Annotated in this window: 44 protein-coding genes (1 of these 44 running past the window's edge); 21 read left to right on the top strand and 23 right to left on the bottom strand. The window is 46.2% G+C overall.

All coding sequences use genetic code 11. The features are described 5' to 3' along the window. Positions 1-1,680, top strand: partial view of a sensor histidine kinase gene (locus tag AAC052_RS26225; protein ID WP_339816111.1) — the 3' portion only. It extends 276 nt beyond the left edge of the window; the window shows 1,680 of its 1,956 coding nt (coding positions 277-1,956); its start codon lies off the left edge, out of view; the stop codon is at positions 1,678-1,680. 566 nt (positions 1,681-2,246) lie between these two features. On the opposite strand, the gene AAC052_RS26220 is transcribed toward AAC052_RS26225, so the two are convergent. Both AAC052_RS26220 and AAC052_RS26215 read right to left on the bottom strand, forming a co-directional pair. Beyond that, a complete protein-coding gene (locus AAC052_RS26220) occupies positions 2,247-3,548 on the bottom strand; it encodes an alpha-hydroxy-acid oxidizing protein (protein ID WP_339816110.1) in 1,302 nt (433 codons plus the stop codon). 94 nt (positions 3,549-3,642) lie between these two features. Further along, positions 3,643-4,509, bottom strand: coding sequence for a histidinol-phosphatase (locus tag AAC052_RS26215; RefSeq protein WP_339816109.1), 867 nt, complete (start codon positions 4,507-4,509; stop codon positions 3,643-3,645). A 330-nt stretch (positions 4,510-4,839) separates the two neighbouring features. Here AAC052_RS26215 and AAC052_RS26210 point away from each other — a divergent pair, with 330 nt between their 5' ends. After that, complete coding sequence (locus AAC052_RS26210) at positions 4,840-5,322, top strand: DUF4920 domain-containing protein (RefSeq protein WP_339816107.1); 483 nt, start codon at positions 4,840-4,842, stop codon at positions 5,320-5,322. Positions 5,323-5,366: 44 nt separating this feature from the next. Here AAC052_RS26210 and proC read toward each other — a convergent pair whose 3' ends face one another. Together proC and AAC052_RS26200 are read right to left on the bottom strand one after the other, a co-directional pair. Then, positions 5,367-6,149: a pyrroline-5-carboxylate reductase gene (proC, locus tag AAC052_RS26205; protein ID WP_339816106.1), complete on the bottom strand. Its 783-nt coding sequence runs from the start codon at positions 6,147-6,149 to the stop codon at positions 5,367-5,369. Between the two features lie 261 nt (positions 6,150-6,410). After that, entirely contained in the window at positions 6,411-7,634 is a 1,224-nt protein-coding gene (locus tag AAC052_RS26200) for an acyl-CoA dehydrogenase family protein (RefSeq protein WP_339816105.1), read from the bottom strand. A gap of 67 nt (positions 7,635-7,701) precedes the next feature. On the opposite strand from AAC052_RS26200, the gene AAC052_RS26195 reads away from it, so the two are divergent. The 5 genes from AAC052_RS26195 to AAC052_RS26175 all read left to right on the top strand — a co-directional run bounded on the left by AAC052_RS26195 (position 7,702) and on the right by AAC052_RS26175 (position 14,077). Further along, positions 7,702-8,664 (top strand): tryptophan 2,3-dioxygenase family protein, encoded by a 963-nt coding sequence (locus AAC052_RS26195; RefSeq protein WP_339816104.1) that lies wholly within the window; start codon positions 7,702-7,704, stop codon positions 8,662-8,664. 4 nt (positions 8,665-8,668) lie between these two features. Then, positions 8,669-10,531, top strand: coding sequence for a membrane-binding protein (locus AAC052_RS26190; RefSeq protein WP_317491300.1), 1,863 nt, complete (start codon positions 8,669-8,671; stop codon positions 10,529-10,531). Then, entirely contained in the window at positions 10,532-10,900 is a 369-nt protein-coding gene (locus tag AAC052_RS26185) for a CoA-binding protein (protein WP_339816103.1), read from the top strand. Positions 10,901-11,051: 151 nt separating this feature from the next. After that, the gene (locus AAC052_RS26180; protein ID WP_339816101.1) at positions 11,052-12,935 is read left to right on the top strand and encodes a T9SS type A sorting domain-containing protein; all 1,884 of its coding nucleotides are present in this window, start codon (positions 11,052-11,054) and stop codon (positions 12,933-12,935) included. A gap of 308 nt (positions 12,936-13,243) precedes the next feature. Then, entirely contained in the window at positions 13,244-14,077 is an 834-nt protein-coding gene (locus AAC052_RS26175; protein ID WP_339816100.1) for a hypothetical protein, read from the top strand. 62 nt (positions 14,078-14,139) lie between these two features. On the opposite strand, the gene AAC052_RS26170 is transcribed toward AAC052_RS26175, so the two are convergent. Further along, positions 14,140-15,546 carry a leucine-rich repeat domain-containing protein gene (locus tag AAC052_RS26170; protein ID WP_339816099.1) on the bottom strand — a complete coding sequence of 469 codons (1,407 nt, stop codon included), beginning with the start codon at positions 15,544-15,546 and terminating at the stop codon, positions 14,140-14,142. Between the two features lie 94 nt (positions 15,547-15,640). Between AAC052_RS26170 and gyrB the strand changes: the two genes are divergently transcribed. Beyond that, on the top strand, positions 15,641-17,602 hold the full coding sequence (gyrB, locus tag AAC052_RS26165) for a DNA topoisomerase (ATP-hydrolyzing) subunit B (RefSeq protein ID WP_317491305.1): 1,962 nt from the start codon (positions 15,641-15,643) through the stop codon (positions 17,600-17,602). 73 nt (positions 17,603-17,675) lie between these two features. Next, positions 17,676-19,799 carry a polyphosphate kinase 1 gene (ppk1, locus tag AAC052_RS26160; RefSeq protein ID WP_339816096.1) on the top strand — a complete coding sequence of 708 codons (2,124 nt, stop codon included), beginning with the start codon at positions 17,676-17,678 and terminating at the stop codon, positions 19,797-19,799. Between the two features lies 1 nt (position 19,800). On the opposite strand, the gene AAC052_RS26155 is transcribed toward ppk1, so the two are convergent. The 3 genes from AAC052_RS26155 to AAC052_RS26145 form a co-directional block, all read right to left on the bottom strand. Continuing rightward, entirely contained in the window at positions 19,801-20,214 is a 414-nt protein-coding gene (locus AAC052_RS26155; RefSeq protein ID WP_339816095.1) for a PPC domain-containing DNA-binding protein, read from the bottom strand. Next, positions 20,211-20,696, bottom strand: a complete 486-nt coding sequence (locus AAC052_RS26150; protein ID WP_317491308.1) for a hypothetical protein — start codon at positions 20,694-20,696, stop codon at positions 20,211-20,213. Before AAC052_RS26150 ends, AAC052_RS26155 begins: the two co-directional genes overlap by 4 nt. A gap of 100 nt (positions 20,697-20,796) precedes the next feature. Next, a complete protein-coding gene (locus AAC052_RS26145) occupies positions 20,797-22,023 on the bottom strand; it encodes an MFS transporter (protein WP_317491309.1) in 1,227 nt (408 codons plus the stop codon). 121 nt (positions 22,024-22,144) lie between these two features. Here AAC052_RS26145 and AAC052_RS26140 point away from each other — a divergent pair, with 121 nt between their 5' ends. Together AAC052_RS26140 and AAC052_RS26135 are read left to right on the top strand one after the other, a co-directional pair. After that, positions 22,145-22,480: a hypothetical protein gene (locus tag AAC052_RS26140; protein ID WP_317491310.1), complete on the top strand. Its 336-nt coding sequence runs from the start codon at positions 22,145-22,147 to the stop codon at positions 22,478-22,480. 13 nt (positions 22,481-22,493) lie between these two features. Further along, positions 22,494-23,282 (top strand): LexA family transcriptional regulator, encoded by a 789-nt coding sequence (locus AAC052_RS26135; RefSeq protein ID WP_317491311.1) that lies wholly within the window; start codon positions 22,494-22,496, stop codon positions 23,280-23,282. Here AAC052_RS26135 and AAC052_RS26130 read toward each other — a convergent pair. Together AAC052_RS26130 and AAC052_RS26125 are read right to left on the bottom strand one after the other, a co-directional pair. After that, positions 23,263-24,021, bottom strand: coding sequence for a hypothetical protein (locus AAC052_RS26130; RefSeq protein WP_339816094.1), 759 nt, complete (start codon positions 24,019-24,021; stop codon positions 23,263-23,265). The two genes, AAC052_RS26135 and AAC052_RS26130, sit on opposite strands and share 20 nt — an antisense overlap. Positions 24,022-24,030: 9 nt before the next feature. Continuing rightward, positions 24,031-25,107: an AMP-binding protein gene (locus AAC052_RS26125; protein ID WP_339816093.1), complete on the bottom strand. Its 1,077-nt coding sequence runs from the start codon at positions 25,105-25,107 to the stop codon at positions 24,031-24,033. A 112-nt stretch (positions 25,108-25,219) separates the two neighbouring features. On the opposite strand from AAC052_RS26125, the gene AAC052_RS26120 reads away from it, so the two are divergent. The 3 genes from AAC052_RS26120 to AAC052_RS26110 all read left to right on the top strand — a co-directional run bounded on the left by AAC052_RS26120 (position 25,220) and on the right by AAC052_RS26110 (position 28,403). Next, a complete protein-coding gene (locus AAC052_RS26120) occupies positions 25,220-25,771 on the top strand; it encodes an RNA polymerase sigma-70 factor (protein ID WP_317491314.1) in 552 nt (183 codons plus the stop codon). A gap of 188 nt (positions 25,772-25,959) precedes the next feature. After that, complete coding sequence (locus AAC052_RS26115; RefSeq protein ID WP_339816116.1) at positions 25,960-27,303, top strand: carboxypeptidase-like regulatory domain-containing protein; 1,344 nt, start codon at positions 25,960-25,962, stop codon at positions 27,301-27,303. 95 nt (positions 27,304-27,398) lie between these two features. After that, complete coding sequence (locus AAC052_RS26110) at positions 27,399-28,403, top strand: FecR domain-containing protein (protein WP_339816092.1); 1,005 nt, start codon at positions 27,399-27,401, stop codon at positions 28,401-28,403. A gap of 49 nt (positions 28,404-28,452) precedes the next feature. Here AAC052_RS26110 and menB read toward each other — a convergent pair whose 3' ends face one another. Genes menB through AAC052_RS26095 form a run of 3 tightly spaced genes read right to left on the bottom strand, consistent with a single transcriptional unit; the run spans position 28,453 to position 32,179 of the window. After that, complete coding sequence (gene menB, locus AAC052_RS26105; protein ID WP_317491317.1) at positions 28,453-29,277, bottom strand: 1,4-dihydroxy-2-naphthoyl-CoA synthase; 825 nt, start codon at positions 29,275-29,277, stop codon at positions 28,453-28,455. A gap of 1 nt (position 29,278) precedes the next feature. Further along, on the bottom strand, positions 29,279-30,964 hold the full coding sequence (gene menD / locus AAC052_RS26100; protein ID WP_339816091.1) for a 2-succinyl-5-enolpyruvyl-6-hydroxy-3-cyclohexene-1-carboxylic-acid synthase: 1,686 nt from the start codon (positions 30,962-30,964) through the stop codon (positions 29,279-29,281). Positions 30,965-30,973: 9 nt separating this feature from the next. Further along, positions 30,974-32,179: a chorismate-binding protein gene (locus AAC052_RS26095; protein WP_339816089.1), complete on the bottom strand. Its 1,206-nt coding sequence runs from the start codon at positions 32,177-32,179 to the stop codon at positions 30,974-30,976. 139 nt (positions 32,180-32,318) lie between these two features. On the opposite strand from AAC052_RS26095, the gene AAC052_RS26090 reads away from it, so the two are divergent. Then, complete coding sequence (locus AAC052_RS26090) at positions 32,319-32,942, top strand: histidine phosphatase family protein (RefSeq protein WP_339816087.1); 624 nt, start codon at positions 32,319-32,321, stop codon at positions 32,940-32,942. Here the strand turns inward: AAC052_RS26090 and AAC052_RS26085 are convergent. From AAC052_RS26085 to AAC052_RS26075, 3 genes are read right to left on the bottom strand one after another with little or no spacing between them, the layout of a single operon-like run. Continuing rightward, complete coding sequence (locus AAC052_RS26085; protein ID WP_339816086.1) at positions 32,934-34,490, bottom strand: hypothetical protein; 1,557 nt, start codon at positions 34,488-34,490, stop codon at positions 32,934-32,936. The genes AAC052_RS26090 and AAC052_RS26085 overlap by 9 nt on opposite strands. After that, positions 34,432-35,205: a C4-type zinc ribbon domain-containing protein gene (locus tag AAC052_RS26080; protein WP_152000890.1), complete on the bottom strand. Its 774-nt coding sequence runs from the start codon at positions 35,203-35,205 to the stop codon at positions 34,432-34,434. Before AAC052_RS26080 ends, AAC052_RS26085 begins: the two co-directional genes overlap by 59 nt. A 6-nt stretch (positions 35,206-35,211) precedes the next feature. After that, the gene (locus AAC052_RS26075; RefSeq protein WP_339816085.1) at positions 35,212-36,321 is read right to left on the bottom strand and encodes a Nif3-like dinuclear metal center hexameric protein; all 1,110 of its coding nucleotides are present in this window, start codon (positions 36,319-36,321) and stop codon (positions 35,212-35,214) included. Positions 36,322-36,375: 54 nt separating this feature from the next. Between AAC052_RS26075 and lpxK the strand changes: the two genes are divergently transcribed. From lpxK to AAC052_RS26060, 3 genes are read left to right on the top strand one after another with little or no spacing between them, the layout of a single operon-like run. Continuing rightward, complete coding sequence (lpxK, locus tag AAC052_RS26070; protein WP_339816084.1) at positions 36,376-37,437, top strand: tetraacyldisaccharide 4'-kinase; 1,062 nt, start codon at positions 36,376-36,378, stop codon at positions 37,435-37,437. After that, positions 37,434-39,287: a putative porin gene (locus tag AAC052_RS26065; protein WP_339816083.1), complete on the top strand. Its 1,854-nt coding sequence runs from the start codon at positions 37,434-37,436 to the stop codon at positions 39,285-39,287. The genes lpxK and AAC052_RS26065 overlap by 4 nt, the downstream gene beginning before the upstream one ends. 12 nt (positions 39,288-39,299) lie before the next feature. Further along, on the top strand, positions 39,300-39,902 hold the full coding sequence (locus AAC052_RS26060) for a tRNA-(ms[2]io[6]A)-hydroxylase (RefSeq protein ID WP_317491325.1): 603 nt from the start codon (positions 39,300-39,302) through the stop codon (positions 39,900-39,902). Between the two features lie 76 nt (positions 39,903-39,978). On the opposite strand, the gene AAC052_RS26055 is transcribed toward AAC052_RS26060, so the two are convergent. The 6 genes from AAC052_RS26055 to AAC052_RS26030 all read right to left on the bottom strand — a co-directional run bounded on the left by AAC052_RS26055 (position 39,979) and on the right by AAC052_RS26030 (position 47,387). Further along, entirely contained in the window at positions 39,979-42,120 is a 2,142-nt protein-coding gene (locus tag AAC052_RS26055) for a molybdopterin cofactor-binding domain-containing protein (RefSeq protein WP_339816081.1), read from the bottom strand. A 23-nt stretch (positions 42,121-42,143) separates the two neighbouring features. Next, on the bottom strand, positions 42,144-42,602 hold the full coding sequence (locus AAC052_RS26050; RefSeq protein WP_339816080.1) for a (2Fe-2S)-binding protein: 459 nt from the start codon (positions 42,600-42,602) through the stop codon (positions 42,144-42,146). Between the two features lie 164 nt (positions 42,603-42,766). Continuing rightward, positions 42,767-44,095 (bottom strand): MFS transporter, encoded by a 1,329-nt coding sequence (locus AAC052_RS26045; protein WP_339816079.1) that lies wholly within the window; start codon positions 44,093-44,095, stop codon positions 42,767-42,769. A gap of 129 nt (positions 44,096-44,224) precedes the next feature. Further along, entirely contained in the window at positions 44,225-44,983 is a 759-nt protein-coding gene (locus AAC052_RS26040; RefSeq protein WP_339816078.1) for a sulfite exporter TauE/SafE family protein, read from the bottom strand. Between the two features lie 108 nt (positions 44,984-45,091). Then, positions 45,092-46,354, bottom strand: coding sequence for an asparagine synthetase B (locus tag AAC052_RS26035; RefSeq protein WP_339816077.1), 1,263 nt, complete (start codon positions 46,352-46,354; stop codon positions 45,092-45,094). 208 nt (positions 46,355-46,562) lie between these two features. Further along, positions 46,563-47,387 carry a tetratricopeptide repeat protein gene (locus tag AAC052_RS26030; RefSeq protein WP_317491331.1) on the bottom strand — a complete coding sequence of 275 codons (825 nt, stop codon included), beginning with the start codon at positions 47,385-47,387 and terminating at the stop codon, positions 46,563-46,565. Between the two features lie 247 nt (positions 47,388-47,634). Between AAC052_RS26030 and AAC052_RS26025 the strand changes: the two genes are divergently transcribed. After that, positions 47,635-48,873, top strand: coding sequence for an ABC transporter permease (locus tag AAC052_RS26025; protein ID WP_317491332.1), 1,239 nt, complete (start codon positions 47,635-47,637; stop codon positions 48,871-48,873). 78 nt (positions 48,874-48,951) lie between these two features. Then, positions 48,952-49,743, top strand: coding sequence for a hypothetical protein (locus AAC052_RS26020; RefSeq protein WP_339816076.1), 792 nt, complete (start codon positions 48,952-48,954; stop codon positions 49,741-49,743). Positions 49,744-49,760: 17 nt separating this feature from the next. Here the strand turns inward: AAC052_RS26020 and AAC052_RS26015 are convergent, their stop codons facing one another. Next, positions 49,761-51,152: a sodium-dependent transporter gene (locus AAC052_RS26015; protein ID WP_317491334.1), complete on the bottom strand. Its 1,392-nt coding sequence runs from the start codon at positions 51,150-51,152 to the stop codon at positions 49,761-49,763. Positions 51,153-52,152: 1,000 nt separating this feature from the next. On the opposite strand from AAC052_RS26015, the gene AAC052_RS26010 reads away from it, so the two are divergent. Further along, positions 52,153-57,671, top strand: a 5,519-nt coding sequence (locus AAC052_RS26010; RefSeq protein ID WP_339816075.1) for a hypothetical protein, incomplete at its 3' end; no start/stop codon positions are given.

Here is a 57,671-nt window from a genome sequence, read left to right as displayed (position 1 = left end):
AAGTCCATTGAATTGTACAGAGAACTTGGTGACTCTTTAAGAGTAGCCTATAACTACAACACATTGGCGAATACCAATAAATACTTGGGAAACAGAAGAAAGGCTCTTGAGCTTTTGTTTAGATCGCTGGAATTGAGAAAAGCGTTTGGCTCACCTGAGCAATACACAATCGGATTGCACTCTCTGGGTAATTATTTAATGGAAATAGGTGAGTACGAAAGAGCAGAATATTATTTTTTAGAAGCTAAAAAGCTATTGTTAGAGTTGAATGACATATCAAGGCTTTCGGATTTATATACAAGTCTTGGGGTCCTATACGGAGTTCGTAAAGATTATGATAGATCATCTGAATTTTATGAAGCCGCTCTCGAAATGTTCAGAGAACTAGGAGAGGCTGGAGAATTCCCAGTTGTTTGGTATTCCTTGGGCTATAATTTTTTTAAGCAAGGTGATTTTCAGAAGGCAAAAGCATACTTTCTTAGAGTACACAGGAGCGACTTGAGGGCCAGAGACAAGTATAAATATTGCTATAATTTACTTTTGCTAGCCAGGGTGGTAAACCAGCTAGGAGATCACCAAGGGGCGTTAAGCTATTTAAAAATGGGGGATGAGTTGGCCAACGAGATTGATGCACTTGCGTATCGTAAGGAAGCCCAAAACTTATATTCCATTATTTATTCGGAAACGGGAGAATTTGAAAAAGCTTACAATAGTTTGGAGTTGTATCATGATCTGTCAGATTCTCTATATGGCTTTGAGAAAGAAAATACCATCAAAGAACTCACCATCAAATACGAAACCGAGCTCAAGGAGAAAGAAATAGAGAAGCTCACCTCGGAAAAGAAGGCGCAGGAGCAGGAAGTGCTGCTGGCTACATCAGAAAAGAATGCCTACCGGGTGGGTATTGTGTTGGCAGTGGCGCTGGCCATTGCGGTCTCGGCCTTTTTTGCACAACGGCAAAAGGCTAGCCAGCTCAGAAGTATGCAGGCGCTAACGGAACGCAATGTTCGCATCGATGCGCTTTTGAAAGAGCAGGAGGTAAGCTCGCTCAATGCCCTGATAGAAGGGCAGGAAAAAGAACGCATGCGCATCGCTGAGGAGCTTCACGACAGGCTGGGCAGTATGTTGTCGGCGATTAAACTCAATTTCATTGGCAGCACTGTCAAAAAAGACGTAGAACAAAAAAGCCCCGAAAACGAGACAGTCAAAACCACCCAAATGCTGGATGAGGCGGTGACCGAAGTGAGGCGCATTTCTCATAACCTCTCTACCGGTCAGGTATCCCGGTATGGGCTGGTCAGCTCCATGGATGACCTGGCAGCGAGGATCAATCAGTCGGACAGCGTGGTCATGAAAGTGATGCACTTTAACCTGGAAGAACGGCTGCCGGTAGAAATGGAAACAGGCATCTACCGTATTACCCAGGAAATGCTTGCCAATGTGCTCAAACATGCGCATGCCAGCGAGTTCATCGTTCAGATGAATAAGACAGAGAATAGCGTGATACTGACTGCGGAAGACGACGGCATAGGCTTCGACTACAAAGAAGCCAGAAGAAGGGGTGGCATTGGCTTGCAGAATATTGAAAATCGTGTGAAGAAGTTCGGAGGGCAGTTCAGTGTTGACACCGCTCCGGGTAAAGGAGCCATTTTTACATTTGAGTTTCCACTGGAAGCCTGAAAGAGATAAGAGGTGTTGTCAGACATTTGTTGAAATGTCAAAAGTCAATCTCAAATAAGCTCCAAGGCACAAAATGGGAAACCTCAAAAACCAACCTCCAACTCCGTGGTCTGTCCCCCGACAGACCTTGACGAAAGCCTTTTGCGATGTGTTGGGGCTGTCAGGGGACAGCCCAAGGTCACAAGACGAGCCAAGGTGTGGAAGCCTGAAAGAGATGGTAGGGGTTGTCAGACATCTGTTGAAATGTCAAAAATCAACCTCAAATAAGCAGTTGAGCTGCTACAAGGAAACCCCAAATAACAAATGACAAATCTCAAATAAGCTCCAAGGCACAAAATGAGAAACCTCGAAAACAACCTCCAACTTCGTGGTCTGTCTCCCGACAGACCTTGACTAAACTCCTTTGCGATGCGTTTGGGCTGTCAGGGGACGACCCAAGGTCAGAGGACGGCCCAAGTGTCGGTGGATCTGATGGCGTAGCAAGTTTCGGATTTCGCTTATTCGAATTTGAGATTTACTTGCCTTTTTTTGCGCTTGTTATTTGGGTATTGTTCTTTAAAAAAGTGCTATTCTCTCAATTTCAGCGCTTTCACTTCCTCAATATTCTTGCAACCAGCCAAGCCCATGTTGAGCTCAAAATCGGCTGCCATGTTCCTGATGACATCGTATACCCCCTCTTCTCCGTCAATGGCCAACCCGAAAGCATAACTCCTTGCCATGCAAACGGCCGAAGCACCGAGTGCCACCGCTTTCATCATGTCCGCCCCGGAGCGTACGCCCGAATCGAGCAGGATGGGGAAGTCTTCACCAACGGCTTTTTTCACTTCTGGCAACATTTCAATGGTGCTCACAGCGCCATCTACCTGTCTGCCTCCGTGGTTAGAAAGTATAATGCCATCCATTTCATGTTCCATGGCCATTTTCGCATCTTCCGGGTGCAGAATGCCCTTCAGCAGAATGGGTAGCTTGGTTCTTTTTCTCAGAAATGCGAGATCTTGCCAGGTAAGGGAAGGCCGGGAGTAGATATTGATAAATTGTCGGACGGCAGCCAGTGGTTCGCCAGAAAAAGCGTTTTTAAAGAAGTTGCCTGGGTAGTTGTTTAATAATTGAATAAGGGACAGAAAGGTGGTTGGCCTGATTTTCCTTTCCACAGGCGTTTCCTCGCCGATGGCTTTCTCTCTCAGCAGGCGCATAAACACCGGATCGCTGGTGTATTGAGCAATGCCCTTGGCTTTCAGGAAGGGGAGGAAGGCCAGGTCGAGGTCCCTGGTTCTCCAGCCGAGCATGGAGGTGTCGAGCGTTACCACGATAGCCGAACAGCCACAATTCTCGGCCCTTTTCACCAGGCTTTCCACCAGCTCATTCGACTTGCTCCAGTAGAGCTGAAACCACCTTGGGCTATCGCCCATGGCCCTGGCAACCGTTTCCATTGGCACTGACGCCTGATTGGAAAAGATAAAGGGAATGCCAGCTTTTGCTGCAGCCTTCCCCACCGCCAGGTCGGCTTTTTTGTGCACCATTTCCAGCACGCCCACTGGAGAGAGCAGCAGTGGTAGGGGAAGCTTTTGACCAAAGAGGGTAGTAGAAGTGTCCCTTCTTGATACATCGTTGAGCATGCGGGGAACAATCTTCCATTTTTCGAAGCCTGAGAGGTTTTCAGCCATCGTAGTCTCCCGACCTGCGCCTCCGGCAATATAGGCCCAGGCCTCTTTGCTCATTTTCTTTTTGGCGGCTTTCTGAAGTTTGGCAAAGTCGACAGGCACCTTTGGCAAAATACCCGCCATGCCATCAAGGTAGATTTTCTTTTGCCAGCTGAGGGCATCCATGGATTCGCTCATGTGTGTGTTGTTGTTATGCAAAATGCCCATCAAACCATTTGCTTTTCGGGCGTTCAGCATAGCTATTAAAAAATCAAACTAGCGTCATATCAATCTAATGCAAAAGGCGCACATTCTCAACTGATCACACCTCAATCCCGTCCACGGTAAGGCGACCTTCCTGCCAGTCATTGTTGAGAAGTACCATCACTTGCGTGAGGCCGGCACTGATCAACCGCTCGGCTGTTTCGCTGAAAAACCCAGTCATTTCTTGTGTGTGATGGCTGTCGGAGTTCATCATGATGGGAATCGACATGTCCTTCAGGTAACGGAAGATCCACGGCGAGGGGTAGCTCGTGGTGGTTTTCTTTTTATATAAACCCCGGGTGTTAATTTCCAGCATCAGCCCTTTTTCCTTCACAGCCTCCAGCGTTTCTACGATCTCCTTCTGGTACCACCTGTCGTTTTCGCTGAAAAGCAGCCCGTTGTTATTCTGCATTTTGATTTTATCGAGGTGCCCCACGATGGTAGGAGGAGCCTCTTCAATCATTTGTCTGGTAAGGGCGAAGTATCTTTGAACAGCAGCTTTGGCATCACCACCAAAAATAGATTGCAATCCATCGTTGAAAACTTTCGATGCTCCGTCTATTTCCCAGGGCGTGCCATCGGCAAATGAGTCCACAAAATGCACCGAGCCTATGCTGTAGTCCAGGTCAGCGTCGACAATCCAATCGCTGTTGACCGAAACAACACCAGGTATAAAGTCAACCTCAAGGCTGCTGTACACATCAATAATCCCAAAGTACTTGGCCTTGCAGTCCTGAATCTCTGTGAAATAGTCGGACATGCTCTCCTTTTTCATTGTCCATGGCCATGGAAATGGCGTAGGGGCGTGCGATGAAATCCCATAGGAGATCATCCCAAGCTCAACAGCCCGGCTGATATATTCTTCTGCTGTGCCTTTACCGTCGCAGTAATGCGTATGGCTATGGTAGTTTGTCCAACCCTTCATTTATACAATTTGCAAAAAAGAAGCGGCGTTTTTAGAAAAATTGTGATGAATGAAATGTTATGTGTGCCTCAAAAAATAGACATGAAAAATTTATTGATGACGATAACCACCAGGAGGGAGAAAAACAATGTTACCTCAACGATTAAAAGGACTTTGCTCCAGGTCTTTCCAATTTTCATTGAACTTAGGGGAAGTAGGTTTCTATTTCAATATTAATAATTCTTCACCTTTCATAAACGGTTGTTAATCAGAAGTTTTCCACAATCCGATAAGAATTTTGTTGATAACCTAACCCCGTGTTTCGTATCTTCATGCGAAAAATAGACAATCATGCGTAAACTATTATACATAGGTATTTCAGCGTTGATGCTGACTGCTTGCCAGCAAAAGGAAGTGAAAAATGAGCAAGCCGCTGTTGCTGATGAGGCGGTTTACGAAAGCTTTGGTGCCGCTATAACCGACGATCAGGCATCACCAGTAGCCCAACTTACAGCCATGGCTGGTGATTCAATTTACACCAAGGTGAGGGGAACCATTGTTGATGTGTGCCAGGCTAAGGGTTGTTGGATGAAGCTCGATCTTGGCAACAACGAAACTATGAGGGTAACCTTTAAGGACTATGGATTTTTTGTGCCAAAAAATGCCAAAGGCAGGGAGGTAGTGATAGAGGGAGTGGCGCTGAAGTCGTTAACGCCTGTTGAAGAATTGCAGCACTATGCCAAAGATGCCGGAAAGACCGACGAAGAAATAGCCGCCATTACGGAGCCTGTTCAGGAATTGTCTTTCGAGGCAGTTGGGGTATTGATGAGATAGAGGGAGAATGGCCCACATCCGTTCGGCATGTGGGCATTCAAACCTTAAATTTTGTTGTACGACGTAATGATCCCTTTAATCAGTGCCGAGCTGAAGCCCTGATGCTCCATTTCATTCAAGCCGGCAATGGTGCACCCTTGTGGTGTGGTTACCTTATCAATCTCATATTCAGGGTGTCGCCCGCCTTCAAGCAATAAACTAGCTGCTCCTTTTACCGTTTGTGTGGCAATTAGCTGTGCCACCTTGGCACTAAAGCCAATTTCGATACCTCCTTGAGAAGCTGCTCTGATGAACCTGAGCGCATAGGCAATGCCGCAGGCACCAAGAATAGTAGATGCATTCATCAGCTCTTCCTGGATATAGATGGCAGCACCAAGCTGTGAAAAAAGTTGCAAGACAGCTTCTGAGGCCTCCTTGTTACTCTCATCTCCAGCCAGGCAGGTCATAGATTCGCAGATGGCAATGGCTGTGTTAGGCATGGCCCGGTAAACCAACGCCTGCGCTCCCAGTATGGCCTTCATGTCCTGAATGAGTACGCCGGTAACCACCGATACAACGATAGGCCCCTTCTTTTCTACTGCGAACTTGATTTGCTGCAGCACCTCTTTTGTTTGCTTGGGCTTGATGGCAAGAATCACCATGTCGGCCGACTCGGTGGCCTGCACATTGTCAGCACTGATGTTCACACCCTTCTCAGCCAGCTGATCCAGCAATTGGACGTTTCGTCGGGTAACAGTAATGTCTTCCGCTTTGGCGTAGTTTTTTTTAATTATCCCTTCGGCAATCGCCACCCCCAGGTTGCCACCACCTATTATCGAAATCTTCATAAAGCGTCTGTTAATTGAATGTTTATCTAAGCGAGCGCAAAGGTTAATGAAAATTTGATCAAGAAGGAAATACGCAGCTCATTTCTGCTAAAAATCCCCCCGTTCCAACTCGAAAGGGAGAAATTGGCTGGGTATTTACTTTGGTTTGTGCACAGCGGTTTGATGATGATTTCGACAGCATTGCAAGCGGTGCTCAGGAATAAAAAAAAGGAGGCTCCATGCTCAGGAACCTCCCTTTGTAAAGTCATTAAGGCCGCCTTTTTACTTGAAAGCAGGAATTCCCGTGATATGATTTCCCAAAATCAGCAGGTGGATGTCGTGTGTGCCTTCGTAGGTCAACACCGATTCCAGGTTCATCATGTGGCGCATCATAGGGTACTCTCCGGTGATGCCCATACCGCCATGTATTTGTCTGGCTTCTCTTGCTATGTCCAGCGCCGTTGCCACGCTGTTTCTCTTGGCCATCGAAATCTGTGGTGTGGTGGCCTTGCCTTCGTTCATCATTTTGCCGAGCTTCCAGTTAACCAGCTGTGCTTTCGTTATTTCCGTAAGCATTTCGGCCAGTTTTTTCTGAATCAGCTGGAAGCTTCCGATCGGCTTGTCGAACTGAATACGCTCCAGAGCGTACCTGCGGGCTGCATCGTAGCAGTCCATAGCCGCACCAATCGCTCCCCAGGCAATTCCGTAGCGGGCGCTGTCGAGGCACTTCATGGGTGCGCCCAGGCCGCTTTTGCCGGGCAGTAGGTTTTCCTTGGGCACTTTTACATTGTCAAACACCAGTTCGCCCGTGCAGCTGGCTCTCAGCGACCATTTGCCGTGAGTTTCCGGCGTGGAAAAGCCTTCCATGCCTCGCTCTACTACCAGGCCATGGATCCGGCCTTCTTCGTTTTTGGCCCACACCACAGCGATGTCTGCTTTAGGGGCATTCGAAATCCACATTTTGGCTCCGTTGAGGAGGTAGTGGTCGCCCATGTCTTTGAAGTTAGTTTTCATGCCCGACGGGTTCGATCCAAAATCAGGCTCTGTAAGACCGAAGCAACCGAGCATTTCGCCACTTGCCAGTTTGGGCAAGTACTTCATTTTTTGCTCCTCGTTGCCATAACTATAGATAGGATACATCACCAGGGAGCCTTGTACAGACGCTGTAGAGCGCATGCCCGAGTCACCTCTTTCTATTTCCTGCATAATCAGGCCATAAGAAATATAATCCAGCCCGCCTCCACCATACTCTGCAGGAATGGTGGGGCCAAAGGCGCCAACTTCTCCGAATTTCCGAACGATCTCATAGGGAAAATGGTTATTTTCGGCCCAGTGTTCGATATAGGGAGTGATTTCTTTCTTAACAAAATCCCTTACTGAACTCCTGATCAGTAGATGTTCCTCAGTTAGCAGGTCATCAATTTCATAAAAGTCGGGAGATTCGAATAGGTCTTGTTTTTGATTTTTAATGGCTTGGGTGCCTGGGGTTAATGTATTTACGGACATGCTATTTTTTGGTTAAATCCCTTTAAACGTTCAAATTTACAACTAAAACAATTAATTCCTTTGTTTGATGAGCAATTCGGAAAAAGATCAAAAGATCGTATCTCAGATCAGAAAATTGGAGGAGAAGTATGAGGCGATGGGGCAAGATTTGTCATCGTATCTCGACGGTCTTTTGCATGCTGATTACCTTACCTACTGGGACTATATTCACCTCGATACCCTGCTGAGTTTGCAGACACCGAGAACCCGTTTTCCTGATGAAAAGATATTCATTCTTTATCACCAAATCACGGAGCTCTATTTTCAGCTGATAAGAAACGAAATGACACAGCTGTCGTTCGACGACGCTGATGACATCGGCCTTTTTAAAGTAAGGATCAAAAGGATCCTTCGCTACTGGAAACACCTGGTGGATTCATTTGAGGTAATGATCGATGGCATGGAGCCTTCCCAGTTTCTGAAGTTCAGAATGGCGCTGTTGCCTGCAAGCGGGTTTCAGTCTGCCCAATACCGACTGATAGAAATCGGCTCGACATCATTGATCAACCTGACGGATAAGGCCTACCGGGAGAGTGTGCACGGCGAACCTTCGGTGGAGTTACTTATCGACAATCTGTACTGGAAAAGAGGTGCAACGGAGCTGGCTTCGTCAAAAAAGACACTGACACTTCGCCAGTTTGAGGATAAATACCACCGTGAGTTCATTCAATTTGGTGAAGAGATCAAACACCGAACGATTTGGGACGTTTATCAGCAGCAGTACGAAAAGCGTCAGGATGAAGAACTTATAGAATTAATGAGGACATTAGACCAGGAGGCGAACGTGAAGTGGCCGCTTTCTCACTTTAAGTCGGCCACCAGGTACCTGCAAAGAGAACCTGACGTAATTGCTGCTACAGGCGGCACCAACTGGCAAAAATACTTGCCACCACGCTTTCAAATGGTTACATTCTTCCCTGGTCTTTGGAGTGAAACCGAGTTGAACCGATGGGGAAAGTCAATCGATGTAGTTGCAGCGCCAAGTCAATAACTAAATGGTAGCGACGGTCTTTAAACAGGTGTTCTTGCTGGCCTTTGGCCTTTTATGTGTCGTTCAGTCATTGACGGCGCAGGAGGAGAAGTCTGTTTACTATGACCAGGAAAAAAAGTACCTGAAGGAAAAATACCACGTTTCCTATGCCAACCCCCGAGAGCTACAGGGGCTTTACGAATCTTACTACGTGACTGGTAACAAGCAAATGATGGGCAACTACAGCCGGGGAACAGCTACGGGGCTGTGGGAGTACTATTATGAGAGTGGTGGGATAAAAATGAAGGGGTATCTCGAAAACGGAATCCCCTTCGGAAAATGGGAATACTTCTACGAAAGTGGCAAAAAGAGCATGCAGGGAAGCCTCTATGGCGAAGTGCGGGGAGGCAACTGGACGTTTTACTTTGAGCATGGAGACATAAAGAGTGAGGGGGCATTCAAAAATGGGGAACGCCAGGGTATTTGGAATTACTTCTACGAAGACGGAACGCTGAAGGCTCAGGCGTTTTATGAAAACGGCACAGGTATATATAAAGAGTTTTATCCATCAGGACAGCTAAAAGCACAGGGCTTGAATAAAGGTGGTAGAAGTGAAGGCAAGTGGGTATACTATTTTGAAGACGGAAGCAAGCAAGCTGAAGGCATGTTCAGGGAGGGTGAGCGAGTAGGGGATTGGAAATATTTCCACACCAATGGAGAGATTTCTGCAGAGGGGGCGTTTGAAGCCGGGACAAAGGAAGGCAACTGGAAGTATTATCACGAGGATGGAACGGTCAGTGCTGAGGGTAATCTGGCAGACGGTAAGAAAGATGGCTCATGGAAGCTGTTTGAAAGAGATGGACAAACGAAGGGAAGTGTTCTTTACCGTGACGGCTTTGGCACCTACACCGAGTACTTCGAGAGCGGTAAAATAAAGGTGAAAGGCGACTTGAAGGATGACGTGAAAGTTGGCCAGTGGTACTATTATTTTGAAAGTGGAGTGCTGGAGGGGGAATGTTTTTTCACTGACGGTGTGGGTGTTTTTCGGGGTTACTATGAGGACGGCACCTTGAAAATGGAGGGAGAGGTTCGAAATGGAGATAGAGTAGGCGAATGGAAACTCTACCACGAAGATGGCAGCCTGGCTGGGCTTTATAGGCCTATTTACGAGGATGATAAGCCAGTGTTCAGGCTTTCTGAAACCGAAAACCTTGTGCCCGACAGGGTGCCATATAACAAACCAGAGTACAAATTTAAAAATCGTAACTCCCGGTATTTTACGCCACGGGTCGGCGAATACAAGGGATGGATTTTTGCCACCAATCCCGCTGCGCCCCTGCTTGGGGGCTTACCGGTGTCCGTCGAACACTATTCACAGGAGAGACTGGGCTACGAATTTCAGTTTATTTATCTGAAACAACCATTTTTCAAAGGCTCCTCCTCTGTGCAGGACAATAAACTCTTTCTGCAAGGGAGCAGAATTAAGCTGCGCCAAAAGTTCTACGATAGCGATAACCTGTTTGGGATGTTCTACTTTGGCCAGGAGGTGGCATTTACCTCTATTGACCACCGTGCGCATATCATCGATTCGACGGGAGTGAACAACGGCCGTATTACAATCGGCACGCAGGAGCAGAAGATAGAATATGGGTTATTTCTTGGTAATCGCTGGCTGAGTGACCCCGGGGGCAGCGGCTTCACGGTGGACGCTTATATTGGAGCAGGTATCGGTTATAGGCTCCTGAGAAAGAATTATCAGGAGACTGCTGAACGAAATAATGTGTTTTCTGATTTAAACCAGAGCAATATTTCGTTTCCAATTATAATCGGGGTGAATATCGGATTCTTAGTCGGGCCCAAAAATGGCCCCGGTTTTTTCGTTAACTAGATGAGTAAAAAGACAGTAATACTAGGCGCCACCACCAATCCTCAGCGGTATGCCTATATCGCAGCTGACAGGCTTTTGAAGGCAGGCCACGAAATTGTTCCCGTAGGCATCAAAAAGGGAGAGGTCTTTGGCCATAAAATTTTAGACGTAACATCCTCGCCCTTGATAAATGAGGTAGACACCATTACAATGTATGTTGGCCCTCAGCATCAGAAGAGCCTTTACGACTATATTACCCAATTGCACCCAAAAAGAGTGGTGTTCAACCCTGGCAGTGAGAACCCTGAGCTTGAGGAGCTGCTTCGTAGTGAAGGAGTAGAGGTAGTTGAAGGATGTACACTCGTTATGCTTTCCACCAATCAATACTGAAAAAAGGCTGATTTCAGGTTTCCCGGATTTCGATTCATCCAAGGAAACACATAGTTGGGCGAAACCATGTCCTGCTTAGTCGAGTCTTCAACACCTGCTTGATTTAGCGCCGTACTTTTAGGAAGATTTAAGAATTTCTAAGAGTACGGCTATGAAGAATGTATTAGTTTATTTTGCCATTTTATCAGGAATATTTACTTCAGCGCAGGGTCAGTCAGTAATCAATGCCTATGCCAAAGTCACCAACGTTTCTGGTGCCAACCTTTCACTATCCAACGTAAATGAGACGTACGCCACTTTCGAAGCGGGTGAGAAACTTCTTATTATGCAAATGCAGGACAATGTAATTGGGACAAACACTGGGAACAATTCCAACTTTGGCAACATTGCAGCGATAGGAAGTGCCGGACTTTATGAGCAGGCCACCATTCAGTCCGTAACAGAATCGGCGGGTACTCCCACATCAATCACGCTCACTTCATCACTCACCAACACTTACTACACTGGCACCAACAGCTCTGTTCAGATTATCTCATTCCCTGAGTATGTCAACTACACCACAACTGCCGACCTCACTGCCCTTCCCTGGAATGGGAACGTAGGTGGTGTTTTTGCTATTGATGTCAATAATACCCTGACCCTTGCAAATAACATTTCTGTGAATGCTCAGGGTTTCGTCGGCGGCATACCAAATCCCACTGGAGATGGCAGCGCTTGTGATGCTGCTACCTACATTTCCAACTCCAATAGTTACGCCAGAAAAGGCGAGAGCATTTATAAAGTAACATCTACCAACTACCGTGCTGCCAGAGGTAAGGTAGCCAACGGCGGCGGTGGTGGCAACTTCCACAATGCCGGCGGTGGCGGTGGTGGTAACTACACTACAGGTGGTACTGGCGGCCCAGGTTGGAACGGCTCTGCTGGCGGCTGCACCCCTACATCCGGTGGCCTTGGAGGATTGGATCTTAGTGACTACATCACTGCATCGAGGGTGTTCATGGGTGGCGGCGGCGGAGGCGGCCAGCAAAACAACGGGCTGTCTCTTACAGGTGGTGCCGGCGGAGGAATCATCATCATCAGGGCTTCAACTATTCAAACCAATGGCGGCTGTGGCGGCTTGTCAATCACGGCAAATGGTGCAAGTAAAGGCCTTACAGGAAACGACGGAGGTGCTGGTGCTGGTGCTGGAGGATCGATCGTCTTCCAGGTAAACAACTGGAGCCTGAGCTGTGCTGTTGCCACAGAGGCCAACGGAGGAAACGGAAGTTCTGTTAACGACGGTAGTACCCACGGCGGTGGCGGTGGCGGCGGCAAAGGAGTGATTATTTTCTCCGGAACAGTGCCGGCAACCAATTTTTCTACAAGCAACGCCCAGGGTACTGGTGGTGCCAATGGAACCGGCGGAGGCGCAGGAACTGCCGTCGCCGGAGGCGCAACTCCTTCGAGCGCAACGGCCGATGCCGATGGTGTTATGGAGTCTTCTTCAGGTGTGTTGCCGGTTGAGCTTCTTAACTGGAACGGAAAGGAAGTTGACAATCAGGTTCTACTAACCTGGACTACTGCCGCTGAAAAGAACAACCATTACTTCACTATTGAAAGATCTTCTGATGCCAAAAATTGGGAAGTCTTTGAAATAGTGGAAGGAGCAGGCACTACAGACCGCAAAATGTATTACGACCTGATGGATGAAGAGCCAATGCCTTCAACCAACTACTACAGACTGTCGCAAACTGACTATGATGGAACCACTGAGGTGTTTGAAATAGTGTCGGTGAAGCTCGACCTTTTTGAGACGAATTTGCTGCTATACCCCAATCCTAGCAACGGATTGTTCAAGATAAAACTGCCCGAAGTACTGCTGGAGGCCGACTATGCCATACAAATGTTTGACGTCAATGGAAGAGCGGTTGAGACCAATGTAAGTCAGGGGTGGGGAGAAGTGGCTGTGGATGCAACCTCGTTGTCAACGGGATACTACTTTGTGAAAGTAGTCGTCGGTAGCTACGTTCAGAATATCAAAGTAATTATCGATTGATAGCTTATTTATATCTGAATATCAGTTAGTTATGTCTTATTCCAAAAGCTCTGCTTGTCCGGTAATTGCTACGATGGAAAGTTTAGAAGTAAGGTGTCTTACCAACGATCGAAATTCTGGACTGTATGCAAGTTGGCTATCGCTTTCCATTCCAGACCGCTGGTTGGATCGCATCTGGCTTGGCGGACGGCCGCTGAAATTTGGTCTGCGAAATGGTAATGTTCAACGAAATTTTAAGGGAGTTAGTCGACACTTTCCATTTGACATCTTAATGATACCTAAATTCATTTCATCTAAATAACAGTGCCATGAAGTCAACGCTAATTGTTCTCGCCTTTTTATCTGTAGCACTTCTAAGTGCCGAAGGAAAAGCCATTACTGATGGAACGAAAAGAGTTAATAACGATACTGAAATTTTCGATGAGGAGGTCACCAACCATGGTGGGTCGCAAGACAACTGGAGGTTGGACTTCGAGGGAGAATTACTGGATGTTATGTTCGAAGTTAGCCCGGAACATTGGCCAATCGCAGATGATCAGGTAAACGCCATTGTGGGCGATGACTATAGTAAAGGCGCACATGCCATATTTCCGGAGGTTTCTAAATTGAACCTAAGGAGCTGGACAGCCACTTCTACAAATGAGCAAGTGGAACTTTCCTGGGTTACAACCAGCGAAAACAACAACAAGTACTTTACCATAGAAAAGTCGTCTGATGCCCTCAACTGGTCTGTTTTAGGCATCGTAAAGGCTGCTTGTACAAAATCCAGTGAAACGCAGTACAAGTTTGAGGATAAAAACCCATTGCCGGTTGCCACTTATTATCGACTGTCGCAGACAAGCAGCGAAGGAGCAAGGGAAGTGTTTGATGTGCGAAAAGTAACAGTTGATTTTGCTGACCACAAACCAGCAGTTCACAAAGCCAAAGAACAAAAAGCATTCGAAATCAGGCTGGAAGATGCTCTGTACGATCTGGGATATGCAACAACGGTGCTTGATCGCAATGGCGCTCCTGTTGAATTTAGTATGACGCAAGAATCAGATGGAGTTCTCTTTGATGTCTCGTCTCTTGCTCCGGGTCACTACTCAGTGAAGTTTGATATCGGCGATTACGACGAGCAATTCGATGTAGTAATTGACTGACCGTCGACCATTATGCGGCTAACCCCTAAGCTGCTTTCTATTCGGGCGTTGAAGCGCACCATCTAGTTGGCCATAGCCTTGTAGTCAATAAGGATGTCATTGGCCGTCATGTAGTTTTTTAGGAATTCCACCGTGTCCGCTTCTTTACCTGTGAAATCCTTAATGAGCTCATTGTTAAAAAAGAAAACCTTGAGCTCATCGAGTTTTGTTACCTCTCTCGGAAAATCCCTGATATCATTGTTAGATACTTTTAACTCTCTTAATTTTTTCAAAGTCAGAACAAACAAAGGAAACGCACTGAGATAATTGTTGTTGACGTGGAATATCTCCAGATTATTCAGTTTCCCAAACTCTTCAGGCAGGTAGCTAAGCCGGTTGTGGTGAAGGTACAGGGCTTTTAGACGTGGCAGGTCTGCAATTTCAGCCGGAACAGAATAGAGCTTGTTGTAAGAAGTATACAGTATTTCCAACTCACTGAAATTGTTGATGGCCGGATCAATCACCTCAAGTTCATTATGATAGATGTCGATCACCTTAAGCTTTCTCAGATTGTAGAAACTTGCAGGGAGTTGCCTGATCCTGTTTTTGTACATTGAAAAAGCTTCCAGTTGTTCAAACCCGTCGATCCAATCAGGAATGTCAAGAATCGCATTATTGTTGAACTGCAGGTTGTTGAGTTCTTTCAGTGCCAGCAGATTTGGTGTGAGGTAGTTGATGTCGTTGTTGTCTAAATTCAATAGCTGCAGGCGTCGGAGGGGACGCAGGTTCTGTCCATCTGTTTGAATGCAGTTGTTCTCCAGCTTCAGGGCCCTCAGTGTTCTGATGCGGCCGGTTCTCGATGGGAGGCTCGTTAATTCATTGTTCATCATTACCAGTTCTTCAATTCTCCGAAGCCTGTTTATCTGCCTGGGGACTTCATCAAGGTTATTTTGATTCAAATAAACCTTGCTAATCTGCCAGTTCCATCCTGCGGTCAATCCCAGGCTGTCGAGCCGATTGTACGAGAGGTCAACTACGTCCAGCTGCTTGAGTTTTCGCAGTTTACCAGGGAGCCTGTCAATAAAATTGCTTCTCAGGTCAAGTGACTCAAGTCGCTTTAACTGATAGACAAATGCCGGTATCTCCCTCAAACGATTCCCTGACAAATCAAGCCTTCTCAGGGAATCGAGGTGAACGCCAGCCAGGTCATCGGGATTAAAAAGAGTGCTGCTTAAACTTAACCCTGTAATATGTGGATAGGCAGCTAGAATGATACCTAAACTGTCTGTTTGACAGTGCGAAAGGTTAAGAAATTTAATGGTGTCTTTTTGGGTGTTGGCAATAGCGGTTCGCCAATTAAACTCCCCCATTTCAATCGAAAATTTGGTTCTCACTTCGCTGCCTTTTTTTGAGGCAGACGTCGATTGAGCCCAAAGAAAAACTGGGAAAATAATGATTAAAAACGATAACACTGCATATTTGCTTTTCATACCTTAAAACTAAGGATTTAGTTGATTATTTCCTACTGTTAAACATGTATAAGAGTGATAATTATACTATTTTTGACGAGCTTAAAACTGAAAGATGAGTGACGAAAAAGGAAGTAACAAAAGCAACAATTATTCAGCACAAAATATCCAGGTCCTTGAAGGACTAGAGGCCGTAAGAAAGAGGCCGGCCATGTACATAGGTGATGTGGGCATTAGAGGCCTTCACCATATGGTTTGGGAAGTAGTAGACAACTCCATTGACGAAGCACTGGCAGGCTATTGTGACCTTATCAAGGTGACAATTGAAACTGATAACTCCATTCTTGTCGAAGACAACGGTAGGGGTATTCCCACCGACATCATGGAGAAAGAGCAGAAGTCTGCCCTGGAGGTAGTAATGACTGTGCTCCACGCCGGAGGTAAGTTTGATAAAGACACTTACAAAGTATCAGGTGGTCTTCACGGAGTAGGTGTTTCTTGTGTGAATGCGTTATCGACCCAATTGGTTGCCACAGTCCACAGAAACGGCAAAATTTATCAGCAGGAATTCGCCAAAGGTATACCCCAAACCAAGGTAAGTGAAATTGGCGAAACCGATCAGCGTGGTACTACGATCCATTTCAAGCCCGACGGGAGCATTTTCACGTCGCTGGAATATAACTACGAAACAGTGGCCAGCCGATTGAGGGAATTGTCTTACCTCAATGCCGGTATACACATCACGTTGACTGACAAGCGGAACCTCGATGACAATGGTCTTCCTGTCAGTGACGATTTCCATTCGGAAGGAGGGCTTGCCGAGTTTGTTGAATACCTCGACTCCACAAGGGAGAAGCTTATTCCAGCGCCTATCTATATCGATGGTGAAAAGGGTGATATCCCTGTGCAGGTGGCCATGAACTACAATACCTCTTACTCCGAGAACGTGGTGTCGTATGTCAACAACATCAACACCATTGAAGGAGGTACGCATGTGGCTGGCTTCAGAAGGGCACTGACACGTACATTGAAGGCTTATGCCGACAAGTCGGGGCTTCTCGACAAAGTGAAGATGGAAATTGCCGGCGATGACTTCAGAGAAGGGCTTACAGCCGTTATTTCGGTAAAAGTGGCTGAACCTCAGTTTGAAGGACAAACCAAAACCAAACTTGGTAACTCCGACGTAATGGGCGCTGTTGATACCACTGTTTCAGAGATGCTGCAGTATTATCTGGAAGAGCACCCTAAGGAAGCTAAGATGATTGTTTCTAAGGTGATTCTTGCTGCCCAGGCACGTCATGCAGCTCGCAAGGCCCGTGAGATGGTGCAGCGCAAAAACGTATTGTCAGGCACAGGTCTTCCGGGTAAACTGGCCGACTGTTCTGACAAGGATCCCGCTGTGTGTGAATTGTATCTTGTGGAAGGGGACTCTGCCGGTGGTTCGGCCAAGCAGGGCAGAGACAGGAAGTTCCAGGCCATTTTGCCTTTGAGAGGTAAGATTCTGAACGTCGAAAAAGCACAAGAGCATAGGATATACGACAACGAAGAGATCAAGAACATGATCACAGCGCTTGGCGTGAGCTTTGGCACTGAGGATGATGAGAAAGGTCTCAACATGGAGAAGCTTCGTTATCACAAGGTGATCATTATGACGGATGCGGACATTGACGGAAGTCATATACGTACGCTGATCCTGACATTCTTCTTCCGTTACATGAGAGCCTTGATTGAAAAGGGCTACCTCTACATTGCACTACCGCCTTTGTACCTTTTGAAAAAGGGCAAAGAGGAGCGTTATGCCTGGTCGGAAGACGACAGGATAAGAACTGCCAAGGAAATGGCTGGCGATGGTAAAGAAGATTCTATTGGTTTGCAGCGCTACAAAGGTTTGGGTGAAATGAACCCGGAGCAGCTGTGGACAACAACGATGAACCCTGAGTTCAGGAGCCTGAAGCAGGTGACCATAGAGTCGGCGGCAGAGGCCGATCATCTTTTCAGCATGCTTATGGGCGATGAAGTGGCTCCAAGGCGTGAATTCATTGAAAAGAATGCCAAGTATGCGAAGGTAGATGTTTAAATAATCGAATCGGAAAAGCTAATTTAGGGTTCGACAACATCGAACCCTTTTTTGTTTATAAATACAGACTTACATGAGCGACCTGATCCTTAAAGACCGCTATTCAACACAAATAGATAACAGTCAATACATTAGCCGGGATTTAAGCTGGCTGAAGTTCAACCATCGGGTGCTTGATCAGGCCAAAAAGGAGGGAAGACCCTTGCTCGACAGGCTGAAGTTCCTCGCTATTACGGCTTCCAATGCTGATGAGTTTTTCATGATCAGAATGGGCTCGCTGTACAACTACCTGGACTATGGCAAGGAAAGAGTGGATCTCTCCGGGCTCAAGGCAATTCCGTTCAAACGCAGGCTCTTAAGTGAGTTCAAGATTTTTACGAAAGAGCAGACAGACTACTTTGTGGAGCACCTTTTGCCAGAACTCCCAAAGAATGGTATAAAGATTACCCAGGTAGAAAACCTGCAAAAGAAGGAGCAGGAAAGAGTTAAAAACTACTTTCAAAAAGTGGTCCACCCCATGCTCACTCCAATGGTGTTTGACTCATTTCACACTTTTCCTATCCTGGTCAATAACGTGCTTATTTTTGGTGTGGTTACCAGAAGCAGGGAGGAGCATGAGGAGAAAAGGAAGATGTCTTTTATTCAGATCCCCACCAACCTTCCCAGGTTTTATGAGATAGAACGGAACGATACATTTTATTTCGTGCCGATAGAAGACATTGTCAGAACATATATCGACTCGTTTTTCAAGAACGTCGAAATAATTTCTGAGACCTTATTTAGGGTTACGAGGAATGGTGATTTTACTTTGGAGGAGTCGGAGGATCTGGAGGCCAACTTTATCGATGAGCTAAAGAGTAAGCTGAAAACCAGGAAAACAGGAAGAGTCGTTCGGATCGAGGTGGAGGATAAATACGATAAGTGGCTCATAAAGCAATTGAAGCTGAGGTGGGAGCTGGACGAAGAAAACGTTATCACTGTCCACAAACCTGGCTTGATGGATTACACCGGCCTCTGGCAGATCGTGAAACACCCTGAGTTTTCGCACCTCTGCACACCTATTCCAGCTCCGGTTCAGCCGGTCAGTATCAGTCAGGATGCCGACGAAAATATCTTCAAGATACTGAAGCGTAGGGATATCATGCTTCATCACCCATACAACTCGTTTGAGCCGCTGATGAACCTGCTTGAAAAGGCAGCAGAGGATCCTCACGTATTGTCGATCAAGCTTACTATTTACCGGCTGGCTAAGAATAGCAGGATTATAGAATCGCTGTTAAATGCGGCTGAAAATGGGAAGCACGTTTCGGTACTTTTTGAAGTCAAAGCACGATTTGACGAAGAGAACAACATGCGGGAGGCCAAGCGACTGCAAAAGGCCGGGTGCTTTGTGATCTATGGGGTAGGGCTATTAAAAACCCACACGAAGCTGATGCTGATCGTGCGTAAGGAGGGGGAGAAGGTTACCCGCTATGTGCACCTTGCCAGTGGTAACTACAATGAGGCCACCGCCAGATTGTATACCGACGTAGGCATTCTAAGCACCAACGAGGTGTACGCCAGCGACGTGTCGGAGTTCTTTAACGCCATTACCGGGCATTCTTACCCTGAAAAATATGAGAACCTGATCACAGCACCGAGGGAAATGAGAAACTCGTTGATAGAGCTCATTCTCAATGAAGCGAAGAACGCCACCTCAGGCTTACCTAGTGGCATAGTCATCAAAATCAATTCGTTGCAAGACATCGACGTGATCAATGCCCTCTACCAGGCTTCGCAGGCTGGTGTCCAAATAAAGCTGACAGTTCGGGGTATTTGTTGCCTTCGCCCCGGCAGAGCCGGGCTAAGCGAGAATATTGCCGTGAGCTCGATTGTAGGAGAGTATTTGGAGCATTCCCGTATCTTTTACTTCCACAACAATTGCGAACCAAAAGTGTATGCTGGAAGCGCCGACATCATGGTAAGGAGCTTTGATCGCCGCCTGGAATCACTTTTTCTGATTAATGATCCATTCCTTAAAAAGCAAGCCATCAATATTCTGAAGTTCAACCAGAAGGATAACTACAACAAGTATGTGATGCAGGAAGACGGTAGCTACGAAGCTGTTCAACCAGGGGAAAATGAACCGATTTTCAACATCCATAAGGAGTTTTACCGGGTAACGAGGGACATGATTGAGAATGCGAGCCTCTTTTAGGCTAACTTTTCTTTTCCACGTTGAGCTCAAGGTAGCCAGTAACTGCATCGGGGAGCCGCTTGAAAACGACTCCTTCAAGCTCGGCCAAGACAATTTCAGCAGTTGTATAAATTTCGCACCCGTCCATCAGGTGGCCGCCGATAGTTTTCCCATCACCGTGTGATAATGAGATGTGCAGGTGAATACCGTGCCTGGAGAGAGTGCCTGTTAGCGATACAATTTCGTATTTGCCTTCGGTTATTGTGGTAGTGTTGCTATCGGCATACCGTATCGCTGCTTTTTTAAGGCTTCCAACACAAGTAGTGATTGCGGCAGCATCAACCTTATGCGTCTTAGCCCAGGCCGAAAGCGCTTCTCTAAGCATTTGCCCGGGCACCAACCTTATCGTGTGAAAGGAAGCTGACTTGGCCTTCATATCGTATTATCTTGAATGATAGTCTGAAGTTGCTCGTTGTACTCCTTTAGTCGGGCGAGCAGTCTTTCTTTCGATTTGTCGCTATCGAGCTCTATTTTTTGACCATCGTCAAACTTGATGTACGCCTGGCAGCTCTGCGATTTGAAGTCAAATTTTGCTCCGCTTCGGCTCACCATCCGTTCTGACTCCACTATTTTGTTGATAAAAATTTTCTCGATGCCAGTATAGTCTTTCCAGGTACCGCTTTGAAACCAAAGTAAAGACACAAATTCTTTGTATTGCTTTTGAGAGGTGTCAAGAGACAGCCCATATCTGGCAGTAAGCATAAGTGCTCCTAAAAAAACGGAAGCGGAAGAAACCAGAAAGCCGAACAGGTTGATGTGCTGAGTGAAAAATATGATGGCAAAGACTAAAGCAAGGATGCCAAAGAACCTGAATTGCTTTGGCAGCACATATTCGTGCATGATATTGAGAGGCTCCATGGCACTAAATTTTTCGAATAGATGAAGTTACAATTCAATGGATAACAAAAAAAAAGCCACCTCGTTGGAAGTGGCTTTTATCAATTCGGTTTTGATTTTGTTAGTGTGCGGCTTCAACGGCAGGCTTCTTACCTTTCTGCCAGAAGAAGAAGATGGTGAATGCCACTATCAGGATGCCTGGGAAGAATAACATGGTAGTCAACGTCTCTTGTCCTGCGGCCAATTCCAGCGCATCTCCGGTAAGGCCCTGCGACAACGCTTCAGCTCTGGCATCGTCAATCCATCCTCCAATAATTGGCTGCCAGATAGAGGTAGAAAACATACCCACACCGCCAACGATCGACATACCGAGAGCACCGCTAAGGGGCGCCCGTTGCGCAACTGCTCCAACCATTACTGGCCAGAAATAGCAAACGCCAATGGCAAATATAACGGCTGCAGCGTAAGCCGTAGGGCCGGTAACTGTACTGAATAAGTAGATTCCTATGAAAGTGAAAATAGCTCCTCCAAGTAAAACACCGGTTTGGCCGAGAGCTTTTACAACCGGGCCGGCGAAGAATCGGCCTACTGCCATTACACCTGTGGTTAACGCCAATAACACCATGCCGCTAACGCCACTGCTATTGAGTACAATGTTTACCCACTGCTGAGGACCAAATTCTGAAATGGCTGTAAAGGCCATGAACACAAAGAGGAAAATGTAAACTGGTGAGATCATCGCCTTGAAGTTTTCAGCCAATGAAGACTGGCCTTCAATCTTAGGTTTAGGGAATGTTTGTCCCCAGAACAGGTAAGCGTAGATAAGTGTGGGGATGATAAGCACCCAAATTTGAGACTGCCAGGTCATGCCTGCGTCGGTCATGAACTTTGAAATAAGGCTACCAATAACAATGCCCCCAGGGAACCACATATGGAACCTGTTTAGCATTTTATTCATCGTTGTACCCGAATAGGAGTCAGCAATCATCGGGTTACATGCTGCTTCAGTACAGCCGTTGCCAAAGCCAATGAAAAGTGTCGAGATGATCAGGGTCCAGTAACCACCTGCATAGATGGTGAGCAGAATTCCTATGGCATGTGATAAGAGGGCCACCTGCATGATAACTTTAGGGCCTACTGAGTAGTAAACCAGCCCCCCAATGATCATGGAGATGGGAAAGCCCAAAAACCACATTGAATTGATGAAGCCAAGTTGTTCGGCAGTCAGGTTGAATTCCTGGCCCAGCTGGGGTAAAATTCCCGCCCGAATCGAAAAGGTGAAGGCAGTAGTGATCAGCGCAAAGCAACTGCCGTAAAATAACCTGTTCTTGTTATCTGTTTCAGACATGTGTAGTGTAGTTTAAGTGGTTCATAGAATTCCCTGAAATTATCATTATTTAATTTTTTTTAATATCCCTTTCACGTAAAAATACTTTTTACTAAATTTATTGTCACAAAAGCTAAATATTATGGAGTTAAGAGCTTTAAGCGACAATAATGTTAGCATGAGCAATGTCTCATCCTACGATTCAAGTCATTTTGATGACCAATATAAGATAAAGATTACTTCGAAGAAGCTTCATTCGGGAAGATGCCAGGTAAAATTTTATGCAAGTATTGCTGATCGCAAACAACTGTATGGCTATGTGCTGGTGAATGCTGAGGAAACACTTAAAAAAGTGATGGAGAGAATCCGTATGCGGCTTGACCGGATGAATACCAGTGATTCATTTCATCACATTAATTTGTACAGCATCGGCAAAAAGGATGCTGACGACCTTAACTTTATTATTTTTGACGCCTGATAACGCTATTGACATGGTTAATATAAACGAGAACATACGTTTTTTGAGAAAGCAGAAAGGGCTGACACAAGAACAGTTTGCTGAAAAAGTAGGCATCAAACGGTCTGTCGTAGGAGCGTACGAGGAGGGGAGAGCATCCCCGCCACTTGAAACACTTCTTAAGATGGCCGAGCTTTTCCAGATCACAGCGGACGATTTTATCAGTAAAAACCTGAGCAAAGGAGAGGAAGCATCGCCGATTGGGGCTGGTGGAAATTCACCCAAGTTCAAAGTGCTGTCTATTACTGTCGATAAAGATGACAATGAGAACATAGAGCTTGTTCCGCAAAAGGCCTCTGCGGGCTATCTGAATGGTTTTGCTGATCCGGAATATATCGAGGAGCTACCACGTTTTCAGCTGCCCGTGTTGCCAAAAAATGCGACCTACAGAGCGTTTGAGATTAGCGGCGATTCCATGCTGCCTCTTGAAAGTGGCACTATTATCATAGGCCAATACCTGGAGAGTTCGAATGATATAAAAAATGGGAAAACCTATGTGTTGGTGACCAGCAAAGAGGGTGTTGTTTACAAGCGGGTATTCAATTACCTCAAGGACAATGGCAAGCTCTATCTGGTATCAGACAATTCTGTTTACACGCCCTATGAAATTCAGGGAAGTGAGGTGCTCGAAATTTGGGAAGCAAAGGCTTTTATTAGCTTCAAATTTCCTGACGATGGAAAATCGTCAGAGTTGAGCCTGGAAAAGCTCACGCAGATAGTGCTGGAGTTGCAACAGGAAGTTGTTAAGCTGAAGGACCGGTAATAAGGTCTTCAAATGCGGCTTCGAGTTTGGTGAGCCATTCTTTCTTTTTGCTGATATGGAGGTTGGCCTTTGACAGGTTGAACCATTGACCACCCCCAATATTCAGGAAGGTATCTCCCTTGGTATTATAGTTTGGTTGCACGTCCTCCGGGTAGTATTCGGCGATGTAAATTTGCTTTAGTACCTTCCCAAGCTTTTCCCAGGGTATTTTTTTGTTGACGACCAGGCCACCCAATCGTTCCTCAATGAAGGCTTCTCTTTTTTCAAATGAGCCTTTCAAAGAAAGCTTTCTTTCGCCCTTCACAAAGTCCATCTCAAGTGGTTTTTCAACCTTAGCAGCTTCAATGCAGGCTTGCTGCAACTCCTGAAGCCAATACTCCCAGCTGCCTGTGTTGGCGGGATATTTTGCCTCATCCCCCGGAAGGGTCACTTTTATTTTGCACCGACTCAGCTTATCGGCCTTGCCACTCCAGGTAGTTTTTTTGATCAGCTCTTCCAACGACTCATTCCACACGCCGGGAAGTGAGCCCGACCAGTTGATGTCATCATCTCCAGTGAACCCTTCATTGAGTATTTCGTCCTCTTCAAGTGCTTCTCTGTCGGTATAGGTGAGTGTAAATGAAACAGCTACACTGTCAGCGGGTGCTAGCTCTGCATGGATATGAAAAGAATATGGGGCAGGGATGTTCTGTGTGAAATAGTCAATGGAGATCGTGTTGGTCATGTAGTAGTGCTTCAAAGGACAAATTTAAGACAAAACTGAATCAACTGTTTTCAATTTGTCGACTTTGCCCGACGATGTTTTTATAAAGTGCTCTAAAATGTAAATGTGCTTCGGGGCATGATAGGCTGGGAGCTTGGCCTTTAAGGTTTCAATTAGACCAGAGACTTCGATATTTTGAGCCGACTCAATACATAGAACTAACCTTTGGCCCAGTTTTTCGTCAGGCACCCCAGATGTGAAGAACTGTGCGCCGGGCACCACAGCGTCGAGTTCGGAGGCAATGAGTTTGTCCACTTCTTCAGGAAAAATTTTGACACCTCCTGAATTGACAACATTGTCGTAGCGCCCTTTCCATAAAAAGGTGGAAGGACTTGTTAGTTCAACGATGTCATTGGTGGTCACCGGTTGGTTGCCAGTCACCTCACCTGTTATCACAAGGCATCCTCGGTCATCAGTTGCTAGTTCAATGCCGGGCAGCGACATAAACTCGTCTGAGAGGTCTTCACCATTTAGGTGCTTTAATGCCACGTGGGATATGGTCTCCGTCATGCCGTACGTATGGTACACAGGAGGGGCAGTCGAGGTTAATTTTGTCAGATAGTTTGCCTGAACAGGCGCTCCTCCAATGAGTACGGCACTTGCCTTGTTCAAAATTTGCGGGGCTGCGTCGAGCAAGTTGTATAATTGAAGAGGAACGAGGGACATTAAGCCCAACGAGGGCAGCGCATCAAGCTGATCCATTAACCGGGTGGTCGGAGTAATGATCTGCAAGGGCAGGTCATGAATAAGTGCACGCACCAATTGCATTTTTCCTCCTATGTAGCGGGCATCAATGCAAACCGTAACCGGTGTCTTCTGGGCGATTTTCAGGAAGTTGACTGTTGCCTTAGCGCTGGCGATCATTTGGTTCCTGGTCACTTCAATTTCTTTTGGAATGCCGGTGGATCCTGATGTATGGAGGGTGAACCGATTTGAGCCTGACAGCCATTCTTTGATGAATAGGAGAATTCCCTGTTCGTAGTTGTCGAATGTACTCAAGTCGTCAGCTGATGTCAAATCAACCCTTTTGTCGTTCAGCCAGATGGTGCTATTGTAAATCAATCAGTGAAGGTGTATTAAGTTAATGATCAAATGATGGCAAATAATAGATTTGTTGGACTGAATTTATATTTTTGATTTTCCATCAAATATAAGTTGATAACACTACTAGAACTTGACAGAGTCTGATTTTTTACTGGTTGAGCGGTTACGCAATAAGGAGGAAGGGGCATTTGAGATTGTTTTCAACTCGTTCTACTCGATTCTTTGCAGCTATGCTAACAAATACCTGAATGACCCGGAGTCGGCGGAAGAAATTGTGCAGGACGTATTTGTTAAGTTTTGGGAGAAGTGCGAGTCGCTGGCTCCCGACTCGTCTGTCAAATCTTATCTGTTCAGGTCGGTTCACAACACTTGCCTTAACCACCTGAAGCATTTGAAGGTAAGGGACGCCTACAAGCATTATGTTGTCAACTACCTCGAAAAAGAATCAACCTACGCTTATGGGATTCACGAAGAGCCGGATTTGGAACAAAAGATTGAGGTGGCAATAAGCTCGCTGCCTCCACAGTGTCAGCGAATTTTTAGAATGAGCAGGTTTGACGGGTTGAAATACCAGGAGATAGCCGACCATATTGGCATTTCTGTGAAGACCGTTGAAGTGCAGATGGGTAAGGCACTTAGGTTGCTGCGTGAAAAGCTGAAAGATTTCTTGAAAGACAATTGATTGATGTTTTTTTGAATTAGCCCGGCAAATTTCAGAACTTAGGAAGCTATTGATACATAGCTTGATTCTCTGCTAATGAACCGCATGCACATATGAAATCGTATAGATTTCATTTTTTGTTTTCAATTCTACTGTTGGACTGTTGCTGTACGGTGAGTGCGCAAAGCCAGAAGTCCGTATTGGACAGAGTGATTGACGTTCAGGTTTGGGAGGTAAATCTGGACTCCGCAATTATCAGGGTGTCGGAAGTTTCTGGTATTTTTTTCTCCTACAACGCCGATATCGTACCAATCAAACAGAAATTCACATTAGCTGAGTCCAATAAGTCAGTCAAGTATGTGCTGAGTAAGCTTCTTACCGGCACGGGCCTGGAGTATAAGCTCATCGGAGATCAGATCATTATATTCAAGCCTCAGGTGGCTGTTGAGGAAGCCAAGTTTAAGGAGCATGTGATGCTTTTTGGTACTGTAACTGATGATGCCACCGGCGCTCCAATCGAAGGAGTAAATGTTTTTGTTGCAAAGTCCATGTTGGGGGATGGCACTGATCAGAATGGCTTTTTTAGTATCGATCACCTGCCCTTAGGCACTTATGAGGTCACTTTTTCGCATGTGGCTTATCAGCTGGGAGTAAAAAGGATCAACATTCAGGATACTTCGGACATTGCGTTGCGAATTGCTTTGATTTCGAAACTGGACCAACTTGAAAGCATTGAGATTATCTCCACCAAAGACAAAAGCTGGGAGCGGCACCTTCGGGCATTCCAAACTGCTTTCCTGGGCTCCACACCAAATGCTTCCCGCTGTGTGATTACAAATGACCACGTGCTGGATTTTCAGTACTATGGAAACGATGACCTGCTCATAGGATATGCCAGCGAGCCACTGATTATTGAGAACTGGGCCCTGGGTTATAGGATTTATTATGTGCTTGAATTGTTTGAGCAACGGGGAGGCACAACGAGATATGTTGGGAAATCCAGGTTTGAAGAGCTGATCCCTTCTGATGAAGGCGAGCTAAAGAGGTGGAACAAGAACCGCTTGCGGGCCTACCGTGGGTCGTTGGAGCATTTCATCAGGTCGCTAACGGCCAACAGACTGAGAAAAGAAGGGTTTCTTGTTTACAAGGTCTATGATTTACCAACTTCAGGTCCGGTACCTTTTTACGAAGTTACAATCAATAGCATAATGAAAAATGGCTCACATCCCTATGAGAAAAAGCTGTCATTTAAAGACTATCTCCAGGTAATGTATCTTCGGGAGACAGAGCCAATGTCGTACCTTGAGGAAAAGCAGAAGCTTCTTAGTAATAACCTGGCCTCACCAGCTGGGCTAAACTACAGGATGGCGGGAGAGTCAGGAGGAAGCAGGCAGGTGTCTTACTTGCAGCTGAATATTCCCACGGTGTCAGTAGACAAAAGGGGTTTTATTTACGATCCATTGGCGGTGACTACTTTGGGTTATTGGTCATGGGAAAGGTTGGCGGAAAGCCTGCCGATTGAATATGAGCCGGAAACCCGACCTCGCAAATAAGTTTTCTATGTATCTTTGCACGTTTATTGTATAATTGGATAAGGGTCGGGTAAGCAGATAGTGTTACAAGACTAGATATTTCTAATAGGTCGAAAATGATAGAATTGTTGGCTAAGTACCTCTCAGGTAATGCCAGTTTAGAAGAGCAGCAGCAAGTTGAAGAATGGAGAAACGAAAATCAAGAGGAGTTTCTTTCGTTCTCAGAAGCATGGTCTGCTACCGATGTAAAGTCCTTTGATGTTGAGAAGGCGAGAGACTCCGTCATGGGCAGGATTTCCACTCAGAAGAATTTCACAAAACCAAGTGAGCCACGTGGTGGCTTCTCCGTGAAATTATGGGCTGTAGCAGCGTCGGTAATAGTGTTGCTGGGCATAGGCTATTTTCTTTTTATCGGAGGTGGGACTAGCAGCAGCGATGAGATAACCGTTGACGGCTGGGTGGTAGTTGGAACAGACGCTGGTGAGACCAAGGATGTTAAGCTGTCCGACGGATCGGTGGTTTCGATGAGCGACATGTCACGCCTTAGTTACCCCACCCAATTTGCCGAAGAAAGAAGAGTAGTGTTCAACGGGAAGGCATTTTTTGACATCACGCCTGACCCTGATCGTGCTTTTAAAGTAGAAACTGTTGAGGCGATGGTGACTGTTGTTGGTACTTCCTTTCAGGTGAAGACTGAAAGTGAAGCGAAATATTCGGAGGTGATTGTTGAAACTGGCGTGGTGAGTCTGACGAAAAAACCACAACCCAATGTGGCTGAGAGACCGATAAAGGTGGAGTTGTTTCCAGGCGAAACAGGTGTGGTTAGAAGGGAAGGCCAGGGCGTGTCGAAGTCGAAGAACATGAACCAAAACTACCTGGCATGGAAGACCAATAAGATGGTGTTCAAGCAAACAAGCATGACGGAGGTAGTGAGTACACTTAACGAAGTTTACAAAGCCGACATCAGGCTGGGAAATAAGGAAATCGGTGATTGCCGACTGACAGCCACTTTTGATGGCAAACCTATCAACGAGGTGATTGAAGTAATCAGTCAGACATTTTCTTTTGAAGTGACTGGCTCTAAGAACAAGTATGAAATAAGCGGGAAAGCCTGCAGGTAGGCTTGTCTGCCAAGAAAAAAAAGGGTGCGAACGCACCCTTTTTTTTTGTTTATGGGAACTTTGGAAATTTCTTGAAGTCAGGAGCTCTTTTTTCGAGAAAAGCATTTTTTCCTTCCTGGGCTTCCTCGGTGAAATAATAGAGCAAAGTTGCGTTACCCGCCAGTTCCTGAATGCCAGCCTGCCCATCCAGTTCAGCGTTGAGACCCATCTTGATCATTCTCAGAGCCATTGGACTGCGCTGCATCATGATTCTGCACCACTCCACTGTAGTTTCCTCCAGCTGATCGAGCGGTACTACCTTATTAACCATTCCCATGTCTTCAGCTTCTTTGGCGCTGTACTGCTGACAAAGAAACCAGATTTCACGGGCCTTCTTTTGCCCAACATGGCGGGCCAGGTAGCTAGAACCGAAGCCAGCATCGAAACTCCCCACTTTAGGGCCTGTTTGCCCGAAAATGGCATTTTCTGAAGCAATAGTGAGGTCGCAAACTACGTGAAGTACGTGACCACCACCAATGGCGAATCCATTGACCATGGCTACCACAGGCTTAGGCAGTGACCGTATTTTCTTTTGCAGGTCAAGCACATTCAGGCGGGGAACGCCGTCTTTGCCCACATACCCGCCAATGCCTTTTACGTTTTGATCGCCACCGCTACAAAATGCCTTGTCGCCTTCTCCGGTAAGCACAACCACGTAAACGTCCGGGTCTTCCCGGCAGTAGTCCATTGCCTCCGACATTTCATTGACTGTTTGCGGTCTGAATGCGTTGCGTACTTCCGGGCGGTTGATAGTTATTTTGGCTATTCCTTCCAGAAATTCAAAGCGAATGTCTTCGTACTCCTTTATCGTTTGCCATTCAAATTTTGATGCCATGTCAGGTGTTTATATGAGATTTGAAATGATTAAAGAACAACTGATTGTTTTCCTTGTTTGTTTCTACTTCAAAGATAGCCCGATTCTCATCTTCCATAAATGAGATCAGCTGGCTATTGAAATCTTCCTCTCCAGTGCTTTTGAAATAGCTAAAACCAAATTCCTCTGCCATTCTTATGGCAGTTCTTGGTTGTTGCGTTTCAAAAAGCTCCTCAAGTTCTGGCTGCTGGGAAGGCCCGGGGATAAGCCGGAAAATCCCGCCTCCGTGATTGTTTAATAGTAAGATCTTGAAATTGGCGGGCAGGTAATTGTGCCAAAAGGCATTGATATCGTAGAAGAAAGACACATCCCCTGTAATCAGATAGTTGGGGACAGCACAGGTGAGCGTAATGCCGACTGCGGTGCTGGTGCTGCCATCTATACCGCTGGTGCCTCTGTTCGCATGCACAAAAATATTATTTTGCTGGGAACTGAGGCCTACAAAATTGGCATATCTCACCGCCATGCTATTGGCGAGGTGCAATTTGGCTTCTCCTGAAATGCTTTTGATAAACCTGTATGCTGCTTGAAATTCGTTGAAAGGTTGGTGAGTAAAAATGCTGTTAAAATTCTCCTTCACTTTCTCATCGAGGCTTCTCCAGCTTTCCATGAATTCCTGCGATTTTGGAGTAACACCCGTGTCAAGTAGTTGTTTGAAAAAGTGAGTGGGACTCATCCTAACAATTCGTGTAAGCGATTGCATCGGATCCGGAATGTGACCAGCCTGGGCAATATGCCAATGGGCGCTGGCCCGGTGCTGCCTGAGAAACAGTTTGAGATTTTTGCTGATCACTGATTGTCCTAAAGTGATCAGAAGGTCAGGCTTTAAACTAGCAGAGGCTTTTGGTAAAAAAGCATCCGAATGCCTGATAGTGCCTGCAAAGCCATGCAGGTTGGCAATGATGTCGGCTACGACAGGAATATTGAGCTTAAGCGATACAATCGAAAGAGCGTCGATAAGCGACTTGTCGGGTTTGTGCTGCCCAACGACTATGACAATTTTGGCAGACTGGTTTAGTTCTTCTGATAGGCGCAAAAGTGTGTCTTTGCCTGGAGAGTTTTCAAATGCCGGTTCGTCTATGAGCTTTATCGCCTTGTCAAAGACCAATTTTTCGCCTTTTTCCGGATAGAAAGGCTCCCTCAAAGGGACATTAATATGAACCGGGCCATTCTCGAGCGAGCTGCAGCAGTTGATAGCCTCGTTCACCAAGCGATGCGAGAACCATAAGGCATCCTTATGCTCGAAGCTGTCAGGGAAACTGAAAGACTTTTTTATATGAGGCTCAAATATTGCCTTCTGATTGATTGTTTGGCCATCCCATTGTTCCAGCCATTCTGGTGGTCGGTCGGCTGTTAGCACCAGCAAGGGGATGTTTCGGTAATAAGCCTCAGTGACCGCTGGAGCATAGTTCAGTACAGCGGTGCCCGATGTGCAGATAAGTATCGTTGGAGTTTCTGTCCTTTCAGCCATGCCCAATGCGATAAACGCAGCTGCCCGCTCATCGGGGATTGTGTATATGTTGAAGTCGCCATGCCGGTTGAAGGCCAGCGTAAGGGGTGCACATCGTGACCCGGGAGAAAGCACAACATTACGCAGTCCTTTCAGGTAACAAATGCTGGCTATATCGTTGATTGCTTTGATTACCATGTTTGCGGCTTAGAACAGGCACATAAGCGTTTGAAGTTTCAGTTCGGTTTCTTCAAATTCTTTTTCCGCTATCGAATCTTCGGTAACTCCGGCTCCCGCAAATAACCTGGCCCTGTTTGAAAGCAGCTTCATGGATCGTAAGTTAACATAAAGCTGGGTGCTACCCTGCATATTCACCGGCCCCAGATAGCCTGTGTAAAATTCCCTGTCGAAGCCTTCAAACTCCTTGAGGAACTGCAACGATGGCTCAAGAGGCATGCCACATACAGCCGAAGTGGGGTGAAGTAAATCCAGCATTACGCTGCCCAGCTGTGGAAAATTGACAGCTTCCATGTCCACGTAGAACTCCGTTTTGAGGTGCGCCATATTACCTGCTTTGATAGATATAGGGCCCTTTTCTTCATACTCCCTCAATCGTATTTTTTTAAAGCAGTTGATAATGTACCGGCAAACCAAAGCTTGTTCTTCAATTTCTTTTTGTGTCCAGGCCACCTGGGATAGGTCGCCTGATTCGGGAATCCTTTGCGTGCCAGCCAAAGCCACGCTCTTAAACCACCTGCCATCCACTATGCTGAGCAAAAGCTCGGGAGTGGCTCCCATCCATATACCAACCCCTGGAATGCCAAAAACATAGACGAAGGCGTTGGGGTATAGCTGGTGAAGCTTTTCAAAAGCGGATATAAAGTCCCAGCCTGGCGGGTATGAAACGTCCGTATACCGGGAAGGCACCACTTTATTAAAAACTTCTGCTTTGATGTTCTCTTTTGCCTTGTTTACAATGTCAATAAAGTTGCCTTTTTGGCTGGCAGCTACCATGTCAGTTGCCGGAAAGTATGCCTCAAGTAATGCTGGCCGCAGGGGTTCAAATGCGCCCTGGATAAACGAGTCAGTTTGCTCATTACTTACGCCAACGGCCGGATTTACCTGGAAACCTGAACTGTTGTCGGTCGGGGTAAATACAAGATCTGCATTGATTTTGATATTTTTTTTTCTACCCTCGTTCAGGAAGGGGCTTACGGCAAAACCAGGGCTTGCTTCTTCTAAGTCTCCCTTGTCTGTTGACGGTTGCTCGCCCAGGTCAACGATACCCAGGAGTTGGGGTTGACCTTGTTTTTTCCAAAAAGCGAACGATTTCTTTCCATTAATGGCTCCCGAAATGATCTCCCTGATGTGAAGCTCTCTGATCTCTGTTTCCGTACTGCTCTTCTCCTTCAAAAAAGTGGTCGTTTATGAATGGTGTCGAAATTTAGCACTGAATGAATTACCTGCAAAACAGGCTGTTGAATTTAAAAGTTTAAAAACGGACATATTTATCGTTTACTTGTAGTTTTGTGACTCATTTGACAATATTGGTGTGAAGCAGTTATATATCGTTAGACATGGTGAAACCCAGTTTAACAGGGAGAAAAAGGTTCAGGGAAGAGGAGTAAATGCGCCTTTGAACCAAACAGGGCAGGAGCAAGCCAGGGCATTTTTTAACCACTACAAAGACGAAAAGTTCAATAAGGTGTACGTGTCGTCGCTGATCCGTACCTACCAGTCAGTGGAGTCATTCATAAACCAGGGCATCCCCCACGAGAAACTTGAAGGGCTGGATGAGATTAGCTGGGGTAACAAAGAAGGGCTGGCCTTTGAGCCAGACATCCATAGCCATTATCTGACGACGCTTGAGGCGTGGCAGCGAGGTGAGCTGGATCAGCGGATAGATGGGGGAGAGTCGCCCATAGAGGTCATGGAAAGGCAGAAGCTGGCTATGAAATATATTCTGAGCAAACCAGATGAAGAAAAAGTGCTGATTTGTATGCACGGAAGAGCTATTCGGATTCTTGTGTGCTGGATGCTCGGTTATCCGCTTCAGCTAATGGAGAGCTTTGGCCATTCTAACCTTGGTTTGTACGTTTTCAACTATACCGGAGAGCAGCTTTCGATGGTCACAGCCAACGATGTCAGCCATCTTGAAGGCGTGGAATTAATCTGAAGTCAGCCGGGCTAGCTCCCTTTCAGCGCTGGAGTCTATGCTTGCTTTGTAAGGGTGGTTCTCGAAGCCGATTGCTTTTTCAAAATACCCCTTTGCTTCTTGGTCTTTTCCGGAGCTCTTCATGATGAGCCCAAGTTGCAAAGCAGCATTAGCGCCCATGTACCAGGGTTGCCGTTCGGCAAGTTTCAAAGCCTGTTGGTAATGAGGAATAGCTGATTGGTCTTTTCCTTGCAAATGACTGAGCCTCGCCAAACGATAATAGTACTCGCATAGCCATTTTCCATCAAGTTCCGATGGGTTTACAGTAGATAGTTGTCGCTTTGCCTCTTCCCAATAGCCTCCGTCGGTTAAAAGCCTTGTCTTCAGCAGTGGGATTGGATATTGGTTTATTTCTGTAAGGAACACATCCGCATTTTTGTCCGGTTCAGTCGTGCTTCGCTCCATTTTAGACGCTTTTTCACTCCATGTGCTTGCGCTGCGTGTGTCGCCTTCCAGGTAATACGAGGCAGCTATTTTGGCCATCGCATCTTTCTTGAAGTTATCTCCGCTGTACGATTGGGTAAACATTTTGTAGTGCTCCCGGGCTTTATCCAAATCCATTTTTTCGAGATACAGGTCTCCAAAAAGGTAGTTAACCGGAGTGAGTGATTTTTGCTGATCCGCCGGGATTTTCGATAAAGTGGTCAGCGCTTGTTCACCTTTGTGCGCTTTATTAAGAGAAGTGGCCAGCATAAACCGGGCAAGCGTGCTATTGGGTTGCTTTTCCAGGATTTGCGAAAACAGGGTGCTTGCTTTTACTGGTTCATGAAGCGGGTAGGCATAGAAGTATCCAAGGATGATCAGGGCCTCATCTGCCATGGGACTGCTACTGGACGAAAGGCTTGTTAGCTGCTCAATTCCGGTGGCTACGTCACCCTGAAGGCCAATCAACCGGATGGCCCATTCGTACTTTTCGGGCGTCAGGCCAATGAGGATGTTGATGACACCAGCCGACTTTAAGAATGGGAGAATTTTGTCATCACGGTTTTGAAGTTCATCTATTTGGCTGTGCGCCTGCAATAAACTGTATAGCCCCGACAGGTAGTCCCCAAATTTGATTTTAAACATCGCCTCCTGCAATTTCATGTCTGCCAGATAAAACGCCTTTTGGGCATTTCCTTCTGGCAATTCCTCTATCCATGCTCTTCTCTTTGGGAGATTGCCGAGATAGCTTTCGTAAAAGCCGTTATCTTCAGTGTAGATCATTTGAAGAAAGTCGCTGAGGTTAAGGAGGTAGGCTTTTTCCGGAGAGTTGGGGAGAGTTGCCAGGAGGGTCTTGGCCTCAGAAAGCCTGTATTGTAGAATTAGGTCGTGCGTTTCTACCACGGAAGGTTGCCAGCCAAGGTCTGCTTGCATGGCAGAGGAATGAAAAAATGGCAGGAGCACAAACAAAAACAGGCGAGCCCTGAGACTCACCTGCTTATATGGGATACAAACGAATGTCAAGAAATTACTTTCTCGTCCGTTTTGTTGTTTTGCCTTTTGTGTCTTCTTCTTCAATCTCGTCATCAACTCCTGCTAATATACGACCGCAGTGCTCACATACGATGAGTTTTTTCTTCTCTCTGATGTCAGCTTGTCTTTGAGGAGGAACAATATTGAAACACCCACCACATGCGCCTCGGCGCACAGGAACAACCGCCAAGCCGTTTACTGCGTTAGCCCTTGTTTTGTCGTAGGATTTAAGCAAACGCTCTTCGATCTTCGCTGCTGCGGCTTCTCGCTTTTTGCTAAGCGCTTTTTCGTCGTCTTCGCTTTCTTTCACGATGACATCAAGCTCTTTTTTCTTGCTTTCAAGGTCTTTGCTGCGTTCGCTAAGAACGTCCTTCGTTCCTTGTATTTCTTCTTTTTTGGTATCGATCTTTACGTAAGCCTCTTTGATCCTTTTTTCAAGAATTTGTATTTCAAGCTGCTGTAATTCAATCTCCTTGGTGATTGCGTCGTACTCACGATTGTTGCGGACATTCATTTGCTGCTCACCGTACTTTTTGATGAGTTTTTCTGCGTCCTTAATTGCGGTCTTGTTGTCTGAAATAGAGCCTTCAAGTTCTTCCAGATCCTGGTTGAACTTCTGAACCCTGGTCTCATAACCGGCAATTTCATCCTCAAGGTCCATCACTTCTTCTGGAAGTGCTCCCCTGATTTTTTTTATTTCGTCGAGGTTGGAATCAATTTCTTGGAGGTTGCTGAGCGATTCTAATTTTTGTGCTACGGTGCTTTCCATTCAGTTCTATAAGTAATATCTGACGGGGTTTGTGTTTGCTTTAGACAAACGGAGTGCAATATTAGTGAATTTTTGTTTTAATTTCCTATGAAGCAGGTTTTTTGTAGAGACCTCACTTTCATAGTGCCCAATATCTGCCACGAGTACCCTGCCTTCGGCATCAAAATACTCGTGATATTTGAAGTCGGACGTCACAAATGCGTCGGCCGATTGCTTTTTGGCGCTTTCCAGCAAGAAGCTTCCTGCCCCGCCGCAAACTGCTACAGTATGTATCTTCTTGTTAACCGGCGTGTATTTTATGACCTGGAGGTCGAAGACGTCCTTAAGATGAGCCAGAAATTTATCGGGTTGCATGGGTTCGGGCAGGGTGCCAATCATTCCCGATCCAACTTCCTGATATTGGTTTTGCAGCGAAGTTAGGTAATAGGCTACTTCTTCATATGGGTGCGCAGTTTGAAGTGTGTTTATGATCACTTGACTCAAATGCGATGGGAAAATTAATTCCAGACGATCTTCATGTACTTGCTCAAGCCGGTGAGCGGCACCTATGTGTGGAGTTGCCTTGTCGTTTGGGCGGAAGCTGCCTGTACCCGCCACTCGAAAACTACAGTGATCATAGTTGCCGATGTGTCCGGCGCCCACTTCATGCAATGCTGCCAGAACTGCCCCGGTATTGTCTTTTGGGCAAAACGCAACAATTTTGGAAAGGACGTTTGATTTAGGGGCCAGTATCCTGAGATGCTGTAGTCCTAAGATATGGGCGATTTCAGCGTTGACACCGTCAAGTACATTATCAAGATTTGTGTGGATGGCATAAATAGCGATGTCGTGTTGGATAGCTTTGATAACGGTGCGTTCTACGTAGTTGCTTCCTGTAAGTGTCTTAAGTCCCTTGAAGACAATGGGGTGATGGGCAACAATAAGATTACAGCCGGTGGCAATAGCTTCGTCAACAATTTCTTCTGTGGCATCAAGCGAAATGAGTACTCCCGAGACATGATTCGAAGAATTGCCTACTATCAAGCCAGCGTTGTCGTAGCTCTCCTGATACGCCCTCGGGGCCTGAGTCTCCAGGTATGAGATTATTTCTTTGATCCTTATTTCTTCCTTGCTCATTCGCTTCTCCTTATCGCAAGTATACTATCTTTAGGCCCACAATACAATTGACTAATGCAACTACTTAGGGTTCTTCTTGCGGCACCATTTTCCTTTGTCTGGTTATGCATTACGAATATCAGGAATACTTTGTACGACCTGGGGGTGTTAAGAAGCACTGGTTTTAGTATTCCGGTGATTTGTGTTGGCAACCTGTCAGTGGGGGGCACTGGCAAGACACCAACTATCAATTATCTCATTGCTTACTTGCTGTCGATGGGTAAGAATGTAGCAGTGATCAGCCGGGGATATGGCCGAGTTACAAAAGGTTTTTTAGTTGTCGATGAGCTGTCAAGTGCTGCGTCAGTCGGTGATGAGCCACTTTTGTTTTTCAAAAGATGGTCTGGAAAAGTTGTTGTGGCAGTGGGTGAGAAAAGGGTGTTGGCTATTAGAAACATTAGGGAACTATACCCAAAATTGGATGTCTTTCTGATGGATGATGGCTTCCAGCATCGGGCTGTGCAACCATCCACTTCGATAGTGCTCACGTCGTTCCAAAATCCTTTTTACCGGGATTTTATTATGCCCTCTGGGTCGTTGCGAGAGGGAAGAAGGTGGGCGAGAAGAGCTGATATCATTGTGGTGACAAAATCGCCTCAGATCATGCCTGAAGTGGAGAAGGACAAAATGAGAGCAAGGATTCAAACCTACACTCAAGCAGGCACTCCTGTCTTTTTTTGTTCTATACAGTATGGACGCCCCGTGTCGTATGGGAAAAAAGGTGAGTGGCATAAGAGAGTATTTTTGATTACAGGTATTGCCAGCCCGGCGCCATTATTGGATTATTTGAAAATTGAGGGAATTGAGGTGGTAACGCATTGGGAAAGGGCTGATCACTTTGCCTACAATGATCAGGAAATGGAAAAGATCATTGGTGAATATCAAAACAGCGGCAATTGCGTTATTCTTACCACAGAAAAGGATTATGTAAAAATGAGCAATCCGAAGTTTCAGCGGTATTTGGACAGTGCACCTTTTTTTTATATCCCGATAGAGTTTTCCTTTTCAAAAGAAAAAGAAAACTTTGAGGCGGTAATAGCAGAGAAGGTAACTAAAAACCTGGGCAAGTCAGTTTGAAGATCATACTAAAAATTGCAGCAATTGGATGTTTCGCCACAGGGCTTGCTCTGAGTGTTTCGCATGCACAGGTGCTGGACGATTCAACAAAAAATGTTTATTCCTCCAGAACAACATTTTGGTTTTCAGAAGCTGACATTAAAGCATTGTCTGACTCGCTGCACGTGCTTGACACCCTGCTTTACGGGCTAGAGAATTTTGATGCGGTTGATGTTTCAAACCATACCCTGGTTGACCTGGGCAACAACGGAACGGCGACCAGGTCTTTGTACTATCTGTTCCCGTCCACAATAGGAGCCACGTTGGGTATCAATGCTTACGATCCCTACTTTATTCCCTCTTCTGAGATAAAATACTTTGATACAAAATCGCCCTGGATCAAAATAAAAACTGTCGTGGGCGGCTCAGGAAGAAGCGTGGTGGACGTTGGTTACTCAAGAAACATCAATCCACGGTGGAATTTGGGGGTAGATTTTAAGTTGCTTACATCGGATAAGCAGATTGGTTCTTCTTCCAGTCGAGGTGACCGAAATGTGAACAGCACCACCTGGGATTTGTACACCAGCTATAAGTCAAAGAACGAGAAGTATCAACTGCTTTTTAATGTTGACAGGATCAAACACCAGGTGCTTGAAACTGGGGGTATTGATGTGAGTGAAGATGCTTCCACTGCTGAGCTTTTTCAATACCTTGATTCTCCCATCAAACTGACAGGGGTGAAAGCTTATGACTATAAGATCAACTTCCACCTTTTTCAGAAGTACAAAATCACTGATGAGCTTCAGATTTACTATTTGCTCGACAAAGGAAGGCACGACAATAGTTTTGAAGACCCTACGCCAACCAACAACGCCTCGGCTTATCCAAATATCTTAATCACCAGCGACAGCACGGCAGATCTGATTCAGATGAGAGCACTGCTTAATGAAGCCGGGGTGCTGGGAAAAATAGGCGGATTGAGTTATAATTTTTATCTGAAGCAGCGGTATGTGACTTACAATGACCGCTTCTCGTCTCCTTTTGGCCGCCAGTCGGAGAGCTATGGAGGGGCAAAAATCAATGTAAGGTTGTTTGACGTATGGGACACGGATGCCAAAGTTGAATACCTACAGGGAGGACTTTTTGATATTGAGGGGAGAACCACTTTGCCATTTCTCAATTTGTGGTTGCGAAGCATGAGGTACAAGCCAGGCTACCAGCAACTCTATTATTTTGGAAACCACTACAGCTGGGTCAATGACTTCGAGCCACAAAGAGCTGATAGATTGGGGGGGGAGTTGAATGTTAAGCTTGGCCCCGTCACACTCAAGCCTGGGCTTAATCTGACCAGGGTGGCCAACTATGTTTACTTTGGTGCAGACTCTCTTCCGCACCAATCGCAATCAGCTGCCGGACAGTTGCTGTTTAATCCCAGCGCTGCGGCTGAGCTTACCATTGGCAAAAGTTTTCACCTGAACCCTCAAGTGATTTACACTGCTGTTACTGGTGCTGACTCGGAGATTTGGAGGATGCCTGAATGGCTGATCAATACCAGGTTCTACTATGAAGGGGTATGGTTCAACGACTACCTGCCTGTTCAACTTGGCGTTGACCTGAACTGGAAATCGACTTACTATGGCCACGCTTACAACCCGGTTATTCAGCAGTTTTACATCCAGAATAGCTTTGCCATCGACTCGTATTTGACAGCAGATGTATTCCTGAACTTCAAAGTCGGCAATGCACGATACTTTGCCAAGATGACGCACGCAAACCAACCCGGCACCGCCGATGGCTATTTCATTTCGCCCTATTACCCCGGGCAGCGCCGGGTGTTTGACCTCGGTGTTACCTGGTATTTCTTTGATTGAACCAAAGGTCTAATGGAAGCAAAGAGTAAAACCACCCTTGGCCTGGAGCTACCCACCGATCCCCGCTGGACGGACATTGCCAATATGCAGATTGAGGACATTCTCGTTGACCACGCTTATTGCGAGCAGAAGGCCGCTTCTTCGTGCATTTCGCTCATTATGCTCTACCCGGAAAGAGAAAAGCTGTTGGAAATGTTGGTGCCAGTAGTAGCGGAGGAATGGAGCCACTTTGAAAGAGTTGTGGAGCAACTCAAGAAGAGAGGTTTTGGGTTAGGGAGGCAACGGAAGGACGAGTATGTGGCCAGACTTAATGAGGTAGTGAGAAAGGGTGGCTCCCGCAACCAGCAGCTGGTGGAGAAGTTGCTGCTGAATGCGTTAATAGAAGCCAGAAGCTGCGAGAGGTTCAAACTGCTGCACAAGCATATTGCGGATGAAGAGTTGAAAAAGTTCTATTATGAATTGATGGTTTCAGAAGCTGGCCACTATCATAATTTCATTGAACTGGCCGAAGAATACATGCCAAAGGATTATGTGAAAGTTAGATGGAACGAGTTCTTAGAAGCTGAGGCCGCAATAATGAAATCGCTTACTGTAAGAGGAGATAGGATGCATTGACGGTCAAAGGGTATAAAACAAAAAAAAGGTTTAGGAGTCTCCCCCTAAACCTTTTTTGTTTTACGCTGAACAAAAGCTAGCCAAGTTTTATCTGTTGTTGCATAAATGGCTGCTTATAGAAACGCTGTCCGGTAGCTTTGTACATAGCATTGGCCAGCGCACCACCTGCCGGTGGCAACGATGGTTCGCCGAGACCTGTAGGGTCATTCGTGTTTTTCACAAAGTGACATTCAATAACCGGAGGTGCTTCTCCCATTCTGATCAGTCTGTAGTTGTTGAAGTTGCTTGCCTGTGGCGCACCATTCACAAACGTCATGTCGCCATACATAGCGTGCCCGATGCCGTCGATAATGCCACCTTCAATCTGATTTTTGGCGGCTATTGGGTTGATCACTATCCCGCAGTCAACAGCGCAGGTTACTTTTCTGGTACTAGGCTGGCCTTTTTTGTTGACAACCTCCGCCACCATCGCCACATAGGAGTTGTGCGAGTAGTAGGCACTAAAGCCCTTGCTCACTCCATCTTCAGTAGCCGACCAGTTGGCCTTTTCGGCAGCAAGTTTTATGGCGCCAATCATTTTCTCTGGCTCATAGTCTACCGTACCCACAGGGTCACTCTTAGCTTTTTCGAGCAAATCAAGCCTCAACTGCACGGCATCAACTCCCATTTCCTCGGCCACCTCATCAATAAAGCTTTGCTCAGCATAAGCCAGGAAGTTGGTGATGGGTGCACGCCAGGCACCAGTGGTAATGTTGCTGTCCAGCCCGTACGACTCCACCCTGTAGTTAGGGATGGATCCTGCGGGAAACCAGTTTTCACGAGTCCAGCCGTTGCCGTTGATGCCGGTACCAACCAAATGGTAGGCCACCAGCTTGCCGTCTTTTACACCGGCTTTGAATTTGTATTTCGATGCAGGGCGGTAAATACCAGCTGTCATGTCGTCCTCTCTGGTGTACACCAGCTTGATGGGCGTGTTGGCGAGCTTTGAAATTTCGGCCACCTCCAGCACAAAGTCACCATAAAGCCTGCGACCGAAACCACCTCCCATACGGGTCATGTCAATGAAAATTTCTGTTTCGGGCCTTCCCAGTAGCTCAGCAACCTGGCGTCTTGTTCTCTCGGGTGTCTGAATAGGTCCGATAAGATCAACCTTGGCCGCCGTCACATGTCCATAGAAATTCATTGGTTCCATGGGATTGTGCGGTAGAAACGGGCCCTCGAAGGTTTTCTCAATTACTTTGTCGGCGGTTTTGAAGGCGGCGTCCACATCGCCGTCGTTTCTTCTGGGCTCGCCATTCTTTGTATTAAGCAAGGCCATCATTTGCTTGTCGTGGTACTCTGTGCTCTCGGCAGGTGTATCCTCTTCCCATTCAGCTTTAAGTGCTTTTTTGCCTTTCATAGCAGCCCAGGTTGTGTTGCCCAGTACTGCTACCTTGTTGCCAAACTGGATAACATCAGAAACACCGGTTACCTTTCTGGTTTCGCTGTCGTCAAACGACTTTAGTTTGGCACCAAAAGAAGGGGGGCGCAGCACGACCGCTACTTTCATTCCTTCTTTTTTCAAATCCATGCCATACTGTGGCTTGCCGGTAATGATTTTTTCTATGTCAACGTTTTTGGTGTCGGTACCAATGATTTTGAAGGCAGATGGGTCTTTCAACTCCACCTCTTCAGGCACGGTTACGGATGCAGCAGCGGAGGCTATTTGTCCATAGGTGAGTGTTTCACCTTTTGCGTTTTTGATCACTCCCTCAGAAGTAGTCAGGGTTGAGGCATCTACCTGCCACTGCTTGGCAGCTGCTTCCATCAGCATCTTTCTGGCGGTAGCACCTGCCATTCTCAGGCCTTTCCATGAACTTCTCAACGACTGACTGCCGCCGGCCACCTGCCTCACAAATTTCTCCGTATCAAGAGGCGCTTGTTCAACCACGACATCTTTCCAGGCCACGTCCAATTCTTCAGCCACTATCATCGGCATTGACGTCTTGATGTTTTGGCCTACCTCAGGGTTTGGCGACATGATCGTAACGAGGCCGTTCTCACCTATTTTGAGGTAAGCATTTACATTGAACCACTCTTTAGGTGCTCCTTTAATAGCGGTTTCAGCACTGGGACTGCACGATACCAGCCAGTTGAAGCCGATAACAAGTCCGCCACTACCGGCTGCTGATACTTTCAGAAAGGATCTTCTGTTGTATGATGTTTTTATTAAAGTCATGATTTCGGATTTTTGGAATAGACTTAAACGCTTGCGGAAGCCGTCTTGATGGCTGCCTTGATACGGTTGTAAGTGGCACAACGGCAAATATTGCCATTCATGGCGCTTTCTATTTCCTCGTCGGTTGGAGAGGCATTTTTCGTCAGTAGGGCTGCGGCATTCATGATCTGACCTGCCTGACAATAGCCGCACTGGGGTACATCGTGCTCTCTCCAGGCGTTCTGAAGCGGGTGAGAGGCATCGGCAGATAAGCCTTCGATGGTCACCACAGACTTGTCTCCCAGCGTTGAAATAGGCATCGAGCAAGACCTGACGGCATTTCCATCAACGTGAACCGTACAGGCGCCACACATGGCTATTCCACAGCCAAATTTGGTACCTACCAGATCGAGGTTGTCACGAAGCACCCAAAGAAGTGGAGTGTCCGCATCTACATCAACCTGATGTTCTTTTCCATTAACTTTTAGATTAAACTGGGCCATAATGTAAGAGTTGATTTACTGAATACTTTCAAAGTACCAATAATTGGTCAGATTTCATAGACGTCTGGGATGGCTGGAAAAATGCAGTTGTAAAGTGTTTCGAATGCCATGCTTTCCAGTTACTTACGAAATCGTGAAGCCGTGCAGGAAGCCATGAGCGTTCTTCACTTTTTTTCTGCGTGTAAATCGCTTTGGTCTGGTCTTTTTAGTTTGATAAAAGCAACTGAAATAGCTGCAAGTATCAATAGCGTGCCAGCCAGCCTGATAGCATTCACCGGACTGTTGCCAAGCCATGACGAGTAGTACATAGGAATGGTGAAGGTTTCGAGCAACATGGGAATGACGATAAACATGTTGAATATGCCCATGTATACCCCCGTCCTTTCGGGAGGGATACTGCCTGCAAGCATCACATAGGGATTTCCCATCATACTTGCCCAGGATAGCCCCATGCCAATGATAGGAATGAAGACCATGCCAGGAGTGTTTAGCTGCGGAATCACGAGCAAGCCAGCACCAGCCAGAAACATACATGCACCATGAATCCACTTTGGGCCATATTTTTGTGCCAGCATCGCTAACCCGAAAGCCGCAAAAAAGGCAATGAAATTGTAAAACGCCCCAATTTGCCCCACCAGCAGGTCAGCTTTTCTGAAGCCGGGGTCAAACACGTCGGTAGTGCCAAAGAGAGATTTTGATAGCGACTTGGCTATGTACTGCCAGTAAATGAACATAGCATACCAGCTAAACAGCATCATGGGCAGCATCTGCTTCATCGTGAGAGGCATTTCTTTGAAAGCCTTCGCAATTTCTGCAATGGTCGGGCCTATGCCCTTGGGTTGGCTTCTGATGTGGGCCTTTTCTTCCTCCGAAATAGGAATTTCCTTCGTGGTTTTTAACGTCCACAGGATAGAGCCTATGGACACCACAGCGCCAATCATGAAAGCGATGATTGTTGTGACAGGGATACCACTTTCATTTTTTGCAAGTTCGCTGACACCGAAAAAAATGAGAAGAGTGGGGGTGAGGTATGAGAGGGTTTGTCCAAGGCCGGTGAACGCACTTTGAGTTAAAAAGCCAAGCGAATGTTGCTCCTTCGGCAGTTTGTCACTAACAAACGCCCGGTAGGGCTCCTGCGTGATGTTGTTAGCCGCATCGAGGATCCAAAGCACGCTTGCTGCCATCCACACGGTGCTGCTGTACGGCATCACGAGCAGACTAAGGCTACAGAATATAGCGCCTATGAGAAAATACGGAGTCCGGCGGCCCCATTTGGTGATGGTTTTGTCGCTTATGGCACCGATGATGGGTTGAACGATAAGTCCGGTCATGGGGCCTGCGAGCCACAGGAGGGGGAGTTCACTTTCTTCAGCGCCTAAATATGAATAAATAGGACTCATGTTGGCTTGCTGCAGGCCGAAGCTGTACTGGAGCCCGAAAAAGCCAAAATTCATGTTGATGATCTGCCAGAATTTGAGTGTAGGCTTGCCCATAAAAAAGTCTAATTTCTAACCTCCTTGTTGCCAGGAAGGTAATAACGTGCAGAAAATTGTTTTTGCAATGGAATTCTCAACTTTTAACCGCCACTGCTAAAAATTGTTTACGTTCACTGCAAGCCATTTCTATAGTAGCATTCCAAAAGCTGCTACTACTGTCATGGCTATTATAAACCACCGATACTGCTTCTCAGGAATTTTCTTAATGATGGCCACTCCGATAAGAGCGCCGAGGCCAATAGCCGGTAAAGTTACAAGGTCAAAAAGGAAGGAGTCTACAGTGATGGTGTGCCAGCTGAAGATGTGAAAAGGCAGCTTGAACCAATTGAGAACCATAAAGAACCAGGCTGCCGTACCGATGAATGAATTTTTCGGTAAGTGTACGGAGAGCAGGTAAAGGGCCATAACAGACCCTGCGAGGTTACCAACCATAGAGGTAAACCCGCCTGCAACGCCCATGAGTGCTGCAAGCCAAAAGTAAGCCGGCACCTTTTCTTCATTTTTTTTCCTCTTCTCCAGCCAAATCATTAGACCGACCGAAGCAAAAATGATGATGGCCATGATGAGCTTAAAGGCCTCGTCGTCAATGTAGTTGCCCACCCAGGTGCCGAGTAAGGTTCCTGCTGCTGCCCATGGAAACAGCTTCCACAGGTGATCCCACGCCGCATGCCGGTGGTAGTACACCACTCCAAAAATATCGGCAAGGCACAAAATAGGAAGGAGGAAGCCGCTCGACTGCTTGCCACCAAACACAGCAGCCAGCAGCGGCACCGCTATCATTCCTGCCCCATGAACGCCTGTTTTGGACATGCCGATGAGCACTGACACCGAAAGTATCATCCACAAATCAGTGTGGGAAAGCTCATAGGAGAAAAGTTCTATCAACTAAGAATAAGATTTGGCGGTGGTCAGTTTCTGTCATTAAAAATGTAGGTGAAACTAGTCAAGGCCAAATTAATAACCGAAATTTTTTAAACCGGACAGTTTAAAAGATCAGGTTTTCTGCTTTTTCTTTTTTGCAGCCGGAAAAAGTATGTTGTTGAGAATCAGTCGGTAGCCAGGGGAATTTGGATGCAGATTGAGGTCAGTTGGGGGGTCGCCCACAAGGTGTTGATAGTCTTCCGGGTCGTGACCGCCATAGAAAGTATAAAAGCCCTTGCCAAATATGCCATGAAGATACCGCACTTCGCCAATGCTCTTATTTTCGCCCATTACCACCACATCGGGCTTAACGGTTGCATTTCTAAATGCAGTTGTTTGTCCCATAAAACCTTTAATGATCCGTTCATGGTTCTGGGTGAGCATGGTGGGAATGGGATCCCACTTGGCGCTGAACTCAAACAAATTGAAGTAATCGTTCCTCTCAATTACTCCCCGCTCGTTGGGCTGCATGTCGATGTTTGAGTATTCGTATTCAAGTGGCCGGCGTTCCAGCAGGAAGTCACCGAAAGCAAATGTTTTACTAAAGTCTAGCTTTTGCTGAGCCCGTGGGTCTGCCGGGTCGCCATCGTACATGCTTTCGCAAATGTCGATACCTTCGGCGGCCAGGGCAATATCGTAGGAGTCGGTAGCTGAGCACATGGCAAAGAGGAAGCCGCCGCTGCCCACAAAGTCTCTGATTTTTTTCGCCACGCCCAGCTTCATTTGTGACACCTTCAAAAAGCCGTGTTTTCTGGCCATTTCTTCATAGTCTCTTTGCTGCTCTATGTACCAGGGGTAGTTACCATAGGCCCGGTAAAACTTCCCATACTGGCCGGTAAAATCTTCGTGGTGCAAATGCAGCCAGTCGTATTTGGGTAGCTCGTTGTACAGGATTTCCTCATCAAAAATGACATCGTAGGGAATCTCAGCGTAGGAGAGTACCATGGTCACGGCATCGTCCCAGGGTAGCTTACTTTTTGGTGAGTAAACGGCAATTTTTGGGTACTTTTCCAGCCTCATGGCGTCCATATTGGATGATGGACTCGCAATGACCTCAAGTATCTGCCCGGCTTCGGCATCGGAAATCACCTCATAGCTTACTCCCCGGATAATCAGCTCATTCTCAAAAGCCTGGTAATACTTAAACATAAAGCTGCCGCCCCTGTAGTTGAGCAGCCAGTCAATCTCAATATCTTTGGAAAGTACCCAATAGGCCACGCCATACGATTTCAAGTGGTTCGTTTGGCTGTTGTCCATCGGTATCAGGATTGAAGACGAGAATGCCTTGCTACCAATAAACAAAAAGATACAAAGGAGAAATATAATACGCTTCATGTGCTCAAATTTTTTCTGTTGAACCTGCCTGAAGGGAGCACTTTTTCTTGCTCCGAAGGCTCAACTTCGCCAACTAAATCTAACAGAACAAGTCGTAAATTCCATGAGTCACCTTGTCTTAACGTACAATTGTGTGATTTAGTCACCTTTACAGTAACGTAAGAAACATTTTTTAGGTGAAATCAATTCTCTTTTCTGGAGTCCGATGTCAGAAATTGCTTTTTTGTACCACTTCGGCTCTCTTTTTCAGCCTCTGCACAGCCCTGTTGGCCGGGTCGAGTTCCAGTGCCTTATTAATGTATTTGTATGCACTCTCTAAATCACCTTTTTGCAGGTAAATCTCACCAAGGACAACATAGGGTTTGGGCACTTTTTTATCTTTGAAGCACTTCTTTAGCTTGTAGGCGAGCTCAAGTGCATTGTCATAGTTGCCGAGTGCAGCCTCCAGCGTCGATTCGTAGCCGATGAGGAAAGGGGCTGGCTTTTTAAGCGAGAGGTTATAGCTTTTTAGGGTGTCGAGTGCTTTTTGAGGCCCGTAAAGATAGTTTACGATCTCAAAGTACTCTGAGATAAAGTATACCTCATCCGGGTACTTCTTTCCAATCAAGCCGAAGTTTTGCAGGCCGGTTTGCAAGGCGATGCCAATCTTTTCCGCCGTTTTCACACTATCCATTTCCTCTCTGGCATTCAGAAATTCTATCAGCATCACCGACACATCGGCCACGAGTTGTTCGTCTTCCGTTGCCAGGTGCTTTTTGCTGTTGATCTTTTCAAGTATTTCGTAGCGTTCTTTAATGTCGGGTGAAATTCTACCCACAAGGCTTTGTCCTAAAATAAACTCAGGATCAAATGCTATGGCTTTTCGGTACGACTGCTCCGCCCGTGTATAGTCTGCATAGTCCATGATCTGCTTCCATCCAAGGTAGTAATAGTGTTTGGCGGAGTCAGATGGTGTGCTGAGAGGCAACAACTGCGCTTTGGCTTGAATTAAAAATGTGAAGAGTGTAATAAAAAGCAATAAAACCTTACTCATTAACTGTGTGTTGATAGCTTCTCAAAATGTAAAGCTATGAAAGTGAAGAAGATCGTACAACACGGCCTGGTATGAATGGCAAATGTAATTGCTTATTGGGGCAGGGATTCCTCGTAGTGGAATTTTGGAGATAGTTGTTGGTCGGCTGAGGCAGGCCTTTTGCAAAAAGGGCTGAATGGTTAAAAGCGGCGCCGAGAAATTGTTTTGAATACACATTTATTAGATTTACAAAGAATTTGAATTCCACATGATCATCTTAGAAAACATCCGGGAAGGTATCAAGGCTGTGCAAACGAACACACTAAGGTCAGTTCTTACTGCGATGATCATTGCGATAGGAATTACATCTTTGGTGGGAATTCTAACGGCCATAGAAGGGATACAGGCGTCTATCAATAACAGCTTGTCAGATTTGGGAGCTAACACCTTTGACGTCAGAACCAAACGTTACGATAACCGCAGGTCCAGCGGAGTAGAAGAAAAACGGTATCCGGCCATCAACTACCGTGAGGCCCGAAGATTCCTCGATCTTTACAACTCCTATGGCACTCCCTCTCTCACCACCTGGGTAACCGGAGTAGCCGAACTGAGCAGAGGGTCGAAGGTAACCAACCCAAACATGCGAATTGTGGGAGGGGACGCCAATATTCTCGTCGTTGAAGGCGGTGAGTTGTCGCAGGGGCGTAATTTTTCTCAGATTGAGGCACAGAATGGAGCTAACGTAGTCATTATTGGCGACGAGGTGTATAGTAATTTGTTTGAAAAGAACGAAAATCCTGTTAATCAATTCATTACGGCCTATGGGATCAGGTTCAGGGTGATTGGGGTTCTGGAAAAACAAGGAAATATTGGCGGAGACAGTGGGCTTGACAGGTACTTTTTGGTACCCCTGGAAACTGCGAGGAGGGTAGATCCACGACGGAACCTTCAATATACCATAACGGTAGCCATCAACGACCCTACGCAAATGGAGTATGCGATGGGCCAGGCCACAGGTCTCATGCGATCTATCCGAAAAGACCCCTTGGGCGAGCCGGATTCATTTGATGTAGCCAGAAACCAGTCGTTGGCCGAGAGCCTGGAAGAGATCACAGGCTACCTTCGAATGGGTGGATTTGGAATAGGGTTCATCACACTTTTGGGTGCTTCCATCGGGCTTATGAACATCATGCTGGTTTCAGTTACGGAGCGCACCAGGGAGATAGGCGTTCGCAAAGCGCTTGGTGCTTCACCTACTAAAATCAGACAGCAGTTCCTCATAGAAGCCATAGTCATCACGCAAATGGGTGGTATTGGAGGGATTATTTTGGGTATTCTGGTGGGCAATCTCATTGCTAAGTTGCTCGATGCAGATGGTTTTGTCATTCCATGGTTTTGGATGATGGTCGGCTTGCTTATTGGTATGTTTGTGGGGATACTCAGCGGTTATTTGCCGGCCTACAAAGCTTCGAAGCTTGACCCTATCGAATCTCTCCGCTTCGAATAATTGCCATGTAGTGGTAACAATTTCGTAAATTGTGCTTTCTTGCCTTTAAAGAATTTCGTTGCCGTGCAAGTACAATTTATGTTATCGACTACCTGGAGGTGCTTGTGGATATTTTTTGGGCTATTCGCCGTTTCCTTTTTTGTGAAAGGGCAGGAGATCGCCATTACCGGAGTTTACCAGGGCAAATCTCTGTTTATTCAAAATCCCTTGTCTGAGGGCGTTGAGAAGTTTTGTGTAAGAGAAGTATTGCTTAACGGGCGGGCACTGAATCTTAATTTGAAGCTGTCGGCCCTGGAGATTGACTTTAAAGGGCTCGACTTATACACGCCTGTTTCGATAAGAGTGCTTCACGATACCATTTGTTCTCCCAAGATTGTGAACCCGCAGGCCATTTTCTGGCATAGCTCTTTTCGCTTTAATAGCATTGTTTTCATTGAAGAGGAAATCAAGTGGAACACGAGAGGAGAGAGGGAAAAAGCATCCTATATCATTGAAAGGCTGGGGGGAGAAGATTGGATAGAAATAGATGAAATACCTTCACAGGGGCAATTTGCGTCTAGTGATTATTCCTACTTTCCTGAGCTGACTGAAGGCTCGAATAAATTCAGAGTAAAATATAGAGCAAGCGCTAACAGCTATCTGTACTCTGATGAGGTTGAGTTTGTTTACTACAAGGTGCCCATTACCTTCACTCCAAAGGTGGTGTCCGACAAAATGACACTATCGAGGGCTACTGCTTTCGAAATCTTAAATGAAAAGGAAGAGGTGATTTTGACCGGAAATGCCAAAGAAATCCCTCTTCGTCTTCTGAAGCCTGGCAACTATTACATCATTCTCGACGGCTTTAAGGAGTCGTTTGTTAAGAAGTGAGGAGTTGACGCTGCTTGTTAAACCAGCGCTATTCCAAAGAACCTATCCAAAACAGTCAGGATGAAGATAATACCCAGTACAATCGGGCAGAAGTAACTTACCATCAGGTTGATAAATTTCTCCACAAAAGAGCCATGATAGTTAGGGTAACCCTGGGCAATTTCTTCATTGAGGTTGTGCTTTTTCCACACATAGGCGCCAAAGAACGAAATCAGGCAGCCGCCTAATGGTAGCAGGCTGTCATTAGCAATGTCCGACACCAGCGTCATGAAATCGGTCGGGTTGTCGTTACCCATATAGGTGATAAAAGAAGAGAAGAAGGGAGAATAGCCATTGGCCATCAGCGACGGGATGCCAACTATAAATATGATTATTGCTATCAGCCAAACAGCCTTTTTTCTGTCTATTTTGAGTTCATCCACAGCATAAGCAACAGGTACTTCTAAAAGCGATACCGTGCTGGTGAGAGCTGCAAAAGAAAGCAAAAGGAAGAAGGAAGCGCCCACTATTATCCCGAGAATTGGCCCAAATGACTCAAAAACGCCAGGAAGTGTGGCAAAAATAAGGCCCGGACCACCGGTGACCTCGTGCAAGTTTCCCTCACTCATGTAGGCAACGAATGGAAACATCATCAAACCTGCCAAAAATGCTACCGAAATGTCGGTGAGGGTGATCAGGGCAGCAGAAGAGATAATGTTCTCGTCTTTGGATACGTAGCTGCCGTAGGTAATGAGGGCTCCCATACCTAAAGAGAGAGAAAAGAATGCCTGACCAAGTGCACTGTATACTACTTCAAAATTGATTTCCGAAAAGTCGGGTACGAGGTAAAACTTAACCCCCTCCATGGCGTGAGGCAATGTCATGGCGTAGGCCACCAGCGAAATAATAAGAATGAGGAGGGTAGGCATCAGAATTTTGGAAGCTTTTTCGATGCCGCCGGACACGCCCTTTGAAACGATAAAAGCTGTAGAGAACATGAACACGGCACCATAGGCTCCAATTTTGACCACATCCTTGATGTAATCTCCAAACTGCCCTCCAATGGCAAAGTTGCCCATTAGCATTTCGAGAAAGTAGCCAAAGGCCCAACCTGCCACCACATTATAGAAAGAAAGGATAAGCACGCCGGCTAGCACCCCCATTTTCCCAAGAAACTTCCATTTCGGAAATCCGAGAGCACCAAATGCTCCAACTGGGTCTTTTTGGGTTTTTCGGCCGATGGCAATCTCAGTCACCATTACCGGAAAGCAGAGAATGAAGCAAAAGCCGAGGTACATCAACACAAAGGCTGCGCCGCCACCATCAGCCACCTCAAATGGGAATTTCCAAATGTTGCCCAAACCAACAGCTGAACCAGCTGCGGCCGCAATGAAACCGATCTTACTATTGAAATTCCCTCTAGAAGCCATTTGGTAGTTAGGTTAAGTTTGTTTCCAACATGCAATCTATCAAATGCGACGAAAAATCTTTATTGCGTAGCGTCATAATTATTTCTGCGGTTAATTGTGCACTTTATAAGCTTGACCTGAAGAGTCAGCCCGTATTTTGGATCTAATTCTCGAATTCGTCTGCATAATTCCTCTCCGGGGGTCTCGCTTCTGTTACGTTACATTCCATGTAAGATTATGTCATTTACCTGGGATGTAATCTCATCAAACCCATAGAACTCCAGTTTACTTCAGTTTATCAATGAAGGGATATTGTGGCCTTAGAGATATCAATAAAAGCAAATTAATTATACTTCAAATTAGTATAATTCAATTATATTGATGTTGGGGTGCTTCTTATTGAAATGACAAGGCTGGCTGGTTGTAGTCAACCCTTACACATGTAGTAATTCGGAAGAGATTGACAAACAGGCTACTTGGACGATTTTTATATTTGAAAATGCCGGAGTTGCATTTCGTACGAACTCGAAATGACTTGACTACTTATAAATAAGTATTTATTATTAGCCAAATTAAATTGATATGAATATTATTGGTATTAATTATATAATTCCTATGTTTATGCCTCAATTGTATTTTTACAGGTTGTTGCACCGCTACTGAGAGATTTTATAGGTTAAGTTGTATGAATAATTTGATGTTTACCAATCCCGCAAAAACTACAAAATAGAATAATAGCCAACTTTAGTTTTTCTTTAGGGAACCCCGAATTTTCATCAGCTATTCCTGGATTATTAGGATCATAACTTGATCTGAGATCAGTGGTGTTTAGCTATTCTTTCAACAATCTTTTAGTTCAAACACCTCTTATCTTCGACGAAACTTTTTGTTATAGCATAGGATCTTTGCTATTTGTATCGTCAATAGTTATGACTTTCTGACAAAAATATTGTAATTATAAATCGGTGTTTTTTTCATCTGATCGAAATATGAATTGGACCATTTCTAACCTTAGCCGGTCATGAAGATAAATTTGGCAAAAATCCAACTGGCAATAATAGTTTGCCTAATTCCTTTTTTTGGTGCCAGGGCTCAGGAGTTCTCGGTGGGTGTTAACACACTTACTCCGAATAAGAACGCAGTTTTGCATCTGGTGTCCCCAAATAGTAATCAGGGATTCCTTGTTCCACAGGTTTCTACCAATCAGCGGCAGTCCATGATTCCGATACTTGCTAGCGGAACGACAAACAATGGACTGATTGTGTATGACGGTGATGAAAACAGTTTCTACTACTGGGCCAATGGTGCATGGCGCAAAGGACTGGGTGTGTTTGAAGGAGCCGTGGCCGGAGGAGATTTGACTGGAACGTTCCCTAACCCTGTCTTAAAGCCTTCTATTGTAACTTTTGACAAGCTTGCGCCTTTTAGCGTTATCGGTGAGAAGATAGCTCCGGGTGCAGTAACGACTGATAAAATTGAAAATGGTGCAGTTACCTCTGATAAATTAGCTGTAAGCGGAGCTACAGCAGGCACATTTGGCAATGAGACAACGGTATCGCAAGTAACAGTGAATGACCGTGGCATCATCACAAGTGTGGCAAACGTCGCAATATCTATTGTGTCGGACAATATCGTTGATGGCAGCATCATTAACATTGACCTGGCTGACAATACCATTACGATCAATAAGATTGATGCCGAAGGGACGGTCTCCTCTGTATTGGGGACGGATGCAGCCGGTGCCCCAACCTGGATACCGCTAAGCAATTTTGCGAGCTCTACTTTAGCTACAAGCAATGTATTTATTGGCGACGACACGGGGACGGCCTCAGCCCAACCCGTTATCGGTGATGCCACCCTTACCTACACAGCTACAGGTGCCGATTTGCAGCTGGCGGCAGATGCTGTAACCACCAACGAAATCGCTACAGGTGCCGTCACAAGTAATGAGATTTTGGATGGGGGGGTGCAGACCGCCGATATAGCTGATCAGAATGTCACTACTGCAAAACTTGCAGACGACGGAGTAACCGCCACTAAAATTAATGACGACGTGGCTGGAGTCGGCTTAAGTCCAAATGCTACGACAGGTGCCCTGGATGTAAATGCAGGCAATGGCCTGACCATCAATGGCGATGATCTTGAAGCAGACATTGCTCAGTTGGCTGGCCAGGGCCTGGGGGCAAACACCGGAACTGGGGCAGTAGATATTAAGGTAGACGGTACTTCGCTGGAAATTGCGTCGGATATTGTGCAGGTAGCGAGCGGGGGAATTGGTAATGCAAAGCTTGCCACTGATGCCGTTACTTCCGATAAAATTGCCGATGGCAGCATAAGCGCAGCCGATATAGCAACTGGCGCAGTAACAACAGATGAGATTTTGGATCTTACCATTGCGACGGCGGACATTGCCAACGACGCAGTAACCAGAGATAAAATCAACGCCAATGTGGCTGGCGATGGTCTTGAACAATTTACCGATGGAACCCTAAGGGTGAAAGTAGGGAGTGGGCTCTCGTTTGATCCTGATAAAAAGCTACAGTTGGCCATTGTACCTAACGATGACGAATTTTTGATCGGTACCTCGTCGGGTTTTGAAGGAACGACGGTGGTGGGAGACATTAGTATGACCTATAATACTGGGACAGACCGAATTGACTCCAAAATACAGCCAGATAAAGTGACTGCGACAGAAATAGCCACAGATGCGGTTGGCAGTGCCGAAATTCTTGCCGGAGCGGTTAATACGTCCGAGCTTGCCGATGGCGCTGTGACCAATGCGAAATTAGGTGCCAGCGCTGTGACCTCCGATAAGATAGCTGATGGCACTATTCAGGCTGTGGACATAGTGAATTTGGGCGTAACCACCGCCAAGATTAATGACAATGCCATAACAACCGGTAAAATAGCAGACGGCCAGGTGCAGACATTGGATATTGCAGATGCAAATGTCACGACAGCCAAGATCGCCAATAATGCAATCGTGACCAGCAAACTAGCTGACGATGCAGTTACCCCTGCGAAATTGGATGCACTCGTTGCTGGCTTGGGTTTGGTTCAAAATGGTACAGGAGCTTTGGACATTGGAGAGGGCAATGGTATCAAGGTAAATGCTAATGATATTGAGGTAGATTTGAGCGATATTGATGGTGTAGCCTTGCAGGAGAATGCTGGTGTGCTTGACGTTCAGTTCGATGATGTGACGATTGGTGTCAATGCCGATAAACTTGAAGTTAAGGATGCTGGCATCGTTACGGCGAAACTAAATGATGGTGCTGTCACAAACGCAAAATTGGCTGATAATTCGGTTTCAACAGGAAAGATAGTCGATGGGACAATACAGGCAGGGGATATTGCTGACGGAAATATTACCAATGTAAAACTGGCTGCCAATTCAGTTAATACAGGAAAGATTGAAGATGGTCAGGTTCAAACGGCCGATCTGGCTGACGCCAACGTGACAACCGCCAAGGTAGCTGACGCAAATATTACCACTGCTAAACTAGCCGATGATGCAGTAAATGCATCTAAACTCAATGCAGATGTAGCCGGGGCTGGTCTTATTCAAAATGGAACTACAGGTGCTATAGATATAGGAGCTGGCAGCGGGATCATAGTTAATGCAGACGATATTCAGATAGATATTTCGGGGATCGCTGGTACAGCCTTGGCTGATGATGGCAGCGATGGAACCCTTGATGTGCAGGTGGATGGAAGCACTATTGGTGTAAATGCAAACAAACTTTATGTGCCTGCTTCCGGCATAACAGCTACACAACTTGCGAATGACGCTGTCACAACTAACAAGTTGATCAATGACGCAGTTACCACCGGTAAAATCGCTGATGGTAATGTGCAAACAGCGGATATTGCTGACGCCAATGTGACAACCGTAAAAATTGCTGACAACGCTATTACAACAGCTAAAATACAGGATGGTCAGGTGCAGACCAGTGACATTGCTGATGCCAACGTAACCACAGCAAAAATTGCTGATGGAAATGTGACAACAGCTAAGCTGAATGACGATGCAGTTACTGCCGCTAAACTGAACGCTGACGTATCTGGAGCAGGTTTAATCCAAAATGGAACAACTGGCGCAATTGATATTGGCGCAGGAAATGGCATCACTGTGAATGCTGACAATATTCAGGTTGACATTTCTGGTATTGCAGGAACTGCATTGGCTGATGATGGATCTGATGGCACTTTGGATGTGCAGGTGGACGGTAGCACCATTGGAGTAACAGGCAATGCCCTTTTTGTGCCGAATGCAGGAATTGGTACCGCTCAAATCGCCAACGCAGGAGTGACAACGGCAAAACTCGCCGACGGCAATGTGACGACTGTAAAAATTGCCGATGGCAGTGTCACAACAGCCAAAATTGCCGATGGAAATGTATTAACCGGTAAGATCGCTAATGATGCGATTACAAGTGCCAAGATACAAGACGGGCAGGTGCAAACGAGCGACATTGCAGATGGCACGATCCAAACAATAGATATCGGAAATGATCAAGTGACAGTAAGTAAACTCCAGAACGGGACGCCTGGCAATACTCAATTGATAGTCGCCGATCAAACCACTGGGGAGCCTGGCTATGTAAACCTATCAACGGTTATTGGGAATTTGGCAGGTAACGGGCTGGTAGGGAATGGGGAGAAGATTGATGCCAATCCTGATGACGTGACCATCGAATTGGCCACCGATATGTTGCAAGTAAAGGATCTCGGAATAACTAACCCTAAAATAGCTAGCAGGACGATTACATTCGATAAGTTGTCAGGCACGGCAGGGTTTGAAAATTCATTGCTAATTAACAACTCTTCGAATTTTCCCGTTTGGTTCGCACCAGGATCCAATCAAGTACTTATTACTAGCTCGGGAGGAAGCATCACCACAAAACCCATAGGTGAATTTGCCACCAATAACCTGGCTTACGGGAGTATTTTTATCGGTAATTCTTCAGGTATATCCACTCAATTGAGTGTCAATAATGCCGGTAACTTAATTATAGGTAACGGAACTTCAGCCGTTTCACTGCCGTTGACTGGTGATATTAATCTGAATAGTGCTGGTGCGACAACAATTCAGAATAACGCAGTTCAGGGTGATGACATTGATGTGACCTCTGGTAACTTCGTTGTAGCTGGAGCTAATCAAGTTCAGTTAAATAATACCCTCGGCCTGCAGGTGGCTAACGCTACCGATTTGAACGGCAGCCTGACTGTTGATGGCTCTACTTTCAGTTTGGACGCAACCGGAGCCTCGAACGTGACGACCACTGCTGGGGCATTGACGCTGCAAGGTGCCGGAGGCGTGAATATAGGTGCCAATGGTGTACTGACCGATGTCATCGGGGGTTTGAACGTTACCCAGGATGCAGATATTGATGGTAACACAACCCTTAATGGTAATGTTACGCTCGGAAACGTAGCGACAGATGGTGTGACTGTGACTGGCGAAATACTCGGTGCGACACCACTTAATTTTGAAGGGTCGGCTAATAATGACGTTTATACAAGCTTTGCAATCACTAACCCAACTTCTGCCCGCACGATCAATTTTCCGGATGCGAGTGGAACGGTTGTTTTGTCAAGCGGTTTGTCGTTAGCCAATAATATAGCCTTAACCTCCGACAACAATGGTCAAATTGCTACAGCTGTCGACGTTCTGCCGTTTACGGTTGAGAGTAATGACATCAATATCGGAGATGACGCCAGTGATCAGATAGATTTCATAGGTCAGGTAGATTTTGCAGGCAATGTAGATGCGAACAATGGTTTGGATGTAAGTGGGGCTGATTTGACAGTAGCTACGAATGCATCGATTACAGGTAATACGACAGTGACTGGTAATACGAGAGTAGACGGCACCTTCCAGTTTGATGGAGCTGGTCAGACGGTAGACAATATACGAACCGATGTAAGGGCTACGGGATCCACCGATAACACGACATTGGTAACGGAGACAGCAGTACGTTCAGCGATTGACGGGAGTGTAACAGCAGACAACGGTTTGAACGAGAACCCGGATGGTAATATCCAGTTGGGAGGAGCCCTTACACAGGCATCGACTACTGTGACCCAGGATGGTAGCGAGACATTGAGTTTTGCCAATACCGGCAGTGGTAACACGAGTGTAGTTTTGACCGGTACAGGAGATTTTGTAGTAGATGGATTGACAGGAGATGTAACAGTTGATCAGGATGGTTTGCTGACGGCAGGCAATGGTATAGATATCACCTCCGGCGATGTAGACATCACTGACAACTTAAATGTAACGGGCAACACAGATGTAACAGGCACATTGAATGCTGACGGCGCTACGACTTTGGGCAGTACACTGGTAGTGACAGGTAACGTAGATGCCAACAATGGTTTGGATGTAAGCGGGGCTGATTTGACAGTAGCGACCAATGCAGATGTAACAGGCACATTGAATGCTGACGGCGCTACGACTCTGGGCAGTACACTGGTAGTGACAGGCAATGTAGATGCGAACAATGGTTTGGATGTAAGTGGGGCTGATTTGACAGT

The sequence above is a fragment of the uncultured Imperialibacter sp. genome (assembly GCF_963974565.1).
Classification (GTDB): domain Bacteria; phylum Bacteroidota; class Bacteroidia; order Cytophagales; family Cyclobacteriaceae; genus Imperialibacter; species Imperialibacter roseus.
The sequence above is the reverse complement of the archived record's forward strand: the minus strand, read 5'-3'. Positions and strand labels throughout refer to the sequence as shown.

Bases quoted from the DNA above. Each gene is read 5' to 3' on its own strand.
- AAC052_RS26220 (WP_339816110.1), bottom strand. From the start codon at position 3,548: ATGGGCATTTTGCATAACAACAACACACACATGAGCGAATCCATGGAT.
- AAC052_RS26215 (WP_339816109.1), bottom strand. From the start codon at position 4,509: ATGAAGGGTTGGACAAACTACCATAGCCATACGCATTACTGCGACGGT.
- AAC052_RS26210 (WP_339816107.1), top strand. From the start codon at position 4,840: ATGCGTAAACTATTATACATAGGTATTTCAGCGTTGATGCTGACTGCT.
- proC (WP_339816106.1), bottom strand. From the start codon at position 6,149: ATGAAGATTTCGATAATAGGTGGTGGCAACCTGGGGGTGGCGATTGCC.
- AAC052_RS26200 (WP_339816105.1), bottom strand. From the start codon at position 7,634: ATGTCCGTAAATACATTAACCCCAGGCACCCAAGCCATTAAAAATCAA.
- AAC052_RS26195 (WP_339816104.1), top strand. From the start codon at position 7,702: ATGAGCAATTCGGAAAAAGATCAAAAGATCGTATCTCAGATCAGAAAA.
- AAC052_RS26190 (WP_317491300.1), top strand. From the start codon at position 8,669: ATGGTAGCGACGGTCTTTAAACAGGTGTTCTTGCTGGCCTTTGGCCTT.
- AAC052_RS26185 (WP_339816103.1), top strand. From the start codon at position 10,532: ATGAGTAAAAAGACAGTAATACTAGGCGCCACCACCAATCCTCAGCGG.
- AAC052_RS26180 (WP_339816101.1), top strand. From the start codon at position 11,052: ATGAAGAATGTATTAGTTTATTTTGCCATTTTATCAGGAATATTTACT.
- AAC052_RS26175 (WP_339816100.1), top strand. From the start codon at position 13,244: ATGAAGTCAACGCTAATTGTTCTCGCCTTTTTATCTGTAGCACTTCTA.
- AAC052_RS26170 (WP_339816099.1), bottom strand. From the start codon at position 15,546: ATGAAAAGCAAATATGCAGTGTTATCGTTTTTAATCATTATTTTCCCA.
- gyrB (WP_317491305.1), top strand. From the start codon at position 15,641: ATGAGTGACGAAAAAGGAAGTAACAAAAGCAACAATTATTCAGCACAA.
- ppk1 (WP_339816096.1), top strand. From the start codon at position 17,676: ATGAGCGACCTGATCCTTAAAGACCGCTATTCAACACAAATAGATAAC.
- AAC052_RS26155 (WP_339816095.1), bottom strand. From the start codon at position 20,214: ATGAAGGCCAAGTCAGCTTCCTTTCACACGATAAGGTTGGTGCCCGGG.
- AAC052_RS26150 (WP_317491308.1), bottom strand. From the start codon at position 20,696: ATGGAGCCTCTCAATATCATGCACGAATATGTGCTGCCAAAGCAATTC.
- AAC052_RS26145 (WP_317491309.1), bottom strand. From the start codon at position 22,023: ATGTCTGAAACAGATAACAAGAACAGGTTATTTTACGGCAGTTGCTTT.
- AAC052_RS26140 (WP_317491310.1), top strand. From the start codon at position 22,145: ATGGAGTTAAGAGCTTTAAGCGACAATAATGTTAGCATGAGCAATGTC.
- AAC052_RS26135 (WP_317491311.1), top strand. From the start codon at position 22,494: ATGGTTAATATAAACGAGAACATACGTTTTTTGAGAAAGCAGAAAGGG.
- AAC052_RS26110 (WP_339816092.1), top strand. From the start codon at position 27,399: ATGATAGAATTGTTGGCTAAGTACCTCTCAGGTAATGCCAGTTTAGAA.
- menB (WP_317491317.1), bottom strand. From the start codon at position 29,277: ATGGCATCAAAATTTGAATGGCAAACGATAAAGGAGTACGAAGACATT.
- menD (WP_339816091.1), bottom strand. From the start codon at position 30,964: ATGGTAATCAAAGCAATCAACGATATAGCCAGCATTTGTTACCTGAAA.
- AAC052_RS26085 (WP_339816086.1), bottom strand. From the start codon at position 34,490: ATGACGAGATTGAAGAAGAAGACACAAAAGGCAAAACAACAAAACGGA.
- AAC052_RS26080 (WP_152000890.1), bottom strand. From the start codon at position 35,205: ATGGAAAGCACCGTAGCACAAAAATTAGAATCGCTCAGCAACCTCCAA.
- AAC052_RS26075 (WP_339816085.1), bottom strand. From the start codon at position 36,321: ATGAGCAAGGAAGAAATAAGGATCAAAGAAATAATCTCATACCTGGAG.
- lpxK (WP_339816084.1), top strand. From the start codon at position 36,376: ATGCAACTACTTAGGGTTCTTCTTGCGGCACCATTTTCCTTTGTCTGG.
- AAC052_RS26060 (WP_317491325.1), top strand. From the start codon at position 39,300: ATGGAAGCAAAGAGTAAAACCACCCTTGGCCTGGAGCTACCCACCGAT.
- AAC052_RS26055 (WP_339816081.1), bottom strand. From the start codon at position 42,120: ATGACTTTAATAAAAACATCATACAACAGAAGATCCTTTCTGAAAGTA.
- AAC052_RS26050 (WP_339816080.1), bottom strand. From the start codon at position 42,602: ATGGCCCAGTTTAATCTAAAAGTTAATGGAAAAGAACATCAGGTTGAT.
- AAC052_RS26045 (WP_339816079.1), bottom strand. From the start codon at position 44,095: ATGGGCAAGCCTACACTCAAATTCTGGCAGATCATCAACATGAATTTT.
- AAC052_RS26035 (WP_339816077.1), bottom strand. From the start codon at position 46,354: ATGAAGCGTATTATATTTCTCCTTTGTATCTTTTTGTTTATTGGTAGC.
- AAC052_RS26030 (WP_317491331.1), bottom strand. From the start codon at position 47,387: ATGAGTAAGGTTTTATTGCTTTTTATTACACTCTTCACATTTTTAATT.
- AAC052_RS26025 (WP_317491332.1), top strand. From the start codon at position 47,635: ATGATCATCTTAGAAAACATCCGGGAAGGTATCAAGGCTGTGCAAACG.
- AAC052_RS26020 (WP_339816076.1), top strand. From the start codon at position 48,952: ATGTTATCGACTACCTGGAGGTGCTTGTGGATATTTTTTGGGCTATTC.
- AAC052_RS26015 (WP_317491334.1), bottom strand. From the start codon at position 51,152: ATGGCTTCTAGAGGGAATTTCAATAGTAAGATCGGTTTCATTGCGGCC.